This window comes from Micromonospora sp. ZG13, assembly GCF_059359355.1.
This window is the reverse complement of record NZ_JCADBQ010000012.1, coordinates 55,718-112,815: the sequence shown is the minus strand read 5'-3', so window position 1 is coordinate 112,815 and position 57,098 is coordinate 55,718. Positions and strand designations below refer to the sequence as shown.

Below are 57,098 nucleotides of genomic sequence, written 5' to 3'. Positions count from 1 at the left end.
CCGGCCAGCTCCGCGAAGTCGTCCGCCGCCGGCCCGTGGTATTCGATCCAGAGCCCGTACATCACGACGACCGGCGTGCCCGGGAACAGCTCGGCCAGCGCCGGCCCGTACCGGGGCACCGGCTCGCCGAACGGCTGCGCGGGCAGCGCCACGTACCGGGCGCCGTCCGGAAAGGCGTTGCGCGCGGCTTTGTCGGGGACACCGGTCAGCGTGGCCCCGGCCCCGAGGTGCAGGCCGGTGGCCCGCAGGTCGGCGGCGACGGCGGCCAGCTCCCGCTCGGTCGGGTCACGCCACCGCAGCTCGTCGTGCTCGGGCGGGTCGGGCGCGTCCCGCAGCGCGGCGATCAGCCCCACCAGCAGGTTCGTCACGTCGGCGGTGGCGAACTGCGCCCGCCAGTCGGGCAGCGTGTCGGCCACGGCCTGGTAGATGCCGCCGCTGACCTCGGTGCCGATCACCCGGATGGTCGCGTTCTCCACGTCCCGCACCCGGTCACGCTCGTCCTTGTCGAGCCCGGGCGGCGCGACCAGGATCCGGACGGGGCGGTCGCCGGCGGCCTCGCGGACCCGCTGCTCGTTCCAGCGTGCCGTCGAGCCGGGCAGCCGCACCACCGGCTCGGCGGCCACCAGCGCGGTCATCTCGTCCACGGAGGGCACGCTCGCGTCGCTCAGCTCACCCGCCGAGCCCTCGTCGATCTTCGCCGTGGCGGCCGGCGACCGGCCGTAGCTGACGTCGACGCTCTGCCGCTGGGCGAGCAGGAAGACCACCAGGACGACCACGGCGACGCCGAGCAGCGACCACCGCAGCAGCTCGTACTGGTAGTGCCTGCGGGGTGTCACTGGTGCGTGCGCCACAGCCGGTCGGCCTCCCTCGCGTGTTGCGCCGCCGCGCGGGCGGCGGAAGCCCCGCCGCGCCCGGCGGCCATCGACTCGGCGCGGGTCAGCAGCCGCTCGGCCTGCGGCACCCGGGTCGCCGCCGCGTCCCGGCTGACGGCCGCGCTGTCGATGGCCGCGCGCGCGGTGGACCAGGCCGTCCGGCGCTCCCGCTCCCGTGCCCGCCACCTCGGCAGCAGGGCCGTCGCGAAGCCCGCGCCCACCAGCAGGAGGCCGCCGACCAACCAGACGAGGAGGGTGTGGGACATGCGCTCCAACCATCGGACGAGGGGTACGGGGTGCGCGCGAGCTGTCGGGGCCGGCAGGGGTACGACCGAGTCTGGCTGATCGAGTCGAACCGGCGCGAACCGGCCCCGGCGGTCGAGGCGCGGCAGACGACCTGCGTCGTATGGTTTGCGCATGACGCACCCCGTCTGGGCGGATGGCCGGGTCTACGAGGCGTACGTGGGCCGGTGGAGCCGTCCCGTCGCGGGGGAGTTCCTGCGGTGGCTGGCCGTGCCACCGGGCCGCCGCTGGCTGGACGTGGGCTGCGGCACGGGCGCGCTCACCTCGACCGTGCTGGCGGTGGCCGACCCGGCGTACGTCTCGGGCGTCGACAGCTCGGCGGGCTTCGTCGCGTACGCCCGCGCGGCCGTCCGCGACGAACGGGCGGCCTTCCAGGTCGGCGACGCCCGGGCGTTGCCGCTGCCCGACCGCTGCGTCGACGTCGTGGTGAGCGGACTCGCGGTCAACTTCGTGCCCGAGCCGGCGCGCGCCGTCGCCGAGTTCGCCCGGGTCGTCCGGCCCGGCGGGGTGGCCGCCGCCTACGTGTGGGACTACGCCGGCGGCATGGAGTTGATGCGCCACTTCTGGGACGCCGCCGCCCTGCTCGACCCGGCCGTGGCCGAGCGGGACGAGGGACGCCGGTTCGCCGTGTGCGACCCGGATTCCCTGCGCGGGCTGTGGACCGACGCGGGCCTGACGGCGGTGGCGCTCCGGCCCGTCGACGTGCCCACGGTGTTCGCGGACGTCGACGACTACTGGACGCCGTTCCTGGGCGGGCAGGGCCCCGCCCCCACGTACGTCGCCTCCCTGACGGCGCCGGACCGCGCCCGCCTGCGCGACCTGCTGTCGGCCCGCCTGCCCGTGGCGCCGGACGGCTCGGTCCGGCTCACCGCCCGGGCCTGGGCGGTCCGGGGCACGGCGCCGGCCTGAACACCCGCAGGTGCGCGTAGCCCTCGCGGGCCGGAGCGCGCAACCGGATGATGCCGTCCGGCTGTCCGCTTCGAGACCCAGCGGTACTCGCCGCCGACGGCGTCGGTCAACCTGATCCGTGACGCCGGGTGTCGTGCCCGTCGTGGAGATCGGAGGACCGATGAAGGCCCGTTTCCGATGGCGGTCGACCCGCATGACGCTGTTCGCGGCCCTGGTCGCCGCGCTGGTCGCCGCACTGCTGCCCGCCTCGCCGGCGCTCGCGCTGCCCTCCGGTAGCGGCTGGTCGGCCTCGTGGAGCTACTACCATCCCACCGCCTACCAGTACGCCGGGACGCTGCCCGGTGTCCGGCTGACCGGTTATGCCACCGACAACTCAGGCACCAGCACCACGGTCGGTACGATCGAGGACACCGCCGACGACGGCCGCTGCGCCAGGGTGATGCTCTACGCCAACGGCGTCGGCTACGTCGCCGACCGGACCACCTGCGGCAGCGGCAGCTACCTGACCTACTCCACCGGCAGCTACAGCCAGGGGCTGCTGGTGATCGTCTATCGGATGGTGGCGGGCACCACCACCCACGACAAGGGCTTCGCGATGTTCGTTCCCGGTTCGTCCGCCGATCCGGAGATGCGCACCGTGGGCACCGGCGCCAGTTGGTCGTACTACACGTCGACGGCGTTCCAGTACACCGTCACCCGTCCCGGCGTGCGGCTGATCGGCTACGGCGTCCACCAGTACACGGACCAGCGCTCCTCGCTGAACACGGTGGAGAAGACCGCCGCCACGGTCGGCTGCGCCACGGCCAAGGTCACCGGCGGTGTGTCCACCAGCGGCGGCACCTGCGTCAACGGCGGCAGCACGTCCTTCTCCCGCTCCGACCTGACCAACAACCTGGAGGCGTCCGCCTGCTACCAGCCGGTCCCCGGCACCCGGCGCTGCCTCGCGGTGAGCATCCCCGAGCCCTGGTGACCCGACCGGCACCCGGTGGACGCACCCGGCCACCGACCCGGCAGTCCAGCCGTCCCCGGAGCGACCCGGGGACGGCTGCTGCTGTGACCCTGACGCGACGACGACGCCGACGCCCTGATCGCCGAGTACCGCGACGCGGGTCCGTCAGCGGCGGCGCTTCGGCAGGTCGAACTGGTCGGCGGCCCGGCAGTCGCGTGGACCGCCGACCGCGCCCGGCCCGGCCCGGTCGAGCGCCGCGCGTGCCCGGACCCGGCCCAGGTTCCAGGCGTACCAGGGGTCCGGCTCGTCGAGGTCCTTGGCGATCCAGCTCAGCGTGCAGCGGCGCACCGGATCGGGCAGGCCCGCCAGGGCCGGCGTCGCGTCCGCCGAGAGCGCCCGCAGGTACCAGGCGTCGATCTTCCCCGTCTGCTCGTACCGGGCGATGTTGCGGCGGGCGGCGTAGTCCTCCGGGTTGAGCACGGCCAGGCCCAGCAGCATCACCACGGCGAGCGCCACGGTGGTGCCGGGGATCCAGGCCCCGCGCCACCTCAGCCCAGCCACCAGGATCATCAGGAACACCGTGCCGAGCAGCAGCTCGAACGCCATCACGAAGAGCCGCTCGCCGGTGAAGCTGTAGACCTTCTGGTACGTGTACATCCGCGACAGCGCCGACACCACGATGACGAAGCTGAGGGCGCTGAGCAGGCCCAGCAGGACCCGCAGCAGGTGGCGCTCGACGGCCCGGTCCCGTCGCGCCCAGCGGGCCACCCCGCCGAGCACCGCCAGCGTCAGCAGGGTGACGACGACGAGCTGCCAGAACCCGCTGCGCGCGTACTCGGCGTAGCTGAGGCCGGCGGTGCGCAGGACGTGCCGCTGCCCGCCGAACAGGACGGTGAACTGCACCGCCACGAAGCCGCCGAAGAGCAGCGTCAGGGCGCTGATGACGGGAGCCCACTCCACGACGCCGAAGCGGCGCGTGCCGGGCCGGTCCACCGTCGACAGGTCGGGCGGCGCGGCCAACGTGTAGACGGCGGCGACGGCGCAGAGCCCACCCACGGCGGCGAGGAAGACCCAGCGGAACGCCGTGCCGACGTTGACCTCCGGGATCAGCTCGCCGAGCATCACGGAGAAGGCGCCGTCGGCCGAGGACAGCAGCGCGCCGAACACGATCAGGGCGACGATGGTGGCCGCGGCCGATCCGACGACACGGCGGACCAGGCCGGGATTCGCCGGGGCGTGCAGGTGACCACGCACCCACGGCAGCCCCCGGAACGCCGCGAACGGCGCCGCCACCAGGCTGAACAGGATCGAGCGGACGAGCCGGCCGCCGACGATCGCGAGGGTCGCGCACGCGAGGGCGCCGAGCACGCAGAACGTCACCAGCCACCACGCGTTACGGAAGGCCAGGACCGACAGCAGCGCCAGGGACGCCGCCGCCCAGCCGGCGCGGATCCGCCGGTCGGCGCGCGGCAGTTCCGCGCCCGTCCGCCGGACCGCGAGGACCACCGCGACGGTCAGGGCGAGCCAGCCGAGGAACCAGCCGATGCCGGTGCGGGTGAGCGGTACGAAGAACGCCAGCCCCAGCGCTCCGGCCAGGATCGCGGCCGGTACCGCCCGGTCCCGGGCCGGCGCCGGCCCCGGCCAGCGCGTGTCGAGGAACGACGGCGGGCGCGGGACCGGCTGGTAGCCGCGGTACGGCGCGGGCGCGCCGGACGGCACCCCGATCCGGTACGGCGCCGGCAGCGGCGCGGCGGCGGGCTGCTGGGCGATGGTCACGGGCGTACCGGCGGCGGATGCGCCGCTGCCCGCCCACGTGCCTGCCGGTGCTCCGGCGGCGGGCGCCGTCTCGGTGGTGGGCGCGGTCCCGGTGGGCGCCCCGGTGGTGGGCGCAGTCCCGGGTGAGGGCGCGGCCTGGTCGGCAGGCGCTGTCTCGGCGGGCGCTGCTCCGGTGGCGGGTGCCCTGGTGGTCGGCGCCGTCCCGGCGGCGGGCCCGTTCCCGGTCTGTCCGGCGGGGGCGGCGGCCGATGCCGCGTCGATGGTGGCTGACGGCGGGCTGACGGCGTCGGATGGCGGCTCGGTAGCCGGTGCCACGGCGTCCGCCGCCCTCACGGAGGCGGTCTGCGTGGGGATGCTCGCTCCCGGCTGGGCGGGGACTGTGGGGGCCGGCGCGGCCGACGCCTCGGCCGACCTGGCGGCGGGGACGGACGGTGCCGGGGCCGGCGGGTCCGCGGCGGCCGGCATCAGCGGGATGAACACGGCGTACCCGCGCGTCCCGGGCGGGATGCTGACGGGGATCGCCCAGGCGGGCGCGCCCTCCGCCCCGGGCCACACCATCGGAGGCGGCGCGCCCTCGGTGGGCGGCATGACGAGCAGGTACGGCGTCGCGTTCCCGGGATCGTCGCTGGTGTCGCCGTGCGTGTCGCCGGTTCCCGGAGGGCCCGGCACCGGTGGTGGCTGGGTCAAGAACCCCTCCTCGATCGAACGGTCGGCACACTGTACGGCCGACTCCGGCCCGCCGCCGCCCCGTACGCGCCCGACGCGAGCAACTCGCGTCCGTGCCTGGGCGCGGCTGAGGATCCTCCCCACAGACCATCGCCCGCCTGAAGCCCGGCGCGGCCGGACCAGTGGTGATCAGGACGCCACGGACCCTGAAACCGCCGGGTGACGTCCCTAGCGTCCTGATCACGAGCGGGAAAGCGGGGGAGAGGGTGGGGGGCGTAGACGAGCGCAGCGGCGCAGGCCCGGGTGACCGGATCGGGCGGGCGGCACGCCCGATCGATCCTCGGTAACGTGCTCGGCCATGGCCAGTGGCGTACCTCCCGGCAAGTGGTGGGAAGCCCTTCCACCACAGAAGGTCAGCCACCTGCCCGGCATCGACGCCGAGCTGCTACACGTGGGACTCGATCCGGCACCGGTCGCGGCTCCGGTCGTCGTTCGGTACCGCGTACCGGCCCGCGGCGGCTTCACCGACCTGCTCGCCGCCGTCCTGGACGAACTGGACCGGGCAGCGCTCACGCTGTTTCCCCGTTGGCTGCCCGGCGCCGAACGGCTCGACGGTTCCGGCACGCTGGGCGCCGCGGCGGTTCGGTCCCTGGCCTCGCGGGCCGCTGCACGCTCCGAGCACTTCGGCCCGTTCCTGGCCGACCTCGCCGAGCGCGCGCTGCGCGGGGAGAACCGGCAGCACCGGCCGCGCTTCCCGGCAGAGGTACGGGCTGCCGGCCTGGCCCGCGTCATCGCCTCCGCGTACGACCGTGACGGGTGCGTCCTGCTGGTCGGCCTGACCGACGAACTGACGACGGACACCGAACGCGCGTTGGTCGCCGCCGCCGAATGGCTGGTGCGGCACGGCCGCCTCACCGTCTGGCTGGCCGGGCGGGAACTGCGGACGGTCGACCGGGTCCGGTCGGTCCGGGTTGCACTGCCGTCGAGCCTGGCCGAGTTGGCGGTGCAGACGGGTCGGGTTCCCGACACCGTCCGCGAGCCTTTGCCGGCGCTGACGTTCCCGCCACTGTCCGGGGTGCCGCGCGGCGACAGCACTGCTGAGCAGGCCCTGGAGCTGGCGCTGGCACCGCACGAGTGGGCCCGGGGCCGGCGCTGGAACCACACGTACGACTGGCACCTGCTCGGCGAGACCTACCGCCTGGATCTCCTCTGGCCGGCCGAGGGACTTGCGGTCGAGGTGGACGGCCCGGAACATCGGGAACGAATCAGATTCGCCAACGACCGGCGACGTGACGTGCGGTTGCAACTCCTCGGGCTGGACGTGCTCCGGTTCACCAACGAGCAGGTGCTGTCCGACGTCCAGGCCGTGGTCGGCATGATCCGGCAACTGCTGACCCGTCGTCGCCGGACCGGCGCGCACCCCCACACAGAAGAGGCACCATGACGAGCACGGCGGACCTTCCCCAGCTGACGCCCAACCAGATCAACGCGCTCGTGGTGCTCATGGTCGAGGCCCGCGAACTGACCAACACCGAGCTGAAGGAGCTGGCCGGGTTCAGCCTCACCCGTGCCGACAACGCCAAGCTCGTCACGCTCGGCCTGGTCCAGACCGACCGGTCGCACCGACCCTTCTCCCACGAGCTGACCGACGAGGGGTGGCGGGTGGTGCGGCAGTTGCACGCCGGCGCCCCGCCCGCGCGCAGCGGCTCGGCCACCCGTTCGCTGTTCACCCTGCTGGCCGGCCTGCACCGCTCGCTCAGCCGGTTGGGGCTGAGCCACGCCGACTTCTTCACGCAGCAGTCGGTCGCCCCGGACCCGGCGGCCGGCTCGACGCCACCCGGCGCCGCGTCGGCACCGGTGGCCGCGGAGCCGGAGGCCGTGGAGGCCCTGATCCGCGCCGCCTATCGCGAACTCGCCCGGGAGCCGGGAGCCTGGGTGGGGCTCGCCGACCTGCGCGAGCACCTCGGTGGGCAGGACCGCGCGACCGTCGACGCGACGTTGCGCGCCATGGTCCACCGGGACGGCGTCCGGATCATCCCGGTCGCCAACACCAAGTCGTTGACCCCCCGGGACCGGGCCGCCGCGGTGCGCATCGGGGACGAGGAGAACCACACCCTGGCGATCGGCCCGGCATGATCGCTGAGGACGTACGGGCCGCGCTCGAGGCGGTCAGTCTCAACCCGGCGGTCACCCCCGACGACGTGTGGCGACCCAGCCCGCACGACGTGCCGGAGCTGCACGAGAAGGTGGTGGCGGAGATCCTGCGCGGGGTCGGCAGGGCCCGCACCGACGACACCACAGTGCCCCTCGGGGTGGCCATGCAGGGGCGCGCCGGTGCCGGCAAGACGCACCTGCTCGGAGCGGTGCGGGATCGGATCCAGCGCGAGGGCGGCTACTTCTTCCTGGTCGACATGGTCAGCGGGAAGACGTTCTGGGAGAGCGTGGCGCTGGCCCTGGTCGAAGGCATGGGGCGGGACGCGTTCGGCTGGGGCACCCAGCTGCGTACGTTCCTGCGTCGGCTCACCGCTCAGCTCGGCATCCCGGCGGAGGTACGCGACGCGGTCGCCGGCACGCAGCCGGTCACCCGGGAGCACCTGGACACCTTCGTGCGAGCCCTGCGGACGCGCCACCGCGAGATCGGCCGGGACTGCCAGGACACCGCCCGGGCGCTGGTCCTGCACGGCGCGCTCGACTTCGAGGCACAGGACGTCGGCTACGCCCACCTGATCTCCGAGCCGGGTGACCCGGCCGGCCGTACGACGTGGGGGCTGACCCCGGCGATCCGTACCCCGCAGCAGATCGTCCAGGATGTCTCGCGGCTGATGGCGCTGACGCTGGACCCCACGGTGATAGCCGTCGACCAGCTCGACACGCTCTTCGCCCAGACCAGCACCGCGATGTTCGACCAGTACGCCGGGCTGGAGGACGCCCAGGCGAAGGTCGTCGGGCCCATCGCCGACGGTCTGCTGAAGCTACGTGACGTCACCCGCCGGACGCTGATCGTGGTGTCGTGCCTGCCGGACACCTGGGAACTGCTGACCAGGAGCGCGCCCACCCCGGTCGGCGACCGGTTCCGGCAGGCGACCCTGCCCGACCGGATTCCCACCCCCGAGATCGGTCGGGCCATCGTCGCGAAGCGGTTCACCGCGGCATTCGCCGGGCCGCGTTTCGCACCGCCGCATCCGACCTGGCCGATCAGGCCCGAGGCGTTCGCTGACGCCCCGGCGTTGACGCCCCGGGCGCTGCTGCGCCGCGTTGACCGGCACGTCGCCTGGTGCCGGGACCGGGACGAGGTGACCGAACTCGACCGCCTCATCGAGGTGGGCGACCACGTCGCGGGCGTGCCCGAACCGTCAGGCGGAGGCACCACGGTCGGCCCGAGGGCGGCAGGCGAGACAGTCGCCGGCGACGATGCGTGCCTGCGGCGGCTCGACGACCGGTTCGCCGAGCTGGTGGCGGGGGCCGACGTGACGGCCGCGCTCGATCCGCGGACCGAGGACGCACAGATGCCGACGCTCCTCGCGGCCGGCCTGGCGGCCTGGATCGCCGAGCAGGCTCCAACCGGTGCCAGTTACAAGTACGACCCGCCGCCCGGCCGCAAGCCGGCGCTGCACGGGCGGCTGATCGAGGTGCTGGACGAGGCCACCGAGAACGAGGCGCACTGGTGTCTTCGCGGGATCTCGCATCCGAACGCGATCGCGGTGACCGCCAGGGTGAAGGCGGCCTGCACCATGGCGGGCCTCGACCGTGCGTTGCCGCAACGGCGGCTGGTGCTGCTGCGCAACGGCCCGTGGCCGACCGGCAAGCGTACGGCGGAGGTGTTGGCGGCCTTCGACGCGGCCGGCGGCATCCGCTGCGGCGTCGAAGAGGGGGACCTACGGGTTTTCGCCGCACTTCGTGAACTGAGCGGCGAACCGGCCTCCGTTCTGCGGGAGTGGCTGGTGGCGCGCCGCCCGGCCAGCTCCACGCAGCTGTTCGCAACGATCCTTGGCGAATCCGCCGGAGCGACCCGTGCGGAGACCGGGCCGGCCGCCCGCTCAGGCGGGCCGGCCGCCGGGGTGGGCGGCGAGGACGACGCGCGGGTCGACGGCGGAAGGGCCTCGGCCGACGGAACCTCGATCCTGTTGGGGCGGACCACCGACGGGGCGCGGCCCTTCGCGGTGGACCTGGAGTCGCTACGCCGGCACACAGTGATCTTCGCCGGCTCCGGCTCCGGCAAGACCGTGCTGATCCGGCGACTGGTCGAGGAATGCGCGCGGGAGGGCGTGTCCGCGATCGTGCTCGATCCCAACAACGACCTCGCCCGCCTGGGCGATCCCTGGCCGCAACCGCCAGCCGGATGGGGCCCCGGCGACGCCGAGCGGGCCCGCGACCACCTCGACCACACCGAGGTGGTGATCTGGACGCCCCGGGTCAACGCCGGTCGACCGCTCACCTTCCAGCCGTTGCCGGACTTCACTCCTGTCCGCGACTCACCGGACGAGTTCGACCAGGCGATCCGCTCGACGGTGGAGGCACTCGCCCCGCGCGCCGGGGTGGACCGGCCGACGAAGGTGGCCCAGCAGGGCAAGGCCGTGCTGACCGAGGCCCTCCAGGCGTACGCGAGGAGCGGAATGGTGGGCCTGCCCGGCTTCACCGACTTCCTCGCCGAGTTGCCCGACGGGGTGAGCCGGTTGAGCCGGGCGGAGAAGCTGGCCCAGGACCTGGCCGAGACCCTGAAGGCCGCCATGGTCACCGACCCGTTGTTCGGCGGCGTCGGCGCCCCGGCCGATCCGGGCCTGCTGCTGACTCCCTCGCCGGGCCGTCGGGCCCGCATCTCCGTGATCAGCTTTGTCGGGCTCACGTCGGACCAGGAACGGCAGGGCTTCGTCAACCAGCTCCAGATGGCCCTGTTCGCCTGGATCAAGCGGCACCCGGCGGGCGAGCGGCCCCTGGGTGGGCTCTTCGTGATGGACGAGGCGCAGACCCTGGCCCCGTCGACCGGGCAGACGGCCTGCACCGCCAGCACGATCGCCCTCGCCTCCCAGGCCCGCAAGTACGGGCTCGGGCTGGTCTTCGCCACCCAGGCGCCGAAGGGACTGCACAACCAGATCTCCGGCAACGCCACCACGCAGTTCTTCGGGCTGCTCAATGCTCCCGCGCAGATCGACGCGGCCCGTCAGTTGGCGGAGGCCAAGGGTGGCCGGCTGCCCGACATCGGCCTCATGCAGAGCGGCCAGTTCTACGTGGCCGGAGAGGGATTCGCGTTCGTCAAGGTGGACACGCCGATGTGCCTGTCCCACCACCCCAAGGCGCCGCTCAGCCCGGAGGAGGTCGTCGCCAGGGCCGCCTCGGCACACTTACGCCCGGAACGCAGTCATTTGCCGGACGCGACGGCCGTCCGATGACGGACAGGACGTAAGCCTCCTGTCCGACGCACTGTTGTAGCAGGTGAGAGGCGTGAGGATGGCGGGCCACATCCCATCCCTCGGGCCCGGCGGGGACAGCATCGTCCCGGCCGACACCGCCATCACCGAGCCCGGCCCCGCGACGGCCCCGGCGTAGTGCAGCGCCGGCCGCCCACGCACCGCGAGGCCGCGCTCCCGGCAGCCACCGTCCCGGGCGCCCCGGGCGGATGCCGCCTCACCGACACCGACACCGACGTCCCCGTTCCGGCAGCCACCTCAGCCGCGCGGCAGTCCCGAGACGAGCGCGGCCGGCGAGCCGTACCCAGGTGCCGCCCGGGCCCACGCCGTCGCGTGCCCGGCGGCTGAAGCGTCGCCCGACGCCATCCTCCCCAGCCGGAGCCGGCCGTGGTCACGAGCGGTCAGGTCCGGGGGGGGCCTAGCACGAGAGGAGCCGGCATGGCCGCTCCCACCGCCACCGCATCCCTGAACGCCACCACCTACTCGCCCGGCGACCAGATGATCCTGACGGTCACCTACGGCGACGCCGACACCAAGCCGGTGACCGTCACGATCGTGGTCACCGACGCGCAGGGCAACAGCAGCGCGCCGGTCAAGGTCACCGCCGTCATCGATCCGCTCACCCTCGCCGTCACCGACGACTCGGGCCGCACCTGGACCAGGGCGTCGGACAACGGTTCGGTCGCCGTCTACCGGGCGGTGGCGTGATGCCCCGGGTCACGGTCACGGTGCGCGACAACGGCGGCCGTACCGCCACCGCCAGCGCCGACTACACGATCGCGCCGCCGGTGCTGGGCGGCTACTACCTCTCCGGCGGCGCCGATCCGACGGCCGACATGGCCGGGGGGAACTTCCGCTCGCTGACCCAGTACCGCAGCTTCGCCGACGGCTACACCTTCCCCGGCTACCAACGGCCGTGGCTGATCACCCTCGGCCGGGCCGGGGTGCGGATGAACATGGTGCTGGAGCTGAAGCACTACGGCGCGCCCAACGCCGGGCCGCAAACCTTCACCGTGGACGGCGTCAGCTACACCGTCCCGGCGCCCGCGATGACCATCCAGCAGCGCCCCGGCACGACCTGGCCCCGGGCGTACGGCTACAGCCAGGTCCTGGCCGGGCACTGCGACGGTCTGTTCGCCCGCGCCCTGTCCCAGTACCGGACCCTGGGCTTCGGGGTGAACATCCAGCTCGCCTCCGAGTTGGACACCGACCACGAGTTCGGCACCACCGAGTCCGGCGTCACCTACCCGTGGGCGCAGTCGGATGCCCGCGCGGTGCAGGCGATGACGTACATCGTGAACTGGTTCAAGGCCCGCCAACTGCCCGCCGGCACGACGTTCTCGGTCGGGGTGGGCGGCTTCGACCGGGCGTGCTTCCAGCGCATCCACCCGGAGGCGCTGATGGCCAAGCTCGACTTCCTCCAGTGGAACGCGTACGCCACCAGCCCCACCCACACGGCGCTGGCCCGGTTCCGCCGGGCGAAGGACTGGGCGGTGGCCGATCTCGGCCCCGTCGCCCTCTCCCGACCGGTGATCATCGCCGAGTGGGGCGTACGCGTGGCGGAGGTGCCGGACCAGGCGGCCTGGATCGCCACCGTGCCGGCCGCCGTCGCCCAGCTCAACGCGGAGCGGGGCCCCCGGATCGCGCGGACCAACTACTTCAACTCCGGTTGGGGCACCCTGTCGCCGAAGTCGACGGGGCTGGCCGCGCTGCGGGCGGCGTACGCCACCCGCCCGTACGTCTGAACGGTCGGCCGGAGACCGGCGAGCCGGGCAGGCAGGCGGAACGACGTCGATCATGAAATCCATCGATGGTGGTATAAGATCCGCCGGATCGCGCGCAGGCACGCTCGTGCGCCACCCGGTGCGATGTCCGCCGAGTCCCGCTGCGCCAGGACAGCCATGGAGATCATGTGAAGTTCACTCGTCTCGCCCCTGCGGTGGCCGCTCTCGCGCTCGTGGTCGGCGCCGTGGTCGCCCCGGTGAGCGCCGCGCAGGCGCATCCGACAGCGGACACGGTCAACGTCTATCCGCCGATCCAGGGCGCGTCCACCTGGGACCGGTTCGGCCTCTCCGGGCCTACCTCACACCACATCGTCTTCGGCCACTGGGGATACCCCAACGACTGGGCCGTCGACATCTACCGCAGCCCGGGCGCCACGATCGTCTCGCCGTTCGGCACCAAGACCGCCTCGGGGCACCCGGTCGCCGTCAAGGTGGTCACCGTCCAGGCCGGCTGCGCGACCCGCAATCTCGCCGACGGCGGCTACCGCATCGGGCTCGAGGCCCGGGACACCACGACCGGGCAGATCCTCGGCCGGGCGGACGTGATGCACGTGAACAACAAGCCCGGTGGCATCGTCGTCGGCGCCTCGGTCGGTCCGTGGACCAAGCTCGGCGAGACGGGCCGCTTCCGCTGGTCCAGCTGCTACCAGGTCAACGGTGACAGCGGGGTGCACATCCACCTCGAAGTGATCAACCAGCACCGCTACTCGTGCTACGTGCACCGCGGTGCGAACACCGCCCTGACCGACCTGACCGTGGTGGGCAAGGTCGGCGTGCACTACACGGGGCAGCGGCAGCGCTGCTGACCCGTCGATCGACGGCGGACGGGTGCCCCGGCTCCGGTCGGAAACCGGGGACACCCGCCCGCGCCGAGGCGCCCACGCGCCGCTGAACCCCGGCGCCCCGCGCGCCGCTTGACCCCGGCGTCCGCGCGTCGGCTGCCCGGGCGCCCGCGCGCCGCCGACCGCGCGCCGCTTCACGCCGGCGTCAGTAGGCCAGCTCCACCGGCCGGCCGAGTACCCGCGCGCCGTTGTTGGCGAGCCAGCCCTCCGCCGCCGCCGCGTGCTGACTGAACGTGTGGATGTCGCGGAACCGGCGCTGCAACGGCGACGAGTCCCGGGCCGCCCCGCCGCCGGCCGCCCGGTAGCAGGTGTCGACCGCGGCGGCGGCCCGTTCCGTCACCCAGGGCAGCGCGGCGGAGATCCTCGGGTGCAGCGCGGGGATCGCCGCCGGGTCGGTGGCGCAGGCCGCCCACAGGTCGTCGGCCAGGTCGCGCAGCAGCGCCCGGGCCGCCCGTACGTCGAGGTCGGCGCGGCCGAGTTGGAGGCGGAAGGCGGGCGAGTCGGCGAGCGACTGCCGCGCGTAGAGCCGCTGCCGGCCGCCTTCGAGCAGCGCGACCATGTCGTCCAGCGCGCCCTGCGCGATACCGACGGCGACCGCGCCGAGGTGCAGGACGAAGTGGACCAGCGGCGCCACGAAGCCCGGCCCCGGTACGCAGGGCACCCCGGTGAACAGGTCGAAGCTCTCCTCCACGGGGCAGAACGCGTCCGCCACCTCGACGTCGTGGCTGCCGGTGCCGCGCAGGCCCAGCACGTGCCAGGTGTCGTGGACGGTGACGCGGGAGGCCGGGAAGAGCATGGAGCGCACCGCCGGCGGTGCCCCCGCCGGCCCGGGCAGCGGCGCGCCGCCCTCGGTGAGCACGCAGTTGCCGAAGATCCAGTCGGCGTGCCGGGCGCCGCTGGCGAACGCCCACCGGCCGGTGACCCGGAAGCCGCCGTCGACCTGCTCGGCGTGGCCCTGCGGGGCGAACCCGCCCCCGACCACCACGTCCGGCCCGTCGGCGTAGGCCTTGTCGAACCGGTCGCGGGACAGCATCGCCAGCAGGTGCGGCGTCTCGGCGCCGATCATCACGGTCCACCCGGTGGAGCCGTCGGCCCGGGCCAGCGCCTCCAGCACCCGCAACCCGGTGCGCAGGTCCGCGTCGTACCCGCCGTGGCTGCGGGGGACGAACATCCGGAAGCAGCCGGCGGCCCGCAGCGAGTCGAGCAGGTCGGCCGGGAGCCCACGGGCGGCCTCGATCTCGCCGGCCCGGCGCGACACCTCCGGCAGCAGCGCCTCCACCGCCCCGATCAGCCGGTCCCGGTGCTGGTCCTCCATGCGTCCTCCTCGACTCGTCGCCCGGCCTCCACTCTGGACCTGCTGACGACCCGGGGGCCAGGACCGCCGCTATCGGATCCCCGCCACTTCGCGCGGCGGCACCGCCGGAAGGGGCGGATCGGCGCGCGGGCCCGGCCGGCTCCCTATGCTCGAAGCATGGAACTGCGGATCTTCACCGAACCCCAGCAGGGCGCCACGTACGACGACCTGCTCGCCGTGGCCCGGTGCGCGGAGGAGACCGGCTACGGCGCCTTCTTCCGTTCCGACCACTACCTGAAGATGGGCGCGGTGAGCGGCGACCCCGGCCCGACGGACGCGTGGACGACCCTCGCCGGCCTGGCGCGGGACACCCGGCGGATCCGGCTGGGCACGCTGATGACCGCCGCCACGTTCCGGCTGCCGGGCCCGCTGGCCATCACCGTCGCCCAGGTCGACCAGATGAGCGGCGGCCGGGTGGAGCTGGGCATCGGCACCGGCTGGTACGCCGAGGAGCACACCGCGTACGGCATCCCGTTCCCGTCGCTGGGGGAGCGCTTCGACCGGTTGGCGGAGCAGCTCGCTGTCGTCACGGGGCTCTGGGCGACGCCGCCCGGCGAGACCTTCGACTTCGCCGGAAAGTACTACCCGGTCAGCGACTCGCCGGCGCTGCCGAAGCCGGTGCAGGATCCGCGCCCGCCGATCCTGCTCGGCGGCATGGGCCCGAAGCGTACGCCGCGCCTGGCCGCCCGGTACGCCGACGAGTTCAACCTGCCGTTCGCGTCGGTGGCGGACTCCGTCGCCCAGTTCGACCGGGTCCGGGCCGCCTGCGCGGAGGTCGGCCGGGACGCGGGCGAGCTGTGCTGGTCCAACGCCCTCGTGCTCTGCTGCGGGCGCGACGACGCCGAGGTGGCCCGGCGGGCCGCCGCGATCGGCCGGGAACCGGACGAACTGCGCGAGAACGGCCTCGCGGGGACCCCCGCCGAGGTCGTCGACAAGATCGGCCGGTACGCCGAGATCGGCAGTGAGCGGCTCTACCTCCAGGTGCTCGACCTGGCCGACCTCGACCACCTGGAGCTGGTCGCGGCCGAGGTGAAGCCCCAGCTCTGAGCCGGTGGCACGGTCCGCGCAGCTCCGAGCCGGCGGAAGGGGCTGCCCGGTGGCGCCCGCCCGTCAGGCGCCGCCCGCCGTCAGGCGCCTCCCGGCCGGGGCGCCGGCCCCGGGTGCGGTACCGGGCGCGGTGTGGGCGGAGGCGCCGGGACCGGCCGGGGGCCGGGCGTGGTGCCCGTCGGGTACGCCCCGGCCGGCGGGCCGACCGGAGACACCGGGCCGACGGGACCGCTCTGCGCCAGGCTCTCCGGGCCGTCGGGGCCGGTCTGCGCGCGGCGGCGGGCAACGTCTTCTCGGGCGGCGGGATCGCGGTACGTGTTCATCGTCGCGGCGTTCCCCGATCGCGGCGGGGTAACCGTGCCCGATCGACCGGTTCCGCCCCGCCGGTGCCCGCCGGATGATGCGTGCCGAAGACCGTGGTGTCGAACGGGGGTACGACGTGGAACTGCACCGCACCCGGGGGGCGCTGGTGCTGCCCCTGGTCTGTGTGCTCAGCGGCGGGGTGCTGCTGGCGCTGCCGGGGGAGCACGCGCTGCTGCGCCGGCTGGTCGCCGGTGGCGCCGTACTGCTGGGCGGGAGCGTACTGGCCGGCCTGCTGCGTCCGTTCCGGTTCGTCATCGGCGTCGACGGCCTGACCGTCCGCCGTCCGGGGCTGCGCCGCACGATCGCGTGGACGGAGGTCGAGGCGCTGGCGCTGGCCCGCCCGTCCGCCCGGGAGGGGCTGCCGGCCACGCCGAGACTGCTGCTGGTGCCCGTACCGGGCACGCTGGCCGGGCTCCCGGCCGACGCACGCCATCCGGTCGACGGCCGGGCCGCGGTGGAGCTGCTGGACCTGGCCCGGGTCCGGGAGGAGCCCGCCGAGGTGGCGGCGGCGCTCACCCGGCACGCCGGGGACCGCTTCGTCGACGCGCTCGGCGGCGCGCCGACCGACGAGCGGCCCGCCGAGCGCCGCCGCGTCCCGTGACCGCCGCCGATTCCGTGCCGCGGCGCAACTGGGCGGGCAACGTCCGCTACGCCGCCCGCCGCCACCACGCGCCCGCCTCCCTGGACGAGCTGCGCCGGCTGGTGGCGGGCAGCGAACGCCTCCGTGTCGTGGGCACGGGGCACTCGTTCAACCGCCTCGGCGACACCACCGGCGACCTCGTCTCGCTGGCCGGGCTGCCCGGGACCGTCGCGCTCGACCCGGACCGCCGGGCCGTCACGGTGCCGGCCGCCATGCGGTACGGGGACCTCGCGTCCTGGCTGCACGCGCGCGGGTACGCGCTGGCCAACCTGGCCTCGCTGCCGCACATCTCGGTAGCCGGCGCGATCGCCACCGGCACCCACGGATCGGGCGAGACGATCGGCAACCTGGCCAGCGCGGTCGCCGGGCTGGAACTGGTCACCGCCGGCGGCGACCTGCTGACCGTGGACCGGGCGGCCGACGGGGACACCTTCGCCGGGATGGTCGTCTCGCTGGGCGCGCTGGGCGTCGTCACCCGGGTCACCCTGGACGTGGTGCCGACCTTCGACATCCGCCAGTACGTCCGCCTCGGCCTGCCCCGCGCGGCGTTGGACGCGGCGCTCGCCTCGGCGTACAGCGTCAGCGTCTTCACCGACTGGCGCTCGTCGCGGCTGCGGGAGGTGTGGGTCAAGCAGCGCGCGGACGCGGACCCCCTCCCGGCGGACTGGCTCGACACGACGCCGGCCGACGGGCAACGGCACCCGGTGCCCGGCATGCCGGCGCGCAACTGCACGCCGCAGCTCGGCGAGCCGGGCCCGTGGCACGAACGCCTGCCGCACTTCCGGCTCGGGTTCACCCCCAGCAGCGGGGAGGAGTTGCAGTCGGAGTACCACGTGCCGCGGGCCTCGGCGGCGGCGGCGTTGGCCGCGCTGGACCCGGTGGCGCACCTGATCGCGCCGGTGCTCCAGGTCTGCGAGCTGCGGACGGTGGCCGGCGACGGGCTGTGGCTCAGCCCGAACCACGGGCGGGACAGCCTCGCCATCCACTTCACCTGGACCGCCGACGCGGCGGCGGTGCTGCCGGTGGCGGCGGCGGTGGAGGAGCGGCTCGCGCCGTTCGCGCCGCGCCCGCACTGGGGGAAGGTCTTCGGCCTCGCCCCGGCGGCGGTCGCCGCGGCCTGGCCCCGGTACGCCGACTTCCTCGACCTGGCGCGCCGGCTCGACCCGGCCGGCACGTTCCGCACGGACCTGCTCGACCACTACCTTCCCCGCGACTAGCGGCCGGGCCGGCTGCCCTGCATCTGCTCCCGGAGGCTGCCGCGCTGCACCGCCCGGCTGATGTCGCTCGGCGAGACGATCCCGACGAGCCGGCCGTCGGAGACCACCAGCGCCCGCCCGTCGGCGCACTCGCTGAGCCGGGGGAGCAGCTCGTTGAGCGGCTCGTCCGGCCGGGCGAGCACCAGCTCGTCGGCGCGGCAGGCGACCTCGGCCAGCGTGGTGGCGGCCCGGCGCTCCGCCGGGATGCCGCGTACCCGGTCGAGGGTGACCAGGCCGACGGGGTGGTCGTCCTCGGTCAGCGGCAGCGCCGTGTGCCGGTACGCGAAGAGGTAGTGGTCGACGAAGTCGCCCACCGTCATCTGCCCCGACGCGGTCTGCGGCTGCGGCGTCATCACGTCGGCCACCCGGACGCCCTCCAGCGCGCTGCCCATCCGGGCCTGCCGCTCCTCCATGCCTGCGGCGCCGATGAGGAACCAGCCGATCAGGGCGAGCCAGAGCCCGCCGAAGCCGACGCCGGCCAGGAACTGCCACAGCCCCAGGCCGATCAGCACCGCGCCGAGCACCCAGCCGGCCCGGGCGGCGACCACCGACGCCTTCGTCCGGTCGCCGGTCGCCTTCCAGACCGCCGCGCGCAGCAGCCGCCCGCCGTCGAGCGGGGCGGCCGGCAGCGCGTTGAAGACCGCCAGCAGCACGTTGATGCCGGCCAGCCAGGCCAGCGAGCCCAGCAGCAGCCCTTCCACCCCGGCCACGGCGAGCACCACCGCGATCGCGCCGAAGAAGAGCCCGATCAGCAGGCTCACCAGTGGGCCGACGCCGGCGATGCGCAGCTCAGCGCCCGGGTCGCGCGCCTCGCCGCGCAGCTCGGCCACCCCGCCGAAGAGCCAGAGGGTGATCCCGCCGACCTCCAGCCCGTTGCGCTTCGCGACGATCGCGTGCGAGATCTCGTGGGCGAGCAGGCCGAGGAAGAAGACCACCGCCGCCGCGAGCCCCGCCAGGACGTACGCGGCGACGGGCCGGTCCGGGTAGGCCCGGGGGAACTGGCTGCCGGCCAGCCCCCAGGCGATCAGCACGAAGATGACCAGGACGCTCCAGTTGACCCCGACCGGTACGCCCGCTATCCGGCCGAGCCGGAAACTCGCCCTCATGTTCGGGTACTACCCGCGACGGTCACGTGCATGCCAGGTCAGAAGGTCGTGCTGACCGATGCCGGTGGATACCGTCCTCTACTCGTGCGATTTGTGCGATGACTTCCGATACCGCTGCGCCACTGCGGCGAAGGCGGCCTTGGGTTCCCATTCCATGTCGGGGTAGGTCTGTCCCCGGCACCCTTCGAGGAGCTTGACGATGCCCAGGCTGGCCCGGTCCAGGTCGTCCCTGGGGTCGCCGTCCGGGCGGTGCGGGTAGCCAGGCAGGGCGAACAGGAACACGAACGCGCTGTCCACGCCCTCGGTCTCGAAGATCTCCAGCAGTTCGCTCAGATATGCGGCCTGGCCGGCCTCGTCACGCTCGTACGTGCCGTTGAGCCGCACGGGAGCCCTGGTCTCCGGGTCGTACTCGACCACTTCCAGCACCCGCCCGCCGCGGTCTCCCGCGCCTCGGTAGGCCGCGGTGCCGAACCCGGTGATGGCGAGCGGCTTCGGGCCTCGGGCCAGGGTGCGCACCGCGTCCCGGAACCGGTCGGCGACCTCGGCGGAGCGGATCAGCTCGAACGTCACGATGTCGAAGGGAGCCCAGTCGACCTGCTCGAACTGGATGGAGGCGTAGGTGAGTCCGCCCTGGAAGCGCTCGCGGACCGTGGCTGCGGCCTCGCGGAGGAATGCGTTGATGCGCACGCCGAGCTCGCGTATCGCTCCGGCCCGCCGCTCGGGTTGGCTCATCAGCTGCTCGACCCGCTCCTCGGGGCTCTCTCCGGACAGGAACCCGCGGTTCATCACGCTCAGCTCGACCCCTGCGACGAACACGACTGTGGCCCCCCGCTGCCGGAGCCGTTCCGCCCGCTCGGCGCAGTCGCGGAAGAGCGTCAGGATCTGCTCCGGGTCCAGCTCCAGCGGATAGGGCGAGAACCAGACCTCCAGGCCGAGTTCGGCGGCGGCACCGGCGGCCAGTTCCAGTCGATCCGGGTCGCCGCCGATGATCTGGACCGCGTTGCAGTGCAGGTCGTCGCGGATGATGGCGAGCTCGCGCCGGACCACCGCAAGGTCGAGGTGCTCGCGGGACAGTTGGCCGTGCACGACGAACCCGGTGTCGTAGGTCATCCCTCTTGCTCGCATGGTCACGTCCTCCCTGTTGGTCCCGGTCGGGTCGAGACTGGCAGGAAAAGTGCGTGCACGCAAGTTTGCGTGTACGCAACTTTGGCTCCCGCAGCCCTGCGTGGGACGCTGACGCCGTGACGAGACCACCAGGGCTGCGGGAGCGGAAGAAGCAGGCCACGCGCGAGGCGCTACGCGAGGCGGCCCTGCGCCTGGCCGAGGAGCGCGGACCGGACCAGGTGCGGGTCGAGGACATCGCCGAAGCGGCCGGGGTCTCGCCGCGCACCTACAACAACTACTTCGCCAGCCGGGAGCAGGCGATCGTCTCTGCCGTTACCGCGGACCGGGAGGCGCGCATCGCGGCGGCGGTCGCGGCCCGGCCCGCAGGAGTGCGCCTGGCTGACGCCGTCACCCAGGCAGTGGTCGAGCAGTACACGAACACCGGCGAGCGCGAACACAAGGCGCTGCTGCTGATCACCACCCAGACCGCGCTGCGCGACGCGTTCCTCGACACCACCGCCGGCATCGAGCGCCCTCTCACGGCGGTGATCGCCGAACGCCTGGACCACGCCGAAGCGCACACGGCCCGCGTCCTCGCGGCAAGCGTGGCCGCGGCGGTTCGCATCGCGCTGGAAGGCTGGCTCCGGCCGGCCGGGAACACGGACGCCGCCGAGAGTCTCGCCGCCGGAGGACTGGTCGTGCCCTCCGGCTCACTGGCCGACCAGCTCCGCGCGGCGCTGGCCCCGCTCGCGCCCGCGTTCGACGCCGCCGAGCGGCACACCTAGCCGTGAAGCCGACCCCACCGGTGCGCACGACGGTCAGGGTGGCGGTGAGCCGGGTGGTCGTCGCCATGCCGACAGGTGCCCCGACTCGGGCGTAGGCCTCCCGTCGGGGATAGTGGCGGGGTGGCGAGGCTGACCGTGGAGACCGACGACCCGTACCTCTGGCTGGAAGATCTTGATGGTGCGGACGCCGCGCGGTGGGTGCGGGACCGCAACGCGGAGACCGTGGCGGCCCTGACCGGCGGAGAGGGGTTCGCGGCCCTGCGGGCAGAGCTCCGGCAGGTGCTCGACGCGGACGACCGGATCCCCTATCCCGGTTGGCGCGGGGACCGCCTCTACTACAACTTCTGGACCGACGCGGCGCACCCGCGCGGCATCTGGCGGCGGACGACGCTCGAGCAGTACCGCCGGGCGGAGCCGGAGTGGGACGTGCTGCTCGACCTGGACGCGCTGGCCGCCGAGGAGGGCGAGAACTGGGTCTGGAGCGGGGCGACGGTGCTGCGGCCGGGCTACGGGCGCTGCCTGGTCAGCCTCTCCCGGGGCGGGGGCGACGCGGTCGTGGTGCGCGAGTTCGACCTCGACCGCCGCGTCTTCGTCGAGGACGGCTTCACGCTGCCCGAGGCGAAGAGCGACGTGGGCTGGATCGACGCCGACCACGTCTACGTCGCCACCGACTTCGGGCCCGGCTCGCTGACCTCCTCGGGCTATCCCCGGGTGGTCAAGCGGTGGCGGCGGGGCACGCCGCTGGCCGAGGCCGAGATCGTCCACGAGGGGCACGCCGACGACGTCGCCGTCTGGGCCTCGCACGACCCGACGCCCGGCTTCGAGCGCGACTTCGTGGGCCGCCGGCTGGACTTCTTCCGCTCCGAGCGACACCTGCTGACCGGGACGGGCGAGCGGATCCCGATCGCCGTGCCGGAGGACGCCGAGTGGGACGTGCACCGGGAGTGGCTGCTCGTCCGGCCGCGCTCGCCGTGGGCGGTCGGCGGGGTGACCCACCCCGCGGGCACCCTGCTGGCGACCCGGTTCGACGCGTTCCTCGCCGGCGGGCGGGAGATGACGGTGCTCTTCCGTCCCGACGACCGTACGGCGCTCAGCGGCCACTGCTGGACCCGTGGCCGGCTGATCCTGGCCACCCTCGTCGACGTGCGGAGCCGGCTGGAGGTGCTGACGCCCGACGGGGACGGCTGGCGGCGGGAGCCCCTGCACGGGGTGCCGGAGTTCGACCACAGCGAGGTCGTGGACACCGACCCGGACAACGACGACGCCTACCTGCTCGCCTCGGAGGGGTTCCTCCAGCCGGCCACGCTGCGGCTCGGGCGGGTCGGCGGCGCGGTCGAGACGCTCAGGCGGGCCCCGGCGACCTTCGACGCGGACGGCCTGGCGGTACGGCAGTTCTTCGCCGCCTCGGCCGACGGCACGCGGGTCCCGTACTTCGTGGTGGGGGACCCGGACGCGCCCGCCGCTCCGACGCTGCTCACCGGCTACGGCGGGTTCGAGATCCCCCTGACCCCGCACTACAGCGGGGTCGTCGGGCGGGGCTGGCTGGCCCGGGGCGGCACCTACGTGGTGGCGAACATCCGGGGCGGCGGGGAGTACGGCCCCGGGTGGCACCGGGCCGCGCTGCGGGAGAACCGGCCCCGGGCGTACGAGGACTTCGCGGCGGTGGCGGCCGACCTGGTGACCCGGGGCATCACCACGCCGGAACTGCTCGGCGTCGAGGGCGGCAGCAACGGCGGCCTCCTGATGGGGGTGATGCTGACTCGACAGCCGACGCTGTTCGGGGCGGTCGTCGCGCACGTGCCGGTGCTGGACATGCGGCGCTACCACCGGATGCTGGCGGGCGCGTCGTGGATGGCCGAGTACGGCGACCCGGACGTGCCGGCCGACTGGGAGTTCCTGCGCCGGTACTCCCCGTACCACAACGTCGACGGCGACCGGGCGTACCCGCCGGTCCTGCTCGTCACCTCGACCCGGGACGACCGGGTGCACCCGGGGCACGCCCGCAAGATGGCGGCCCGGCTGCGCGAGTACGGGCACGACGTGTCCTACTACGAGAACGTCGAGGGCGGGCACGGCGCGGCGGCGAACAGCGAGCAGCGCGCCTTCGTCTGGGCGCTGACGCTGGAGTTCCTGTGGCGCAAGCTGGCCGGACGGCCACACCAGCCCCTGCCGCGGCAGGTCGCACCGGCTGACGCGTTGTCCGGTCCGTGACGCTGAGGCTTCCGGTCGGCCCTCCACCCTGCGCGACTACGCCGCGAACCCCTCGGCCTCCGGCCGCGTCCGCAGTGATGTTGACGGCTCCCCGATGGACGTATACCTATGTAGTTATCGTCGTCAATCTCTTGGTCGCCGCCACGAGCCGATGGCCGGGAGACGCAGAGGAGTCCATGTGAACCGACGTACCTTCCGCCGCGCCGTCCTGTCCCTCGGCATCGCGACCACCACCCTGGTCGCGGCGGTCGCCACCCCGGCGTACGCCCGACCCGATGACCGCGCACCGGCACCGGCGGTCGCCGCCGGCCCGGTCTTCGCCATCACCGACGCCGTGGCGCGTCAGGTGGCGGTCACCGATCGGGCGGAGCTGACCCGGTTGGGCGTCGCCGCCGCGAGTGGCCCGGTCGACCTGCTCGCCGCCGGCGTCGACGCCCGGCTCGCCGGCGACCTGCGCGCCGCCAACCAGCGGTTGCTGGTCGCCAAGGGCCTGCCGGGCGGCACGGGTTCGCTGCTGCGGTTGCGGCTGGCCCACCCGGACATGCGCGCGGCACTGGCCCGAGGCGAGGCGCCGCTGGTGGCCGCCACCCCGACCGACGACTCGGCGCCGAGCGTGAGGGCGTACGACCGCTCCGGCGCCACGGTGGTGCTGGACGCCGCACGGGTGCCGCAGCGGCCGGTGCTCGTGGTCGACGTGGACACCGAGCGGGCGCTCACGGCGGGACTGGCGCTGATGCGTCAGGAGTTGGGCGCGCGGGGCATCGACCGGGCGGCTCCGGCGCGACCCGCGACCCGCACCTCCGGGGTGGGCGCCTCGGCCGGCTACTGGGCCACCAAGGTCAACGCCGTCCGGCTGAGCGACGACGAGGAGCCCTGGATCAAGGGGGACGCCGAGATCTACAACCTCGTGGCCGGGTTCGGGCTGGACGGCAAGGTCAAGGTCGACCTGGTGCAGATGCCGTACCTGGACCACGACGGCACCACCTACCACCCGAACCAGCTGCTGGTGCACTTCTCGTCGTACAAGTACAACCTGGCCGACGTGGTCATGATGGAGGACGACGGGGACACCAACTACTCGTCCCTGGTCAAGGCGATCGCGGGCGCCCTGCTGGTGATCGTGGACGGTGGCGCGTACACCCCGCTGGTCAACGCGATCCTGGACGCCATCCCCACCTCCTGGTACACCGACGACCCGGACTTCGTGGACGCCTGGTACACCCTGAGCACCAACAGCAGCGGCCGGAAGCACGGCGCTGGCGCCAACGGCTGGATGGACGTCGCCCCGTACTGGGTCGAGCAGTTCTGACCGGACGTCCGTGACGGGCAGCGGAAGGCCTGTGCGGGTGCACCGATCGGAACACCCACACAGGGCGGGACCCGCCGGCCGGTCAGACGCCCGGGGGCGTGGGGCCCGGGAAGTTGCGCTGCGGGCAGGTGTAGGGGCGGGCGGGGTCGTACCGGTGCAGGGCGACCGCCGTTCCGCCCGGCGGGGTGGTCGCCACCGGCGCGGCGTCCGCGACCATCAGCAGGCCGTGGACGCCGCTGTGGTTCGCGCGGTAGAGCGTGCAGCCCTGGGCGGTGCGCACCACCCCGGACGTGGCGTGCTGATGCCGGGTGCGCAGCCGGGTCGTGCTGTCGTACGGGCTGCTCTCCAGCAGGAAGAACAGCGTGTCGGGGGCGGTGTCGACCCAGAACGCCTCGCCGGCCTTGAGGTGGATGTCCGAGACACTGACCACCTGGGTGCTGCCCAGCGCGGCGAAGGCCAGATCCGGATCGGACGGACCGGTCACCCCGTCGTTGGCCGGGTAGGGCAACGTCGTCGTCGTGTGGGATTGCCGCCACTGCGTGTGGGCGATGGCGGGTCCGTAGCTCGTGCTGGTGCGGGCCTCGTACGACGCCAGGGGCGACAGGTGCGAGTTGACGGCGACGAATTCCGACCGGTTGAAGCCGTAGCCGTAACTGGAGGCGAGCCATCCACCCCACTGGTCGAAGAGGCTGATGTTGTAGTTCGAGGTCGAGTGGACGGCCGCTGCCGCCCAGGCGGGCCGGTCGGCGGTGACGAGATGGTCGGCGCCGGTGGTGGACTGGAGCACGACGCCGTCGTCGAGGACGACCGCGGCGACGGCCGCCTGCGGCATCAGCGTGATCATGGCCGTGGCGGCGGCTGCGGTCACGCCGAGGCGTCTGAGAAAGCGGGACGGGTGACGCACGGTGCCTCCTGGGTGACGGGCGCCCCAGTCTGGCCCGTCGGCGCAAGGCCGTCCCGTGTCCGTCCTCGGGTCCGCGCTTGTTCAGGCCGTCGGGGGCGGGGCGGGCAGCTCGTCGACCACGACGACCTCGGTGCCGGGGCGTACCTCGGCCAGCAGCTCCCGCTGCCCGCTCTTCGTGAGCCGGATGCAGCCGTTGGTGGTCTTCTTTCCCAGCTCGCCGTCGTGGTACCAGCTGTGGATGCCGATGTGCGCCCCGCGCAGGCCCGCCGGCACCGAGTCCGGGTCGTCGGGCACGGAGCCGAGGGCGAAGATGTCGACGCCCCCGTACACGCTCTGCGGCGGCGGCGTGCGGCCCAGGATGAAGGTCCGGCCCAGCGGCGTCTCCTGGCCGCGCTGGCCGAGGCTGACCTCCCAGCTGCGCACGGCCCGGCCGGCGCGGTACCAGGTGAGGCGGTGCGGCTCGCGCTCGATCACGATCTGGTCGCGCAGCGCCACGGTGGTGTGGCCGCCGGGCGGCAGCCAGGCGAGCGTGCGGTTGGCCGAGGGGAGCAGCACCGCCACCCAGCCGGCCCGCCGCTGGGCGATCGGCATGGTCAGTTCGACGCCGCTGATGGTGGGGTCGAGGAAGGCCAGCGGCCGGCCGCCGGGGGCGGTGTAGGCGGCGATGCGGCGGGTCGGGTGCAGGCCCTCGGTCAGGGGCGTGGTGGCCAGGGTGTCCGGGTCGGCCGGGAAGCCGGTGGGCGCGGGGCCGTAGTCGACCACCGGCAGATCGTCCGGCGCGGGCGCGGCGACGGGCACCCGCTCGGGCGTCGGCGCCGCGCCGGTCGGGGCCGCGCGGGTCGGGGACACGGATGGCCCGGCTACCGGCGGCGCGGTGGGCGCGGCCCCGGGGGTCAGCGCCCAGCCCGTGGCCCCGGCCGCCAGCAGGAGCAGGGGTACGCCGACGGCGGCCAGCGCCCGGACGTGTCGCCGGTTCATTCGGTCAAAACGCACAAACAAACTGTAAAGGATGCAGAACGGTGAAACCCCGTCCCGGCCGGAATGTCGGCCGGGACGGGGTCGTGACGGGCGGGACGCTCAGCTCAGCCGGGCGCCCGCGTGGATGGCGATCGCGTCGTGGGCCGGCACGTTCGCGGCGAACCAGCCGCCGCCGTCCACGGTGATCACCGGCCCGCTGCACGTGCCGTTGCTGAAGGTGCCGTGGATGACGTCGCAGTAGCGGCCGGCCGGCAGCCCGCTCTGGTACGACCGACCGTTCACCGCGTAGTCCTCGTCGTTGATCGTGACGAAGCCCTTGCCGGTCCGGCCGAAGGCGATGTGGTTGTTGCCGTTGTCGTACCAGTTGACGACGCCGGATCCCTCGGTGGCGTTGCGGAAGCCGACCATGTTGGCGATGACCGGCCAGCGGTGCTCGCACTCCCAGCCGGAGTAGCAGGTGGCGTTGAGGGTCCGCCCGGAGCTGTCCGAGGGCGGGCCCTGGTCGCGCTGGCTGTAGGTGTAGCTCGACATCACCGTCGGGGAGCCGTACGGCCAGGCGAGCATGAACGCGTTGGCCAGCGCGTAGATGCCCCGGTCGCGGTAGGTCAGCACCCCGCCGACGTCGCGCTGGGTGTCGTGGTTGTCCACGAAGACGGCCGCCGAGGCGCTGGGCAGGTGCCCCCAGCCCTCGCCGAAGTTGCGCAGGTAGGCCAGCTTCTCGGAGCGGAAGACCCGGGCCAGGTCCTTGCCGTAGCGGAACTCGTGCACGTCGCCGTTGCCGGTGTACTCGCCCGGCTGGATCGGCTCACCGGCGCCGTGGATCACCTCCTGCACCATGTACGCCGAGCGTGACAGCTTGCCCTTGATGGCGGCGATGTCGGCGGCCGGCATGTGCTTGCTGGCGTCCATCCGGAAACCGTCGACGCCGAGCGAGAGCAGGTCGTTGAGGTAGCCGGCGATCTTCGTACGGACGTAGTCCGACTCGGTCTTCAGGTCGGCGAGGTTGACCAGCTCGCAGTTCTGCACCTCCCACCGGTCGTTGTAGTTGGCGATGTCGTCGCCGCCGTTGCGACCGCAGTGGTGGAAGTCCTGCGTCTGGTAGATCCCGGGGTAGTCGTAGTGCCCGTACGACGAGCCGGCCCAGCCGGTGCCGCCGTTGTCCTGCCCCGACATGTGGTTGACGACCGCGTCGACGACCACCTTCACGCCGGCCGCGTGACACGCGTCGACCATGGACTTGAACTGGGCGCGGGTGCCCTTGCGGGACTCGATGCGGTAGCTGACGGGCTGGTAGGCCAGCCACCACTGCGAGCCCCGGACGTGCTCCTGGGGCGGCGAGACCTGCACCCACCCGTAGCCCTTCGGGCCGAGGGTGGTGCGGCACTCGTTCGCCACCGAGGACCAGTTCCACTCGAAGAGGTTGGCGATGACCTTCTTGCCGCCTGCCGGGGCCGCTGCGGCCGGGGGCGCCGTCGCGGCGGTGGGGACGATCAGGCCGGCGATCACGCCGAGGGCGACGATCGCCGACAACCGTCGACGTCTCTGCATGGGAGGACTCCTGACGGGGGTGTGGGGGGACGGGCGGTGGCGAGGCCGGGGAAGGGCCCGGCCGTGCCGGGATCTTGCAGTGGAGCTTGAAAATTTCCGAAAGGTTACAAGCGCATTGCAAGCGCTGTCAATGCATGGGCATGTGTGGATGTTTTCGGGCGGGCCCGGTCCGTCGTCCTGATCCCGCGGGCGTTCCCATTCGCGTGACGGTCAGCCGTGCCCGCGCTCGTGTCGCCATGGCCCGGGTCTGCGGCGGCCGCCGACTACGATCAGCGGGTGCGGAGGACAGGCGTCGTGAGGCGGGTGAATGACGGCGCGTCGGACCTGGTGCTCGAGGTCGGTGGTGGCGTCCGACCCGAGCTTGCGGTCCATGTCGCTGGAGGCGGTCGCATTCTGCTACGGCAGGGCGACCAGGTGGTTCTCCTGGCGAAAGTGCACCAGGACCACGCGGGAGTCGAATACCTGACCACCGGCCGCTTCCGGCCGTTGATCGCACCGATGCGGTCGGTGCACGCCGAGGCGACAGCCGATGCTGGTGGCGGAGGTCGGAGCCGAAGGTGGGCGCACTACTTCGCCTCTGCCTTGCAGGCCGCAGACCAGAGCCCGCTCTACGACGGTCGGTGGCTTCTCAGCGCAACCGCTACCCACCTGGAACACACTCCCTGGGCTCGGTCGTCCGCGCACCGGTGGGCGACCTTGTTGCTGACCGAGAATCCCGGTGAGATCGACTGGTTCTCCCGGCAGGGCGGGTGGCAGGTGCTGCCGCTGCGCCGGTTGAGTGGCGCGACCGACGCGCGGGTCAAGGCATATCGCAAGCAGGCGAGGGCCGGCATCCTGCCCCCTGTGCTGCTCTGGTGGATCAGCGGCCTGGACTGCTACGTCATCCTCGACGGTCATGACCGGATCCTGGCCGCCGTCGCCGAGGAACAAGAACCGCCCCTCATCGCGCTGGCCAGCGTCGACCGGCACCGCCAGGAGACCCACTCGCAGGTCGCCGTCGACCGATATCGCACCGAACAGCAGCTGATACCGCCGGGCAATGTCGAAGCCCTGGCGATGTCCAGCCGATGCCTCGCACGGACGCTGATCGAGATCCGCACGGACTATCACCCCACTCGCGCCTGGATGCTGCCTGGCGGCCGTGCTGCCTGGGATGCCACCTCGCGAGCGGTCGGCCCCGGCTGGTGCGAACGCCTCAGACACTCGACCGGCTACGCACCTTGACAAGCCGCGGCGACAGCCCAACCAGCGGCCATGATCGAGTGCGCCTCAGGAGACCGGCGCGCGTGAGGTCGGCTCGACACGGGGACCTTCGCAGGACTGGGACGGGGGCAGGATATGGACCAGGGCACCCGCGACGAGATGCTCGGCCGCCTGGCTGAGGCAGTCGGGTCCGTCTCAGTCACACATCCGACGCGGGTTGCCGTCGACGGGCCGCCCGCGACGGGCAAGACCACGCTCGCCGACGAGCTGGCCGTCGTCCTGCGCAAACAGGGCCGCGACGTCATCCGCGCGACGATCGACGATTTCCTCTTCCCCCGGGCACAGCGCTACCCGCGCGGCGAGTACTCGGCCGAAGGCTGCTACTTCGACACCCACGACCACGACGCGCTGAACCGGGTCCTGCTCGATCCGCTCGGCCCGGGCGGAGACCGACGCTTCCAGAACGCGGTGTACGACCGCACCGCGGACACTGCGCTGTCCCCGCCGGTCACGACCGCCCCCGCCGACGCCGTGCTGCTCTTCGACGGCGTCTTCCTCATGCGCCCGGAACTGACAGATCGGTGGGACCTGCGCGTCTTCGTGTCGACCGCGCTCGAGAAGACCGTGGACCGCGCGGTGATCCGAGAACGCCGGGTGTCGTCCCGCGCCGACGTCGAACGGCGCTGGCGCGAGCGTTACATCCCCGCCCAGCAGCTCTACTTCGCTACGGTCCGCCCGACCGATCACGTCGACGTCATCGTGCACAACGACGACCCCCAGCGGCCGGCCTGGGAGAGCCGGCCACACTGACCGTGTTCGATGCAACGTGAGCGGCTGTCCGCGCCTGGCACAGACCGCGACGGGTCCGCCCTACGCCGTGATCCGGATCAACTCCGCGGCTTGGGCCGGGCTCATGCCCTCGGCCTCACCGGGCACGTCGACGACAACGGTGATCCCTTCATCGAGCAGCCGGGCGCGGTCCGTGTGCAGTGCCGCGACCGCTGCGTAGCGCAGAACATCGTCAAGGGGCACGCGTGCGTGGCCGAGGCGCTCCGCGTTGCGGTGGACCAGGATCTCGGCGGCCACCCGGAACCGCAACGCCGTGACCGGGCGGCCGTACCGCCTGGCCCAGAAGATCATCCTGATTCGCGCGTCGGGTATGACGTTGGTGGCATCGACCACCACGGGAAGGGCCGCCTCCAGCCGCGCCGCGACGCGTCGGTCCATCTCGTCGAAGACCACCGGATCGTCGCTGACGTCGACGCGGTTTCCGACCAACTCGCTGCGGATGGAGTCACAGGAGACGACCCCATCCCGGTCCAGCTGACCGCGCTCGATCCAGGCGCGGGCGAAGGAGGACTTGCCCGAGGCGGGCGGTCCCACCAACAGGATGAGCCCGTTCGGCACGCCGTCGTTGTCTCGGCCGACAGCATCAGTCATGATCGACATCTACCTCCCGCAGCATGATGTGGTCAATGGGCGGTGCCGATCCCGGCCATCCGACGGTGCACCAGTTGCCGACCGAGGTGCGGTGCCACAGACCTCTGAGGATCACGCGCGGGCCCGCCGGTTCGACGTCGGCGTGAGGAATTTCCGCGCGGCGGTGATCCGCCCGCCGCGCCGGTCCGTACTCGATGGGGAACAGGGTCGGCCGGTGGTGCGCCGCCGCGAGACGATCGAGGAGCAGATGGCCCGGGCACAACGGAACCAGAAGCCGCCCACCGTCCGGACCACCAGCACCAGCCGGGGGGCTCGCAGCGGGTCCCGGTCCGCGGTGGCCCTGCTGACCGCGTCCGCGCTCGCCGCGCTGTGGGCCGCCACCATGCTGACCGGCGCCGGCTCGACGGCGTACGCGTACGGCTTCTTCTTCACGGAGTTCTTCGCGGGCGTCGTCGCCCTGGTGGCGCTGAGCCTCACCGTGATGATGGGGCTGCTCGCCACCGACCGGCTGGTGCTGCTGATCCGCCACCGGGTGCTGCTCCAGTCCGCGCACCGGGCCACCGGCATCCTCGGCGTCGCCGGACTGGTCTGCCACGTACTCACGAAGATCGCCACCGGCCGCGCGGCGAGCACCGACGCGGTGGTCCCCTTCGTCGGCGGGCGGGGCCTCTACGTCGGTCTCGGCACGGTGGCCGCGCTGCTGATGGTGAGCGTGCTCTGGACCGGGATCGTCCGGGCCCGCTTCGCCGGGGTCGGTCCGAAGTGGCTCTGGCGAACGCTGCACTCAGCCGCGTACCTCTCCTGGCCGTTCGCCATCGTGCACGGCCTCAACGCCGGGCGGCCCGCGAAGCCCTGGGTGGTGCTGAGCTACCTCGCCTGCGTGCTGCTGGTCGTGCTGGCGCTGCTGGTGCGCCTCTCCGTCAGCCTCGGCCGGCGCCGCCGCGAGCAGCACCAGGCCGCCGCGATGAACCGGGCCCTCGCCGGCCGACCGGCGGAGGACGCCCCGGGCCGGTCGCTGCTGCGGGGCCTGACCCGACGCGCCGACCGGGCGGCGAAGCCGGACGGGCGCGCGGGCGCCTGGGCCGGCGCCACGGTCACCGGCTCCTGGCCCGCCCCCGTCGCGCGGCGCCGCGACCCCGACCGGTTCACCGTGCCGGTCGTGCCCGAGCCCGGCACGCTCCGCGACCCGGCCCGCCCCCGCCGTCGCGAGGACGCCCCCGTCCCAGCCGCCCGGCGCCGGGAGGAGACCGCCCCGGTCGGACGGCGCCGCGAGGAGACCGCCCCGGCCGGTCGCCGGTACGCCGAGGAACCCGCGCCCACCGGACGCCGCCGACGCGGGGAGGAGCCCGGCCCGGCCGGCCGCCGGTACGCCGAGGAGCCCGCCCGCCGCGACCGGGCCGAGCGGGACGCGGAGCGGCGCTACTCCGCACCGCCCCGCCGCCGGGAGGAGCCCGAGGAGCCCTGGGACAGCCCCCGGCGCTGGCAGTCCGGCGACCCGGTCTCGGCGGAGCCGGTCTCGGCCGGGCCGGTCTCCTCCGCCTCGGTCTCGGCGGCGCCGCGCAGCGGCGGCGGGCGGCACAGCGCCGAGGACGACCTGGACCTCGAACCGGACTACTGGCGGCCCCCGGTCCGGTACGTCCCCGAGGAGGTCCCGCTGCCGGCCGACGACACCCCCACCCTGGTCGACCTCGCCTCCCGGCGGGCGCGCCGGGCAGCCGGCGAGAGCCGGTCGGCGCGCCGCCGCCGCGTGAACGCCGACGCGGTCGACGGGGCGTACTGGGCGGGGCTGCGGGGCGAGGCGAAGTGACGCGGACGACCGTGCCCCCGGTGGCCTGCGTCGGCGAGCCCCGGCTCACCGCCGGCTTCGCCGAGTACGGCCGGCTCGACCTGCCCGCCCACGAGGAGGTGCACGGGCCGGTCGGGCCGATGGAACCGGCCACCCTGCTCCGGCTCGCCGAGGGAGTCCAGCTCAAGGGCAAGGGGGGCGCGGGCTTTCCGTTCGCGAGGAAGCTCCGCGCGGTGCTGGAGTCCTGCGAACGGCGGGACCTTCCGGCGGCGGTGGTGGTCAACGCCACCGAGGGCGAGCCGGCGAGCTGGAAGGACAAGGTGCTGCTCACCCGGGCCCCGCACCTGATCCTCGACGGCGCCGCGCTGGCCGCGTACGCGCTGGACGCCGACGAGATCGTCGTGGGGGTGGCCGACGACGGGGTGGGCCGCGCCTCCCTGGCCGAGGCGCTGGAGGAACGCCGGATGCCGGTGCCCACCAGCATCGTCACCGTGCCGCACCGGTTCATCTCCGGCGAGGGCGGCGCCCTGGTCAACGGCATCAACGGCCTGCCGCACATCCCGCCGGGCACCAAGCGGCGCTCCAGCGACTCCGGCGTCGGCGGCCTGCCCACCCTGCTCTCCAACGCCGAGACGTACGCCCAGCTCGCGGTCGCCGCCCGCCTCGGCCCGTACGAGTACGCGGCGCTCGGCACCGACGACGAGCCCGGCACCGTGCTGCTCACCGTCACCGGCGCGGCGGGCCGACCGGCGGTGGTGGAGTGCGCGGCCGGCACCGCGCTGCGGGAGATCCTCGACCTGTGCGAGGTGCCCGACGGCCCGGGCGTCCTGACGGGCGGCTACCACGGCAGGTGGATCACCCGGGAGGCCGCCGACCGGGCGGAGATATCCCGTAAGGGGCTGGCGGCCGTGGGCGGCACCCTCGGCGCCGGCATCGTCGTCCCGCTCGGCGCGGACACCTGCCCGCTCGGCGAGGCCGCCCAGGTGGTGCGCTACCTGGCCGGCGAGTCCGCGGGGCAGTGCGGCCCGTGCCGGATGGGCCTGCCCGACCTGGCCCGCGCCGTCGACCTGGCGGTCGCCGGCAGCGCCCCGGTGGAGGTGGTCCGCGCCGCCGCCGGCGACGTGAAGGGCCGCGGGGCGTGCAGCCACCCCGACGGTACGGCCCGCTTCGCGCTCTCCGCGATGGAGGTGTTCGCCGAGGACCTGCGGCTACACACGACCGGCGAGGGCTGCGGCCGGCGGGTCAGGGCGGTGATGGGGCTGCCCGGCGCGCCCGACGCGGATCCGCAGCGGCTCACCCTCGACTGGTCCCGCTGCGACGGGCACGGGCTGTGCGCGCACGTCGTGCCGGACTTCATCCGGCTCGACGGCAACGGCTACCCCGCCTTCCCGCCCACTCCCGTGCCGACGTGGCTGCGCGACGGCGCCCGCAAGGCGGTCAAGGTCTGCCCCGAACTCGCGCTGCGCCTCACCCCCGCCCCCTGAGCGGGGGCGGGGGTGAGGCCGGCGGGTCAGCGGGGGGTCAGGCGGTCGGTGCCCAGGCGGGCCTGGAGGACCTCGGGCACCAGCACCGAGCCGTCGGGCTGCTGGAACTGCTCCAGGATGGCGGGGAAGAGGCGGCTGGTGGCCAGCGCCGACCCGTTGAGGGTGTGCACGAACCGGGTCTGCTTGCCGCCCGGCTCGCGGTAGCGGATGGCCGCCCGGCGCGCCTGGTAGTCGCCGGCCCAGGAGACCGACGACACCTCCTTGTACTTGCCGGTGCTCGGCATCCACACCTCGATGTCGAGGGTCTTCTTCATCGAGGCGCTGGCGTCGCCGGCCGACAGCAGGGTGCGCTGGTAGTGCAGGCCCAGCTTCTCGACCAGGCTCTCCGCGTGCAGCAGCATCTTCTCCAGCGCGGCGTCGGCCTGCTCCGGCAGGCAGAACTGGAAGATCTCCACCTTGTTGAACTGGTGGCCCCGGACGGTGCCCCGTTCGTCGGAGTGCGAGCCGGCCGCCTCACGCCGGTAGCACGGGGTGTACGCGAACGCCTTCAGCGGCAGCTTCGCCGTCTCCAGGATCTCGTCCTGGTAGGCCCCGAGGATCGCCGTCTCCGAGGTGGGCAGCAGGAACTGCCCGCGCGGGGCGGACTCCCGGTCCAGGTGGTAGACGTCGTCGTAGAACTTCGGGAACTGCCCGGCGGCGAACCCGGCGGTGTCCAGCAGCAGGTGCGGCGGGAGCAGGAACTCGTAGCCGGCCCGGATGTGCTCGTCGACGAAGAAGTTCAGCAGCGCCCACTCCAGCCGGGCGCCCATGCCGGTGTACATCCAGAAGCCGGAGCCGCCGAGCTTGACCCCGCGCTCGTGGTCGACCAGGCCCAGCATCCGGCTCAGCTCGACGTGGTCGCGGACCTTCTCGATCGCCGGCGGCTCGCCGAAGGTCCGGACGACCCGGTTGGCCTCCTTGCCGCCGGGCACCACGTCGTCGGCCGGCAGGTTGGGCAGCTCGCTCATCACGGTGCGCAGCCGAGCCTGCACCTCGTCCAGCTCGGACTCCAGCTCGGCGAGCTGCTTGCGGCCCGCCTCCGGCGCGGAGACCTCCGGCTCGGTGCCGGCGCGCTTCGCCGCCGCGTAGGCGCGCGCCTCGGCCTTGCGGCGCTGCCGTTCGCCGTCGATCCCACTGATCAGGGCGCGGCGTTCCTGGTCGAGCCGCTGGATCTCGTCCAGGGCGCGGTTGACCTCGGCGGGATCCAGTCGCTTCGCCAGCGCGGTCGCCACCGCCTCGCGATCCTTCCGGATCAACTCCATGTCGAGCATGCTGCTCCGTACGCTCCGTCCGGACGTCGGGTGGACCCACCGATGCTACCGTCGCGGCCCGGCCGCGCCCCGGCCCGGTCTCCACGACCCGCGCCGGACGCGGCGGTCAGAGCCGGATGGGCATCAGGACGGAGAACGCGTCGACGTCGTCCGGCCGGCGTACGGCCAGCGGGGCGATCGGGCCGTCCAACTCCAGCAGCAGCTGGCCCCGGCCGGCCGCGTCGAGCGCCTGGAGCAGGTAGCCGCCGTTGACCCCGACCCGCAACGCGTCCCCGGTCAGCTCGTCCGCGCCGAGCAGCCGCACCCCGCCCCGGCCGTCCGGGCCGAGCACGGTCACCGCGAGCGGGACGCCGTCGTGCCGGCGGGTGACGATGGGGGCGTCGGCGCTGGTCAGGGCCGCCCGCAGGGCGTCGGCGTCGACCGTCAGCCGGTGCGCCGGCCCGTCGTCGGCCGCCGGGCGGAGCAGGCGGCGGTGGTCCGGGAAGTCGTACGGCAGGGCGGCGGCGTCCACGGCGCGGCCGGCGACGGTGACCGAGATCGTGCCGTCGGCCACCGTCAGCACCGCCTCGGCGGCGCCTTCGGCGGTGGCGTCTTCGGCGGCGGCGTCGAGCAGGGCCCGCGCCTCGTCGACGAAGACGACCGGGGCGAGCACCCGCACCGCCGGCCCGTCGACCCGGGCGCCCGCCCGCGCCACCGCCAGCCGGTGCCGGTCGGTCGCCACCAGCCGTACGCCGTCGGCGTCGGACTCGATCAGCACGCCGCAGAGCATCGGCAGCTCGGGATCGGCGCCGACGGCGAAGCGGACCGCGTCCACGGCGGCGGCCAGGTCGACGCGGGACAGCACGAGGCTGGTGGCGGTCGGGCGCTCCCCGGCGTCGATCAGCGTACGGATGCGGGACAGCTCGCGGCGGGCGTCGGCGAGGCCGTCCTCCAGCCGGCGCAGGTGCGCGTCGAGCAGGCGGTGGACCTGCGCCGGTTCGCAGCGCAGCGCGACGGCGATCTCGGCGACCGGCATGCCGACCCGGCGCAGCCCGGCCACCAGGCGGGCCGGCGCCACCTGGTCGTCGGTGTACCAGCGGTAGCCGGTCACCGGGTCGACCAGGGCCGGGGCCAGCACCCCGGCCGAGTCGTAGAACCGCAGGGCGCTCACGGTCAGCCCGCTGGCGCGGGCCAGCTCGCCGATGCTGCGCAGGTCGCTCTCCACGCCGCTGATCCTGCCGCCTCGACCTGGTCGAGGGTCAACCCGCCGACCTCTGCTCCCGCCCGCTCCGAGGGCCCGGCTCCCGTCCGGTCCGGCTCCCGCACCCGTGCGGTCCGGGGCACCGCACCCGTCAGGCCGGGGTGTCCAGGACCCGGAAGGTCATGCCCGCGCGTACCAGCCGGTCCAGCAGCGCGTCGCCCATCGCCGTCACCGGGGTGACCTGGCCCGCCGTGGCGGGCAGATCGTCGCCGGCCAGGCAGAGCGCCGACTCGGCGAGCATCTTCGCCGTCTCGTCGTAGCCGGGGTCGCCGCCGGCCACCTCGGTGAGCACCCGCCGACCGCCGCCCGTGCCGACGAACCGCACCCGGAACCAGGACTTCGCCCGCTGCTGCGGCGTCGGCCCCTGCCCGGAGGCGAGCCGACCGAGCAGCCAGCGCCGGGTCGGCGGCAGCTTCACCAGGGCCACCAGCCCGCCCAGCCCGACCCCGCCGGCCAGCACCGTGGGCAGCCGCTTCACCGCCGCGAAGTGCCGATAGCGGAAGTCGGGCCCGTACTCCGGGCGGGCGGCGGCGGAGCGGCGGACCACCTGCGGGTCGATGGTCGGCAGCGGCACCGTCCACATGCCCAACTCCTTGGAGCGGGCGAGGCGGCCGGGCACCGCGCGGACCCGCCGCCCGGTCGGTCGCGGCTCGACCTGCCGCCGCTCGCGGGCCGCCCGGGACGCCTCGGCGGTACGGGAGAAGGCGGTGAGCGCCGAGTGGTACGTGCCGGCGGAGAACCGCCCGCCCGCCCGGACGAAGCCGTCGACGGTGACCGGCACGTCGTCCGGCAGGTGCTTGAGCGTGAACCAGACGCCCAGGTCGTGCGGGATCGAGTCGAACCCGCAGGCGTGCACCAGCCGCGCCCCGGTGCGCTCGGCCTCGGCGTGGTGGCGCACGTACATCAGGTCGACGAACTCGGGCTCGCCGGTGATGTCGAGGTAGTCGGTGCCGGCGCGGGCACAGGCGGCGACCAGCGGCTCCCCGTGGTGCACGTACGGGCCGACGGTGGTGGCCACCACCCGGGCGTTCTCGGCCACCGCCCGCAGCGACTCCGCGTCGGTGACGTCGGCGGTGAGCAGGGGCAGCCCGACCAGCTCCGGGTCGATCGCGACCAGCCGGTCCCGTACGGCGGCCAGCCTGTCCGGGTTGCGTCCGGCGAGCGCCCAGCGAAGCCTCGGCGGGGCGTTGCGGGCCAGGTACTCGGCGGTCAACCCGCCGGTGAAGCCGGTCGCCCCGAACAGGACGACGTCGTACGTCCGCTGCTCACCCATCCGCCGAGTCTGCCACCCGGGACGGCCGGTCGCAGCGGTCCGCTCAACCGGCCGACGGCGGGAGGTCGGGGTCGAACACGGTGCGTACGCAGCCGTCGGTCCGGTCCCGGAACAGCGCGTACCCCTGCGCGCCCCGCTCCAGGGGCAGCCGGTGGGTGGCCAGATGCTCGGTACGCAGCTCGTCGCGGGCCATCCGCTCCAGCAGCATCGGGATGTAGCGCTGCCCGTGCTGCCGCGCGCCCCGCACCGTCAGCCCCTTGCTCGTCACCGCACCCAGCGGGAAGGCGTCGACGAAGCCGGTGAACTCGCCCAGCAGGAAGACCGAGCCGCCCTTGCGGCAGGCGTGCACCGCCTCGCGGACCGCGGCCGGTCGCTCGGCGCCGCCGGTGAACCGGTCGGCCAGCGATCGGAGGCCGTGCCCGTTCCACGCCGCCCCGACCGCCTCGACGCACACGTCCGGGCCCCGCCCGCCGGTGCGTTCACGCAGCTCGGCGGTGACGTCGGCGCGGCGGGGGTCGATCGTCTCCGCGTCCGCGTGCCGCTCGGCCATGCGCAGCCGCCCCTCCTCGGGATCGACGACGACGACCCGTTCCGCGCCGAGCAGCCGTGCGGCCCGCGCCGCGAGCTGCCCGACGGCGCCCGCACCCCAGACCGCCACCACGTCGCCGGGGCGCACCTGACCCAGCTCCGCGCCCATCCAGCCGGCCGGCGCGGCGTCGGAGGCGAACAGGGCGCGGTCGTCGCCGACCGCCTCCGGCACGGTGAACGCGCCGACGTCCGCGTACGGCACCCGGACGTACTCGGCGTGGCTGCCGGCGAAGCCGCCCATCGCCCGGGGCTGACCGAACGCGCCCCCGGTGGGGTGGCCCCAGGCCGCCTCGGCGACGGCCGGGTCGGCGCTGCCGTTGTCGCAGCAGGAGGGCAGGTCGCGCCGGCAGTACCAGCAGCTGCCGCAGGCGACCGACGAGCAGACCACCACCCGGTCGCCGACCCGGTGCCGGCGTACCTGCGGGCCGACCTCGACCACCTCGCCGAGGAACTCGTGGCCGAGCACGTCGCCGACGGCGAGGAAGGGCACCCGCCCGGCCAGCAGCGGCAGGTCCCCGCCGCAGGTGGCGCTCCGCCGGACCCGCACGATGGCGTCGTGGCCGTTGCGCAGCTCCGGGTCGGGCACCTGCCGTACCGCCAGCTCGCCCGCGCCCACCCAGCACAGCGCCCTCATCGCGGCCCCGCCGGACGGTCGGCCGGCCGGCGGTCCGCGCGCAGCACCTCGCCGGTCTCCGCGAGCTGCTTGGCCTCCCACAACGCCCGGCGCACCAGCAGGCCGGGGTCGTCGCCGACCAGGTGGGCGGCGAGGCCGGCGGGGGCCGCGCCCGGCACCGGCCGGGCGGCCAGCTCCGTGCCCCGGCAGCCGGGGGCCGGCCGCAGCTCGACCTGCACCGCGGCGCCGAGCCGGCGCAGCGGCTCCGGCCAGCGGCCACCGGGCAGCACGTCGCCGGGCGCGCGGTCGACCGTCACCACCTGCCAGCGGCCGGGCCGCGGATCGGCGCCGGCCGCGCGGGGCCACGCCGACCCCCGCCGTCGTACGGCCAGCGCCCGGCCCGCCGCCGCGAGGGCGAGCGCCGCCCCGGCCCCTCCCGCGAGGCGTCCCCTCCGTCCCCGCCCGTCCACCCCTGCCCGCCTCCCGTCGCTCCCCGCGCCGGACGCGCACCGGCGCGCGCGGACTCGCCCGCGTACGCCCAGGATCGTCCGGGGCGGGGTGAAGCCGGGTCCCCCCGAAGGGGTGAACGGGCCCGCGCCGGGTAACCGCCGCCGGCGGGACCTGGGGGAGTCGGACGCATCGGTGGAGGGCGGGCCGGATGCCGGAGCACGTACGGGACACAGGGGTCGTCGCGGTCGCGGACGGGTCGGCCGGCGCGCCGCTGCTGGCGTCGCGGCTGTGCCCCGCCCCGCCGCCGGAGCCGCTGGTGCTGCGGCCCCGGCTGCTGCGGGCGCTGGACGAGGGGACCGCCGGCCCCGTCACCCTGGTCCGCGCCCCGGCGGGGTGGGGCAAGACGACGCTGCTCGCCTCCTGGTTCCGGGCGGCCGACGAGGCCGGCGCGCACCGGGGCCGGGTGGGGGAGGGGCCGGTGACCGCCGCCGCCGAGGGGGCCCGGGACGACGGGCCGGCCGGCGCCGCGCCCGGCGACTTCGGCGCGGCGGCGGGCGCACCGGCACGACCCGACCGGCCCCGGGCGGCCTGGGTCTCCGTGGAGGCCGGCGACGACGGCAACCGGCTCTGGGCCTACCTCGCGGCGGCACTGCGCGCGGCCACCGCGCCCGCCGACGACGCGCCGTACCCGCCCGTGCCCGACCGGCCGCCGCGCCCCGACCAGCTGGAGGTGCTGGCCGCGGCCCTCGCCGCCCGGGAACGCCCGGTGCTGCTGGTCCTGGACGACCTGCACCGGATCACCGACCCGGCGGCGCTGACGGGCCTGGAGTTCCTGCTCCGCCACGCCGAGCAGCGGCTGCGGCTAGTGGTCGGCGCCCGCGCGGGGATGCCCCTGGCCGTGCACCGGCTGCGGCTGGCCGGGGAGCTGACCGAGATCGGCCCCGACGAGCTGGCCTTCACCGGCGACGAGGTCGCCGACCTGCTGACCGCGCACGCCGTGGCGCTGCCGGCGGCCGGGGTGCGCCGGCTGCGGGAGCGCACCGGCGGCTGGCCGGCGGCGCTCCGCTTCGCCGCGCTGGCGTTGCGCGACCAGCCGGACCCGGCCCGCTGGGCCGAGCAGTTCGGCGGCGACCAGCCGGACGTGGCCGGCTACCTGCGCGAGGAGGTGCTCGCCGGGCTCGACCCGGACGCGCGGGACGTGCTGCGCCGCTCCGCCGTCGTCGACGCCGTCTGCGCCGGCCTGGCCGACGCGCTGACCGGCCGCACCGACGCCGGGCAGACGCTGGCCGCCCTGGCCGGCGACGGCGGGCTGCTGCGCCGTGACGACAGCCGCCCGCCCTGGTACCGCTGCCCCCCGCTCCTGACCGACCTGCTGCACGCCGAGCTGGGTCGGCTGCCCGCCGACGAGCTGCGCGACCTGCACCTGCGCGCCGCCGACTGGTACGCCGACAACGGGCGGCCCGCCGACGGGCTGCGCCACGCGCTCGCCGGCGGCGACCACGGGCGGGCCGCCGCGCTCTTCGTGTCCCGCTGGCCGGAGCTGATCCCGTACGACCGGGACACGCCCGCCGGCCGGGCGCCCGCGCCCCCGCCGCCGGAGGCCGTACGCCGCGATCCGGAACTCGGGCTGGCCTGCGCCGCCGAGCGGGCCCGGGCCGGCGACGTCACCGCCGCGACCGGGCACCTGCGCGGCGCGGTCGAGGCCGCCCGGACGCTGCCCGCGCCGCGTCGGGACCGGTTCCGGCGGCTGGTCACCGCGCTGGAACTCACCCTGGCCCGGCTGGCCGGCGACCCCGAGGCGGTACGCGCCGCAGCCGCCCGGCTGCTCGCCATCCGTCCCGCCCCACCGGCGCCGTCGGCGGCGGTGCCCTCGTCGGTGCCCTCGCGATCGTCGGTGCCCCTGTCGGCGTCGGTGCCCTCGTCGGCGGTGCCGGCCGCAGCGGTGCCGTCCCCGGTGGCCGGCGGGGTAGCGCGGCACCCGGCGCAGCCGGAGAGCACCGCCGACGGGCTGCTCGCCGCGCCGGTGTCGGGCGAGCCGCGCGGAGCCGCCGCCGAGGACGCCGACGTGCGGGCGGTGGCCGGCACCGCGCTGGGCCTCACCGCCCTCGCGGACGGGGACCTGCCCGGGGCCGCCCTCGCCTTCGCCCGGTCGCTGTCGGCGGCCCGGGAGGCCGGACGGCCGCGTACGGAGCTGGTCGGCGCCAGCCGGGCGGCCGTGCTGCACGCCGTCCGGGGCGAGCTGCGGGCCGCCGAGACCCTCGCCCGCGACGCCCTCGCCATGCCGCCCTGCCACGGCTGGTCCTGCCGGGAGGACTGCGCCCACGCGTACCTGGCCCTGGCCCTGGTCGCGCTGCACCGGGACCAGCCCGAGGAGGCGGAGGCGAACCTGGCGCTGGCCGGGCCGGCCACCGGCGAACCCGTGGTGGGGGCGGTGGTTGCGCTGTGCCGGGCGTACCTGCTCCGCGACGCCGGTGACCTGCCCGAGGGGCACCGGGTGCTGGCCGAGGCGCGGGAACGGCTGACCGACCGGCCCCGGGCCGGCGAGCTGGCGCACCGGCTGCTGGCCGTGGAGGCGGACCTGCGCGCGGCACGGGGCGACCTGACCGCCGCCCGCGACCTGCTCGCCGACCCGGTACGCGACACCGCCGCCCCGTCGCCTACAGCCGCCCCGTCGCCGACAGCCGCCCCGTCGCTGGCCGTCGCGCTCGCCCGGGTGGAGTTGCGGGCCGGCGACCCGCGCGCCGCCGGGTACGCGCTGCCCGACTGGGAGTCGCCGGAGGCGGCCGGCTGGCCGCTGCCCGTACGCCTGGACGCCGCCGTGCTGGACGCGGTGCTGGCCCGGCGCGCGGGCGACGACCGGCGGGCCGGCCGGCTGCTGGAGCGTGCCCTCGACCTGGCCGGGCCGGAGGGCTTCCGGCGGCCGTTCACCCGCGCCGAGCCCGGTGTCCGTGACCTGCTCGCCGCGCACCTGGACGCCGGTACGGCGCACTGGCCGACCGTCAGCGACCTGGTCCGGGGTGCCGACGCGCCGCCCGAGCGGGCCCCGGCGGAACAGGGCGCGGCGGCGCTCGACGAGCCGCTGACCGAGCGGGAGCTGACCATCCTGCGCTATCTGCAGAGCATCCTGTCGAACGTGGAGATCGCGGCCGAGCTGTCCCTGTCGGTCAACACGGTCAAGACCCACGTGCGCAACATCTACCGCAAGCTGGCCGCCACCCGCCGCCGCGAAGCCGTCCGCCGAGCCCGCGACCTCCACCTGATCTGACCCACCCCACCCCGCCCGTCCGCCCTCCGCCGCGGTGATCATGAGGTTTGCGTCCCGGGAAGGCGCTCCCAGTACGCAAACCTCGTGATCGACCAATCCGGAGGCGGCCCGGAGGCCGGCCTTCCGGAGGTGGTCCGGTGGGCTGGGGCGGTCAGGTGGGTGTCAGGGGGTGGCGGCGTCGACCGCCGCCAGGAGGTCCGCGACGTCGTAGTCCCCGTCGTGGCGGGTGCCGTTGACGAACAGCGTCGGGGTGGCGTGGACGCCGCTGCGGATGCCGCCCACGAAGTCGTGCCGCACCCGGTCGCCGTGCGCCTGCCGCTCCACTTCCGTGGCGACCTCGTCGGCGGGCAGGCCGAGCTGCTCCATGCCGAGCGACAGGTGCACGGGGTCGAGCTGATCCTGGTGCTCGTAGAGCCAGTCGTGCATCGCCCAGAACTGCCCGCGCCGGCCGGCCGCCTCGGTCGCCTCGGCGGCCTGCTCGGCGTACGGGTGCACGTTGGTGATCGGGAAGTGCCGGTACACCAGCCGCACCGTCTCGGCCCGCTGCCGCAGCAGCTCCCGCAGGTTCGCGTACGCGGCCCCGCAGAACCGGCACTGGAAGTCGGCGTACTCGACGATCGTCACCGGCGCGTCGACCGGCCCGCGGACGTGGTCGTGGTCGGTCACCGGGGTCCGTAGGCGCGCGGTGACCTGGAGCGGGGTGGTCATCGGGTGCCCACCGCCGATCCGGCGTCGAGGCGCTGCGGCGCGGCCCCGGGCAGGGCGGCCGGCAGACAGGACCGGACCGTGGCGGGCCCGGGTCGGGTCGACCCCTTCGGATCAGTCATGCCTCCCACCCTTCCCGCCACGGGGTGAGGGCGGCTCACCCCGCCGGGGTGGTTCCCCTGTCCGCTCGATGGGCGCGCCCGTTCAGCCCAGCACCGGGGCGACCGCGATGTGGTTCTGCACCTCGCGGATGCCCGGCGCGCACCAGACGGTCCGCTCCACCTCGGCCCGCTCGGGCATCGAGTGGACCAGCCCGCCGAGCACCACCGTGTCGCCGTGCACCCGGACGGTGATCCGCTCCGCCGGGGTGGCCCGGTTGCGCGCCAGCGCGTCGACGATCCGGATCGCCAGGGCGTGCCCGTCCGGCCGGGTGTCGGGGCGGACGGTGATGCCGTTGCTGATCCCGCGTACGCCCGTCAGCCGGGCCACTGCGCGTTCGGCGGCGCGGCGCTGGTACTCCCACTCCACCTCGCCGTGCAGCGTGACCCAGCCCTGCGAGACGGTCACGTCGAGCTGCTCCAGGGGAACGAACGCGTCCCACTCCAGCGCGTGCCCGGCCGCGGCGGCGATGTCCGGGTCGGCGCGTTCCGCGCCGGTGCCGAGGCGTACGGCCAGGTCGTTGGCGACCGCCCGGACGCGCGTCACCCGGTGCGCCGCCCGTTCGGCGGCCCACTTCTTGGCGTAGCTGTCCACCCGGCCGGTCAACGTCACCACGCCCTCGGCGACCGTCACGCCGATCTCGTGCGGCCGTACCCGGGGTTCCCAGGCCAGCTCGTCGAGGACGGCCGACTGGATGTCCTGGTCGCTGCGGCTGATCGTCTCGATGGCCATCTGTCACTCCTCACGGGATAGCTGCCCGATGCGCATGCTTCCGCCGGAACCGATCCTGACGCGGGGGTGGGTGAGGCTTCCTCACCCGACCCGGGCGACTTCTGGGAGCGCTTCCATGCAGCCCGTGGAGTCGGTTAGGGTGAGCGCGTTCCTCGGGTGCGGGAGCCGTCGCGCCGATGACCGGAGCCAGGGCAGCTCCGGCGCGATTCCGCACGTCCCCGTCGCCGGGCGTGGCCGTCACCACGTCCGCCCCGGCTTTCCGTACCCGGAAGGAACCGCAGATGCGGAGAAGTTACGTCGGCGCGGTCGTGTCCGCGCTGGTCGTCGCCGCGGCCGTCGTGGCGACACCGTTCACCGCGGCCGGCGCGCCCGCCGCCACCGCAGCCGCCGAGGCGTACGCCTGGAAGAACGTCCGGATCGACGGCGGCGGCTTCGTCCCCGGCATCGTCTTCAACCCCACCGAGAAGAACCTGATCTACGCCCGCACCGACATCGGCGGCATGTACCGGTGGGAGCAGGGCAGCCAGTCCTGGACACCGCTGCTGGACTGGGTCGGCGCCGACAAGTGGGGCTGGAACGGTGTGGTCAGCGTCGCCACCGACCCCGTGCAGACCAACCGGGTGTACGCGGCCGTCGGCATGTACACCAACGACTGGGACCCGAACAACGGGGCCATCCTGCGCTCGGCCGACAAGGGCGCCACCTGGCAGGTCACCGAGCTGCCGTTCAAGAACGGCGGCAACATGCCCGGCCGGGGCATGGGCGAGCGGCTCGCTGTCGACCCCAACAGGAACAGCATCCTGTACTACGGCGCCGAGGGCGGCAACGGCCTGTGGCGCAGCACCGACTTCGGGGCGACCTGGGCCAAGGTGGCCAACTTCCCCAACGTCGGCAACTACCGGGCCGACCCGAGCGACCCGAACGGCTACAACGGCCAGAACCAGGGCCTGACCTGGGTCAGCTTCGACAAGAGCACGGGTACGACCGGCGCCGCCACGCAGACGATCTACGTCGGCGTGGCCGACAAGGAGAACCCCGTCTACCGCAGCACGAACGGCGGCGCCACTTGGGAGCGGATCGCCGGGCAGCCGACCGGCTACCTCGCGCACAAGGGCGTCGTCGACCCGGTGGGCGGCTTCCTCTACATCGCCACCAGCGACACCGGCGGCCCGTACGACGGCGGCAAGGGCGACGTGTGGAAGTTCAGCCGTGCCACCGGCGCGTGGACGCGGATCAGCCCCGTCCCGTCGACCAGCACCGACGCGTACTTCGGCTACAGCGGCCTGACCATCGACCGGCAGCAGCCGAACACCCTCATGGTCGCCACGCAGATCTCTTGGTGGCCGGACGCGATCTTCTGGCGCAGCACCGACGGCGGCGCCACCTGGACCCGGATCTGGGAGTTCACCAGCTACCCGAACCGGTCCAAGCGCTACACCATGGACGTCAGCTCCGTGCCGTGGCTGACCTTCGGCAGCAACCCGGCGCCGCCGGAGGAGACCCCGAAGCTCGGCTGGATGAACGAGTCGGTGGAGATCGACCCGCACGACAGCAACCGCTTCCTGTATGGCACGGGCGCCACCATCTACGGCAGCACCGACCTCACGAAGTGGGACACCGGCAGCCAGTTCACCATCAGGCCCATGGTCAAGGGCCTGGAGGAGACCGCCGTGCTGGACCTGGTCAGCCCACCCTCGGGGGCGCCGCTGGTCAGCGCGCTCGGCGACATCGGGGGCTTCCGGCACACCGACCTGGACGCCGTACCGCCGATGATGTTCACCCAGCCGAACTTCACCAGCACCACCAGCCTCGACTACGCCGAGACGAAGCCGGCCGTGATGGTGCGGGCCGGCAACTTCGCCGACGCGGACCGGCCGGGCGACAGCCACGTCGCCTTCTCCACCGACGGCGGGGCCAACTGGTTCCAGGGCACCGAACCGTCCGGCGTCAACAGCGGCGGCACGGTCGCCGCCTCGGCCGACGGCAGCCGGTTCGTCTGGGCCCCGGGTGACGCCGGCCAGCAGGTGGTGCACTCGGTCGGCTTCGGCACCTCCTGGACCGCGTCGACGGGCGTCCCGGCGAACGCGACGATCGAGTCCGACCGGGTGAACCCGAACAAGTTCTACGGCTTCGCGGGCGGCAGGTTCTACGTCAGCACCGACGGCGGGGCCAGTTTCACCGCCTCGGCCGCCGCCGGCCTCCCCGCCACCGGCACCGTCAAGTTCAAGGCGCTGCCCGGCAGGGAGGGCGAGTTGTGGCTGGCCGGCGAGGGCGGACTGTGGCGCTCGACCGACTCCGGGGCCACCTTCACCAAGCTGGCGGGGGTGGGCAGCGCCGGCAACGTCGGCTTCGGCAAGGCCGCGCCCGGCCGGACGTACCCCGCGCTGTACCTCTTCGGCACCGTCGACGGCCGACCCGGCGTACACCGCTCGGACGACACCGGCGCGAGCTGGGTCCGGATCAACGACGACCGGCACCAGTACGGCAACGCGGGCGAGGCCCTGACCGGCGATCCCCGGGTCTACGGCCGGGTCTACCTCGGCACCAACGGCCGGGGCATCCTCGTGGCGGACCGGCTCGGCGGCACGCCCGACCCGTCGCCGACCACCTCCACGCCACCACCGACCACGCCGCCGCCCACCACCCCGCCGCCCACGACGCCGCCACCGACCACGCCGCCGCCCACCACCCCGCCGCCCACGACGCCGCCACCGAGCACCCCGCCGCCCACGACGCCACCGCCCACGACGCCGCCGCCGACCAGCGGCTGCACCGCGACCTACCGGGTGACCGGCTCCTGGCAGGGCGGCTTCCAGGGCGAACTGGTGGTCCGCAATGCCGGCAGCGCGGCGATCGCCGGCTGGACGGTGGGCTGGACCTTCCCCGACGGCCAGAAGATCACCCAGCTCTGGGGCGGCACCCACACCCAGACCGGGGCGACCGTCTCCGTCCGCGACGCCGGCTGGAACGGCGCCCTCGGCGCGGGCGCCACCGCCACCGCCGGCTTCCTGGCCAGTACGACCGGGGCGAACACCGCGCCGAGCACCGTCACCTGCACCGCCCGCTGACCGCCCCAACGGCCGCGCACGCCGGAGCCCCGTCGACGGGACTCCGGCGTGCGCCGTTCGGCCGGGCGGCTGCCGGCTCCGCCCACCGCGCGGCTTGCCCCTCTACCCACCGCGCGGCTTGCCCCTCTACCCACCGCGCGGCTTGCCCCTCTACCCAGCGCGTGGCCTGCGGCTGGGCCGCCGCGTGCTGCCGGCCGATCGGGCACGTATCGAGGGGAGTCGGTGTCCCGGTCGGCCATAGGCTCGGGGGATCGCCCGTCGAAGGAGGGATCCTCCGTGAGTCCGATCAGGACGGCCTACCTCACCGCCGCGCGTTCGGCGGCGGACCTGCTCGCCGGCCCCGCCGTCGCGAACCGCTGGGACGAACCGAGCGCCCTGCCGGCGTTCGGAGTGGCCGGGCTGGCCGGTCACCTCGCCAACCAGGTGCTCGGCGTCCCCGCCGTGCTGGCCGCGCCCGTTCCCGCCGGCGACCCCGTGGGGCTGCTCGACCACTACGCGCGCGGCGGCTGGCTCGGCGCCCCGGTCGACGCCACGGTGAACGTCGTCATCCGCCGCGTCGGTGACGGCCTCGCCGCCGACGGCCCCGCCGCCCTGGCCGACCGGTACGCGGCCACGCTGCGCGAGCTGACCCGCGTACTGCCGGCGGAGCCGCCCGCGCGGGTGGTGCACGTGCGCCACGGTCCGTGGTCGCTCACCCTGGACGACTACCTGGTCACCCGGCTGATGGAACTCGTCGTGCACGCCGACGACCTCGCGGTCAGCGTCGGCGTGCCCACCCCGGAACTGCCGGCGGAGGTGGTCGACCCGGTGCTGACGCTGCTGGCCCGGCTCGCCGTACGCCGGCACGGGCAGCCGGCCGTGCTGCGCGCGCTGAGCCGGGCGGAGCGGGCGCCGACGAGCGTCGCGGCCCTCTGAGGCGCACCGTGCGGTGAGGTGCCGCCGGCTCTGGCCCGAGCCGGAGACGCCGGCGAAGACCGTCGGGCGTCACCCGCAACGGGCGCGGGCCCCGGCCGACGCTGGGTCGGCCGGGGCCCGTGCGCCGAGCCCGGGTCGGGCGGGTCAGCCGTCGAGGCCGACGGGGGAGTTGGGCCGGTCGACGTCGACGAACTCGATGTCGTCCATCGCCCGGTCGCCCCGGCTGCCGGCGGCCCGCGCGGCGGTGCCGGCGGCCCAGCCGATCGCCGCACCGACGAGCGCGGCGCCGACCAGCAGCGTCCAGGGCAGCGCGGGCCGGCGGCCGGCCAGCGCGTCGAAGGCCAGGGTGGCCCGTCGGCGTGCCTCGTCCGCCGCGGAGCCCACCAGGTCGCCGGCCTCGTCGGCGAGACCGGAGCCGCCCCGGCGGGCGGAACGCGCGGTGTCCCGGACGCTGTCACCGGCGGAGCTGACCGCCGAGACCAGGTGCTGCCACGCCTGGTCCGCGATCCGCTCGGGCTTGTTGCGGCGGTCCAGCAGGTTGCTTCCGAACATGGTGGGTTACCTCCTCGGGTGCCGAAGCCGCGCGGCCACTTCGGACTTCGGCGTCGGACCGGCGGGTGACGGTTCGCTCGTTCCCGCCTGTGCCCCGTCGGGCGGCCCGGCAAACCCCGGCGTGGCGGGTGCCGCGGCCCGTGCCGCCCGGCGGGGTGGTGCGCGGGCCCGGCGTCAGCGCAGCACGACCGCCGCCGTCACACCCCTGGCGAAGTCGTCGTCATCGTCGTCGTCATCGCCGCCTCCGCCGCCGAAGCCGCAGGCCAGTACGAGGGCCAGCAGCGCGCTGACGCCGGCGAGCGCGGCAAGTCTCCTGAGCATCGATCGTCCTCCCGGTCGCAGTCGTGTCTCCGAGCCGATGCTAGGCAGAACGGGCAAGGCCGGGGGCCGAAGCGGGACAGGCCACGCCCGGGGTACGGCTGCTGGGCGTTGCCGGACACAGCCGGCTACCCTGGGGGCGCGACGCGTCAGCGGAAGCTGATCGTCTGGTGGACAAAACGTCAATAGTGCGGATAAGGGCGACGTGCCGCGCCCTGGTCCGCGAATTGCTCATCCCGAGGGGTGGCGACCGAGGCCGTCGGAGGAATACTCTCGGTCGCGGCCCGCGTACTGATGAGGCGCCCGTCGGACGGGCGAGTGGAGGTGCTCGCGTGAGCCTGTCGATCGTGAAGTCGGTCCTGCCCGGTGGTGTCATCGAGATCGCCCCGCGGGGGGAGATCGACGTCGACACCGCGTACGAGGTGCGTGAGGCGATCGCCGAGGTCCTGACCAAGGGGCGTCCCGGCCGGATCGAGCTGAACATGCGGCTCGTCACCTTCATCGACTCGGTGGGCATCAGCGCGATGGTCGCCGGCTTCCAGACCGCCGAGGTGAGCGGCGTCAAGCTCGTCGTCACCGAGCCGAGCCGGTTCGTGCACCGGCAGCTCTGGGTGACCGGCCTGCTCGGCCTCTTCGGCGCCCCCGAGCCCTACTACGCCGGCGCGCCCACGCCCGAGGTCCTTCCCGGCGCCTGACGGCCGCCGGCACCACCCCGGCCGCGCCGCTGGGGTGTGCGTCGCTCAGGCGTCGCCGAGGCCCGACAGGTCGACGTCCGTCACCTCGGTGACCGCGCGGATCGCCGTCACCGAGGCGTACCCGTCGGCCAGCAGGGCCAGGTCGGTGCCGGGCTGCACGGCCTGCCCGGGCTCCTCCAGCGACGTGCGGACGAAGCCGTGCCCGGCCTCCGCCACCGTCATCTGCACCTGACCGAAGCTGGCCAGGGTGCCCCGGCGCACCCCGCGCAGCCGGTTGTGCGGCAGGTCCGGCGCGTTCACGTTGAGCACGCTCTCCACGGGCCCGGCCGTGAGCCGGGGCAGCAGGTCCAGGGCGACCCGGGCGGCCGTCTGCCAGTGCCGCTCGGCGTCGCGTACCCGGGCGGCGGCGGCCACCGCGGCGCCTCCGCTGGCGGCCGTGGCCTCCCCGGCCGAGAGCACGTCGAGCGAGACGGCCATCGCCCGGCAGCCGTTCGCGGCGGCGGTGAAGGCGGCCCCCACCGTGCCCGAGTGCAGCACCGCGCGGCCCGCGTTCGCGCCCCGGTTGATGCCGGAGAGCACCACCGTCGGCGAGGGCCCGAACGCGCCGTGCACCGCGATCAGCGCGATGAAGCCGGGGGAGCCGCCCACCGCGTACGCCGGCACCCCCGGCAGTTCCGGCAGCGGATGCTCGCGGACCACCACGTGCCCGTCCCGCTCCACCGCGGTCATCGCGGCGCTGGTGCCGCTCGCCTCCTCCAGCGGAGCGGCGACGACGACGTCCAGGCCCCGGTCCGCCGCCGCCCGCGCCAGCGCCTGGATGCCGGGCGCGGCGATCCCGTCGTCGTTGGTGACCAGCACCCGCAGCGTCATCGCCCGGCCGCCCGGTCGGCCAACTCGTCGGGGCTGGTCCGCTCCTGCGGCCGGTTGCCGGCCGGTACGAGGCGCACCCGGTCGACCAGGCCGGTGATCGAGTCGAGCCGGCCGGTGCCCAGGCCGTGCCGGGTCACGTTCAGCGCGCCGGCCGCCGCCCCGGTACGGATGGCGGTGCGGATGTCGCCGCCGCGCGCCACCACGGCCGCCACCCCGGCGGTCATCGAGTCGCCCGCCCCACGCGGGTCGGCCGCCTCCAGCCGGGGCATCTCCACCTCGAAGACCTCGCCGTCGACCAGGGCGAGGGCGGGCTTGTCGGCCCGGCTCACCACCACGTTCTCGGCGCCGCCGGCGTGCAGGTCGTACAGGGCCCGGGTGAGCTGCTCCTCCTCCTCGCCGTCGACGCGGCCGTCGGCGATCAGCTCCTCATGGCTGATCTTGAGGAAGAAGACGCCGCTGTCCAGCACGGCGTCGAGGTGCTCGCCGCAGAGGTCGACCACCACCCGGCTGCCGTTGGCCCCGAGGTCGGCGGCGAACCGCCGGTAGAGGTCGGCCGGGACCAGCGACGGCTCGTTCGGCCCGCTCAGCACGCTGACCGTGGCGCGCAGGCCCTCGCCGAGCGCCAGGTTGTAGAGCTCGTCCAACTCGTGCCGGCTGAGCGGCTGACCTGGCACGTCCACGATCTCCTGCCGGGAGCCCTCGCGGCGGTCGTGCACGTACCCGCCGCTGCCGGAGTCGCGTACCACGACCTTCAGGTTGACCCCCTCGCTGACGAGCAGGGGCTCCAGCACCTGGCCGATCTCGCCCCCGAGGGCGGTGCAGAGCACCACGTCGACGCCGAGCGACATCACCATCCGGGCCTGCCAGACGCCCTGCCCGCCGGGGTGCAGGTGCAGCTCCGCGGCGTCGCTGGGCTGGTCGACGGTCACCGTCAGCCGGGGCGTGGGCGCGAAGACCATCACGTGCCCGCTCATCCGTCGTACCCGTTCATGCGCCCACCCCTGACCAGTACGTGCCGTGACCATCCATCAGCTGACCGTAGTGGGCCCGCCAGCCGGACGTCCGCACTCCGGGCGGGATCGGCGCGGCGTTGCCAGGGCGCCCGGCATACGCGACGATCGGGCGACCATCGGCGGTGGGGAGACGGCGTGCTCAGGCGGAGTTCCTTCAGCTACACCGTCCAGGCGCGCTGCTCCATGGCGCGGGCCGCGGCGTTGCTCGTCGATCCGAGGAGGCAGGAGGGCCTGCATCCGCTGATCGTCCGGGTCCGGCGGGTGCCGCCCCGCCCCGGTGCCCGGGCCAGCTACGACATCACCGACCGGCTGGCCGCCGGGCCGCTACGGCTGCCGATCACCTACCGGGCCGACGTCCTGGTCGACGAGCCCGACGAGATCGTCACCGTGGCCCGGCAGTGGCCCGCCACCACGGTGCGCAACCACACCCGGCTGCGGGCGGAGCCCGACGGCGTGGTCCGCGTCGACGTGGACATCACCCTCGCCGCGCCCGCGCCGCTCTTCGGCTACGCGTTCCGCCAGGCGCGCGCCGCCCACCTCGGACTGGCCGCGCGCCTCGCTGCTGTCCTCGACGGTGCCGCACCGCAGCCGCCACCCGCCGACACGCCCCGGTGACCCGCGCCGGGCGGGGCACCGGGGCGTGGGCGTCAGTAGACCGACAGGTGCACGTGGTTGGTGTGGTCGCTGGACGGGTCGCCGTTGGCCCCGCTGTACGACTTCCACCCGCTGCTCGGCAGCCAGATCTGCCGGTACCAGATCACGTAGAGCACGGCGAGCCGGTCGGCGTTGCGCACGTAGAACGCCGCCAGGTTGTTGCCGTACGTCCGGTCACCGCCGGTGGCGTCGCCGCCGAAGCCGCCCTTCTGGGCCGCGAAGTCGCACGCCCGGCCCTTCGGGTGCTCGCCGGAGCCGCCGGGGCGGTAGCAGGAGACGTAGCGGGTGAAGCCCGCCGCCTTGGCCTGGTTGAGCGCGTGTAGCGTGCGCGGCGTGATGCAGCCGTTGGCGGGGGTGGGGTCGTTGACGCTGCACGACTCGCGCGGCCAGGAGCCGTCGGAGTTGCGTGGCGCCGCCTTCGCCGTCTTGCTGGAGGTGCCGCCCGGCGAGCCGCCCCCGCCCGCGGACTGTCGCTGTTGCTGCTTCTGGTTGGCGACCGTCAGCGCCCGTTCGGCCTGCTCCTTGCGCTTGGCCATCACGGTGACCTGCTTGCGCTGCTCCCGGATCTCGCCGTCCAGGGCGAGCTTCGTGCGCGCGGCCTCGTCCCGGGTCTGCTGGAGCTCGCGCAGGGCCCGGTCCTCCTTGGCGGCCACCGCGTCGAGGGCGGCGGCGCGGTCCATGAAGCCGTCCGGCGAGCCGCTGTTGAGCAGGGCGGACGCCACGCTGAGCCGGCCGGTGCGGTAGGCGGCCCCCGCGATCTCGCCGACCTTGGCGCTGCGCGCCGTCAGCTCGACCTCGGTGGTCTTGAGCTGGGCGGCGAGCTGCTGCTGCCGTTTGGCCGACGTGGCGAGGGCGCGCTTGGCGTCGAGGTAGCCCTTGCTGGCGGCCTCGAGTTGGGCCCGCAGGGCGGGCGTGCCGCCCTCCTCGTCCTGGCCGGGGGCGGCGGCGAGCAGGCCGGCGCGGGTGGCGGCCGCCGCCGGGGCGGCGGTGACCGGGGCCACCGCGGCGCCGAGGGCGAGCATCGTGGTGATCAGGGCCGCCGTCCGGGCGGCACGTCGTCGTACAGGTGCCATCACTGGCATACGCGTGTCCTTCCGTCAGCCGCCGACCGGGTTAGCTGACGGGTTCGGGACGGAAGATCCCTACCGCTGACGCGGATGCACCCCACGAACATGGTTCCCCGGTTCGCCCCGCCGGGCGATTAGGCGGCGGCCACCGCCGGCACCGGTGGGTGCCGCCTGGCGGAGGCCGAAGCCGAGCCTACCGGTGCCGGTGTGACTGCTGCAGCGCAGGTGACGCACGGTGCATGTCCACTAACAGTCAAATCCGGCATAAGGCAACAATACTCTCCCAGATTTAAGGTTGTCCTCATTACCACTCGACCGCCCCGCAAGCCCCTGGCGACGCTCCCGGCTCGATCTGCAACGTGGCGTGCTCGATCTGGAAGTCGTCGTGCAGGGCGGCCCGGGCGGCGCCCAGCACCGCGCCGACCTCCGCGTCGGGTGTCATGGTCAGGTGCGCCGAGGCCACCTCCATCCCGGAGGTCAGCGTCCAGACGTGCAGGTCGTGCACCTCGGCGACGCCGGGCACGGCGGCCAGCCGGTCGTGCACGGCCGTGACCTGGAGGTGCTCCGGCGCGGCCTGGACCAGGATGCGCAGCGCCGCCCGCCCGAGCCGCCAGGTGCGCGGCAGGATGAACAGCCCGATCGCGACGGCCACCAGCGGGTCGGCCCACCACCAGCCGGTGGTGGTGATCAGCAGGGCCGCCGCGATCACGCCGAGTGACCCCAGCAGGTCGCCGAGGACCTCCAGGTACGCGCCGTGGACGTTGATGCTCTCCTTCGCCCCCGAGCGCAGCAGGGCGAAGGCGCCGATGTTGGCGAGCAGGCCGAGTACGGCGACCACCAGCATCGGGCCGGCCAGCACCTCCGGCGGGTCGCCGAAGCGGCGTACCGCCTCGATCACGACGTAGACCGCGACGCCGGAGAGCAGCACGGCGTTGGCCAGGGCGGCGAGCACCTCCAGCCGGTAGAGGCCGAACGTGCGCTGCGGATCGCCGCCCGCCCGCCGGGTCGCCGAGATCGCGGCGAGCGCCATGCCGATGCCGAGCACGTCGGTGAACATGTGCCCGGCGTCGCTGAGCAGGGCCAGCGAGCCTGTCCGGAAGGCGGCCACCGCCTCCACCACCATCAGGCCGGCGAGCAGACCGAACGCCGCCCAGAGCCGGCCCCGGTGGCGGTGTGCGGCGTTCGCCACCGACCCGTGGTGGTGGTCATGACCTGCGCCCACGCGCCCATCCTCCCTCTGGGGGTCCGGATTCGCGTTCAATTTATGCTCACATCGCTATGTGTGCAAGTAACGGATCCTCAGCCGGTCGGGTCGACGGTGGTCAGCCGCTGGGTGGCCCGGGACAGCGCCACGTAGAGCGTCCGTACGCCCGACCCCGGGTCGGCCCGGATCTCGCTCGGGGCGACGAGGACGACCCCGTCGTACTCCATGCCCTTGGCCTCCAGGCTGGTCACCACCTGAAGGCGCGGCGCGGCCAGGCCGGCCAGCCAGCCGGCGACCTCGTCGCGGCGGGGCACGGGCGTGATCACGCCGACCGTGCCCTCGACCTCGGCGAGCAGCGCCGTGGTCGCCGCCGCGACGGCTGTCTCCAGCTCCGCCGGCGGCACCACCAGCGCGACCGGGTCGACGCCGGTGGACCGCACCGCCCTGGGCAGCGGGAGGTCCGGATGCAGCCGGCGGATCTCGGCCGCCGCCACCGCGAAGATCTCCGCCGAGTTGCGGTAGTTGGTGGTGAGGGTGAAGTGGTGCCGCTTGCGCCGGCCCAACGCCTGGTCCCGGGCCCGGGTCAGCTCCTCCGCCTCGCCCGTCCACGCCGTCTGGGCCGGGTCGCCCACCACGGTCCAGGAGGCCAACCGGCCGCGCCGGCCGATCATGCGCCACTGCATCGGCGAGACGTCCTGCGACTCGTCGACCACCACGTGCGCGTACTCCCGGTAGTCCTCCGGGCGTTCCCGGGCCGCCTCGCGGGCGGCGCGCTGCCGGTCGGCGAAGGTGCTCAGCTCGCGGACGCCGCCGGCCAGCTGGAACGGGTCCCGCTTCGCCCGGGCGGGCTTCATCGGCTTGCCGAGCAGGGCGTCCAGCTCGTCGAGCAGCGCGATGTCGGCGATCGTCAGCCCGGCGGTGTCGAGGCTGCGGTACGCGTCGGCCAGCAGCCGGATCTCGGCGCGGGACAGGATGCCGGCGGCGTAGCGGTGCAACCGGTCCGGGCGGGCCAGCCAGCCCAGCACGTGCCGGGGGTGCAGCCGGGGCCACCACGCCTTGAGGAACTCCCGGAACTCCGGCCGCTCGGCGATCTCGTCCTCGAACGCGCGCTGCTCGGGCAGCCGGCCGACGCCCAACCTGCGGGCCTGCGCCCAGAGCGCCGCGAAGACCCCGTCGAAGCCGGCCCGGCGCACCTCGTTGCGCCGGGCGCCGCGAGGCATCGCCCGGTCCCGGATGCCGTCCAGCTCGCGGCGCTCCAGCCGGAGCAGCGCGCCCCGGTAGAGCAGGCGCAGCTCGGTCGGGCCGTCCGGCACCGCGTCCCGGACCGCCCGCTCCAGCACCCGTCGCATCCGCAGGGAGCCCTTGACCGCCGCCACGGCCGGTCCATCGGTACGGGTGGCCGTCATGCCCGCGAAGAGCGTGCCCAGCGAGTGCAGGGTGGCGGTGTCCTCGCCGAGCGAGGGCAGCACCGAGGCGATGTACTCGACGAAGACCGAGGACGGGCCCACCACCAGGATGCCGCCACCGGCGAACCGGCTGCGGTCGGAATAGAGCAGGTACGCGGCCCGGTGCAGGGCGACGGCCGTCTTCCCGGTGCCCGGGCCGCCGGACACGATCGTCACGCCCGAGCCGGGGGAGCGGATCGCCTCGTCCTGCTCCCGCTGGATGGTGGCCACGATGTCGCGCATGCCCCGGCCGGTGGCCTTCGACAGCGTGGCCAGCAGCGCGCCGTCGCCGACGACCGCCATGTCGGCGGGGGCCGCGACGGGGTCGAGCAGGTCGTCCTCGATGCGGGTGACCCGCTCGGCGGAGGACTGGATCGTGCGGCGCCGCACCACGCCCAGCGGCTGCGCGGGGGTGGCCTGGTAGAAGGCGGCGGCCGCCGGGGCGCGCCAGTCGACCACCAGCGTGGAGGCGTCGTCGTCGCGGATGCCGAGCCGCCCGACGTGCAGCACCTGCCGGTCCAGCAGGTCCAGCCGGCCGAAGACCAGGCCCTCGTGCTCGGCGTCGAGCATGTGCCGCCGCCGCGCGGCGTGGAACACCATCGCGTCCCGTTCGACCAGCGCCCCGAAGTTGCCCACCCGGGCGAGCCGGTAGCCCTCCTTCTCGGCGCTGACCGCCGACCGGCGCAGCTCGGCCAGTCGGGCGTACACCCGGTCGAGATGCCGCTGCTCGACGGCGATCTCCTGTTCCAGGGTGGTCTGGTCGGTCACCGCTCGCTCCTCCTGACGTCGGCGGCGGGCGGCGCGAACCGCGCCAACCGCGCCAGGCCAACCGCAAGAGGGTACGGCCCGCGCGCAACCAGCGGCGCGACCGGTGCGGGAAAGGAACCCGCGTCACGCCCCGCGGGGCCGCGCCCGGGTCAGTCCGCCCGGATGGCGGC

At 74.5% G+C, this 57,098-nt stretch carries 49 protein-coding genes and 1 riboswitch (2 of these 50 running past the window's edge); of the genes, 23 read left to right on the top strand and 26 right to left on the bottom strand.

The features are described from left to right. Both AC5L34_RS22555 and AC5L34_RS22550 read right to left on the bottom strand, forming a co-directional pair. Positions 1–851 carry the 5' portion of a hypothetical protein gene (locus AC5L34_RS22555; RefSeq protein ID WP_441175090.1) on the bottom strand. Its footprint begins 535 nt before the window's first position, so 851 of the gene's 1,386 nt are visible here — the first part of the coding sequence; the start codon lies at positions 849–851; its stop codon lies beyond the left edge, outside the window. Continuing rightward, entirely contained in the window at positions 833–1,138 is a 306-nt protein-coding gene (locus AC5L34_RS22550; protein ID WP_088998970.1) for a DUF6403 family protein, read from the bottom strand. The genes AC5L34_RS22555 and AC5L34_RS22550 overlap by 19 nt, the downstream gene beginning before the upstream one ends. A 151-nt stretch (positions 1,139–1,289) precedes the next feature. Between AC5L34_RS22550 and AC5L34_RS22545 the strand changes: the two genes are divergently transcribed. After that, positions 1,290–2,084 carry a class I SAM-dependent methyltransferase gene (locus AC5L34_RS22545; protein ID WP_441175089.1) on the top strand — a complete coding sequence of 265 codons (795 nt, stop codon included), beginning with the start codon at positions 1,290–1,292 and terminating at the stop codon, positions 2,082–2,084. A gap of 193 nt (positions 2,085–2,277) precedes the next feature. Further along, positions 2,278–3,054, top strand: coding sequence for a hypothetical protein (locus tag AC5L34_RS22540; protein ID WP_441175088.1), 777 nt, complete (start codon positions 2,278–2,280; stop codon positions 3,052–3,054). A gap of 144 nt (positions 3,055–3,198) precedes the next feature. On the opposite strand, the gene AC5L34_RS22535 is transcribed toward AC5L34_RS22540, so the two are convergent. Beyond that, positions 3,199–4,809, bottom strand: a complete 1,611-nt coding sequence (locus AC5L34_RS22535; protein WP_441175087.1) for a DUF4153 domain-containing protein — start codon at positions 4,807–4,809, stop codon at positions 3,199–3,201. A 1,024-nt stretch (positions 4,810–5,833) separates the two neighbouring features. Between AC5L34_RS22535 and AC5L34_RS22530 the strand changes: the two genes are divergently transcribed. The 6 genes from AC5L34_RS22530 to AC5L34_RS22505 all read left to right on the top strand — a co-directional run bounded on the left by AC5L34_RS22530 (position 5,834) and on the right by AC5L34_RS22505 (position 13,470). After that, positions 5,834–6,919 carry an endonuclease domain-containing protein gene (locus AC5L34_RS22530; RefSeq protein WP_441175086.1) on the top strand — a complete coding sequence of 362 codons (1,086 nt, stop codon included), beginning with the start codon at positions 5,834–5,836 and terminating at the stop codon, positions 6,917–6,919. Further along, positions 6,916–7,611, top strand: coding sequence for a hypothetical protein (locus tag AC5L34_RS22525; protein ID WP_441175085.1), 696 nt, complete (start codon positions 6,916–6,918; stop codon positions 7,609–7,611). Before AC5L34_RS22530 ends, AC5L34_RS22525 begins: the two co-directional genes overlap by 4 nt. After that, positions 7,608–10,862, top strand: coding sequence for a helicase HerA domain-containing protein (locus AC5L34_RS22520; protein WP_441175084.1), 3,255 nt, complete (start codon positions 7,608–7,610; stop codon positions 10,860–10,862). The genes AC5L34_RS22525 and AC5L34_RS22520 overlap by 4 nt, the downstream gene beginning before the upstream one ends. A gap of 456 nt (positions 10,863–11,318) precedes the next feature. Further along, the gene (locus AC5L34_RS22515) at positions 11,319–11,588 is read left to right on the top strand and encodes a hypothetical protein (RefSeq protein ID WP_250101982.1); all 270 of its coding nucleotides are present in this window, start codon (positions 11,319–11,321) and stop codon (positions 11,586–11,588) included. Further along, entirely contained in the window at positions 11,588–12,625 is a 1,038-nt protein-coding gene (locus AC5L34_RS22510; RefSeq protein ID WP_441175083.1) for a hypothetical protein, read from the top strand. Before AC5L34_RS22515 ends, AC5L34_RS22510 begins: the two co-directional genes overlap by 1 nt. 167 nt (positions 12,626–12,792) lie before the next feature. Next, entirely contained in the window at positions 12,793–13,470 is a 678-nt protein-coding gene (locus AC5L34_RS22505; protein WP_441175082.1) for a hypothetical protein, read from the top strand. A 181-nt stretch (positions 13,471–13,651) separates the two neighbouring features. On the opposite strand, the gene AC5L34_RS22500 is transcribed toward AC5L34_RS22505, so the two are convergent. Continuing rightward, positions 13,652–14,821: an acyl-CoA dehydrogenase family protein gene (locus tag AC5L34_RS22500; protein WP_441175081.1), complete on the bottom strand. Its 1,170-nt coding sequence runs from the start codon at positions 14,819–14,821 to the stop codon at positions 13,652–13,654. A 156-nt stretch (positions 14,822–14,977) separates the two neighbouring features. On the opposite strand from AC5L34_RS22500, the gene AC5L34_RS22495 reads away from it, so the two are divergent. The 3 genes from AC5L34_RS22495 (at position 14,978) to AC5L34_RS22485 (ending at position 18,127) form a co-directional block, all read left to right on the top strand. Then, complete coding sequence (locus AC5L34_RS22495; RefSeq protein WP_357659591.1) at positions 14,978–15,907, top strand: LLM class F420-dependent oxidoreductase; 930 nt, start codon at positions 14,978–14,980, stop codon at positions 15,905–15,907. Between the two features lie 397 nt (positions 15,908–16,304). Continuing rightward, on the top strand, positions 16,305–16,871 hold the full coding sequence (locus AC5L34_RS22490; protein WP_494826841.1) for a hypothetical protein: 567 nt from the start codon (positions 16,305–16,307) through the stop codon (positions 16,869–16,871). A 14-nt stretch (positions 16,872–16,885) separates the two neighbouring features. Further along, positions 16,886–18,127 carry an FAD-binding protein gene (locus tag AC5L34_RS22485; protein ID WP_441175149.1) on the top strand — a complete coding sequence of 414 codons (1,242 nt, stop codon included), beginning with the start codon at positions 16,886–16,888 and terminating at the stop codon, positions 18,125–18,127. Here AC5L34_RS22485 and AC5L34_RS22480 read toward each other — a convergent pair. Together AC5L34_RS22480 and AC5L34_RS22475 are read right to left on the bottom strand one after the other, a co-directional pair. Continuing rightward, the gene (locus tag AC5L34_RS22480; protein WP_441175079.1) at positions 18,124–19,272 is read right to left on the bottom strand and encodes a site-2 protease family protein; all 1,149 of its coding nucleotides are present in this window, start codon (positions 19,270–19,272) and stop codon (positions 18,124–18,126) included. The genes AC5L34_RS22485 and AC5L34_RS22480 overlap by 4 nt on opposite strands. A 78-nt stretch (positions 19,273–19,350) precedes the next feature. Further along, positions 19,351–20,382 (bottom strand): glycoside hydrolase family 113 protein, encoded by a 1,032-nt coding sequence (locus AC5L34_RS22475; protein WP_494826839.1) that lies wholly within the window; start codon positions 20,380–20,382, stop codon positions 19,351–19,353. Positions 20,383–20,513: 131 nt separating this feature from the next. On the opposite strand from AC5L34_RS22475, the gene AC5L34_RS22470 reads away from it, so the two are divergent. The 3 genes from AC5L34_RS22470 to AC5L34_RS22460 all read left to right on the top strand — a co-directional run bounded on the left by AC5L34_RS22470 (position 20,514) and on the right by AC5L34_RS22460 (position 24,681). After that, entirely contained in the window at positions 20,514–21,161 is a 648-nt protein-coding gene (locus AC5L34_RS22470) for a TetR/AcrR family transcriptional regulator (protein WP_494826837.1), read from the top strand. A gap of 120 nt (positions 21,162–21,281) precedes the next feature. After that, positions 21,282–23,372, top strand: coding sequence for a prolyl oligopeptidase family serine peptidase (locus tag AC5L34_RS22465; protein WP_441175076.1), 2,091 nt, complete (start codon positions 21,282–21,284; stop codon positions 23,370–23,372). A 178-nt stretch (positions 23,373–23,550) separates the two neighbouring features. After that, on the top strand, positions 23,551–24,681 hold the full coding sequence (locus AC5L34_RS22460; protein WP_441175075.1) for a DUF3103 family protein: 1,131 nt from the start codon (positions 23,551–23,553) through the stop codon (positions 24,679–24,681). Positions 24,682–24,763: 82 nt separating this feature from the next. Here the strand turns inward: AC5L34_RS22460 and AC5L34_RS22455 are convergent, their stop codons facing one another. From AC5L34_RS22455 to AC5L34_RS22445, 3 genes are all read right to left on the bottom strand, one after another. Further along, on the bottom strand, positions 24,764–25,549 hold the full coding sequence (locus AC5L34_RS22455; RefSeq protein WP_441175074.1) for a hypothetical protein: 786 nt from the start codon (positions 25,547–25,549) through the stop codon (positions 24,764–24,766). Positions 25,550–25,666: 117 nt separating this feature from the next. Then, positions 25,667–26,578, bottom strand: a complete 912-nt coding sequence (locus tag AC5L34_RS22450; RefSeq protein ID WP_441175073.1) for a L,D-transpeptidase — start codon at positions 26,576–26,578, stop codon at positions 25,667–25,669. An 84-nt stretch (positions 26,579–26,662) separates the two neighbouring features. Then, a complete protein-coding gene (locus tag AC5L34_RS22445) occupies positions 26,663–28,111 on the bottom strand; it encodes an alpha-amylase (protein WP_494826835.1) in 1,449 nt (482 codons plus the stop codon). A gap of 216 nt (positions 28,112–28,327) precedes the next feature. Between AC5L34_RS22445 and AC5L34_RS22440 the strand changes: the two genes are divergently transcribed. Further along, a complete protein-coding gene (locus AC5L34_RS22440) occupies positions 28,328–29,335 on the top strand; it encodes a hypothetical protein (RefSeq protein WP_494826833.1) in 1,008 nt (335 codons plus the stop codon). 114 nt (positions 29,336–29,449) lie between these two features. Continuing rightward, positions 29,450–30,124 (top strand): cytidylate kinase family protein, encoded by a 675-nt coding sequence (locus AC5L34_RS22435; protein ID WP_494826832.1) that lies wholly within the window; start codon positions 29,450–29,452, stop codon positions 30,122–30,124. Positions 30,125–30,184: 60 nt separating this feature from the next. Here the strand turns inward: AC5L34_RS22435 and AC5L34_RS22430 are convergent, their stop codons facing one another. After that, positions 30,185–30,763, bottom strand: coding sequence for an AAA family ATPase (locus AC5L34_RS22430; RefSeq protein ID WP_494826830.1), 579 nt, complete (start codon positions 30,761–30,763; stop codon positions 30,185–30,187). A 205-nt stretch (positions 30,764–30,968) separates the two neighbouring features. Between AC5L34_RS22430 and AC5L34_RS22425 the strand changes: the two genes are divergently transcribed. Then, entirely contained in the window at positions 30,969–32,561 is a 1,593-nt protein-coding gene (locus AC5L34_RS22425) for a ferric reductase-like transmembrane domain-containing protein (protein ID WP_494826829.1), read from the top strand. Further along, positions 32,558–34,024, top strand: a complete 1,467-nt coding sequence (locus AC5L34_RS22420; protein WP_494826828.1) for an NADH-ubiquinone oxidoreductase-F iron-sulfur binding region domain-containing protein — start codon at positions 32,558–32,560, stop codon at positions 34,022–34,024. The genes AC5L34_RS22425 and AC5L34_RS22420 overlap by 4 nt, the downstream gene beginning before the upstream one ends. 26 nt (positions 34,025–34,050) lie before the next feature. Here AC5L34_RS22420 and serS read toward each other — a convergent pair whose 3' ends face one another. The 5 genes from serS to AC5L34_RS22395 all read right to left on the bottom strand — a co-directional run bounded on the left by serS (position 34,051) and on the right by AC5L34_RS22395 (position 39,518). Beyond that, on the bottom strand, positions 34,051–35,334 hold the full coding sequence (gene serS / locus AC5L34_RS22415; RefSeq protein WP_441175066.1) for a serine--tRNA ligase: 1,284 nt from the start codon (positions 35,332–35,334) through the stop codon (positions 34,051–34,053). 106 nt (positions 35,335–35,440) lie between these two features. Beyond that, the gene (locus AC5L34_RS22410; protein WP_494826878.1) at positions 35,441–36,526 is read right to left on the bottom strand and encodes a DNA polymerase III subunit beta family protein; all 1,086 of its coding nucleotides are present in this window, start codon (positions 36,524–36,526) and stop codon (positions 35,441–35,443) included. Positions 36,527–36,665: 139 nt separating this feature from the next. Continuing rightward, positions 36,666–37,847 carry a saccharopine dehydrogenase family protein gene (locus AC5L34_RS22405; RefSeq protein WP_494826827.1) on the bottom strand — a complete coding sequence of 394 codons (1,182 nt, stop codon included), beginning with the start codon at positions 37,845–37,847 and terminating at the stop codon, positions 36,666–36,668. A gap of 43 nt (positions 37,848–37,890) precedes the next feature. Further along, positions 37,891–39,069, bottom strand: a complete 1,179-nt coding sequence (locus tag AC5L34_RS22400; RefSeq protein WP_441175064.1) for an alcohol dehydrogenase catalytic domain-containing protein — start codon at positions 39,067–39,069, stop codon at positions 37,891–37,893. Then, the gene (locus AC5L34_RS22395; protein WP_494826826.1) at positions 39,066–39,518 is read right to left on the bottom strand and encodes a hypothetical protein; all 453 of its coding nucleotides are present in this window, start codon (positions 39,516–39,518) and stop codon (positions 39,066–39,068) included. Before AC5L34_RS22395 ends, AC5L34_RS22400 begins: the two co-directional genes overlap by 4 nt. A gap of 188 nt (positions 39,519–39,706) precedes the next feature. Between AC5L34_RS22395 and AC5L34_RS22390 the strand changes: the two genes are divergently transcribed. Continuing rightward, complete coding sequence (locus AC5L34_RS22390; protein ID WP_494826824.1) at positions 39,707–42,763, top strand: winged helix-turn-helix domain-containing protein; 3,057 nt, start codon at positions 39,707–39,709, stop codon at positions 42,761–42,763. A gap of 162 nt (positions 42,764–42,925) precedes the next feature. Here the strand turns inward: AC5L34_RS22390 and AC5L34_RS22385 are convergent, their stop codons facing one another. From AC5L34_RS22385 to AC5L34_RS22375, 3 genes are all read right to left on the bottom strand, one after another. Further along, positions 42,926–43,471 carry a DsbA family protein gene (locus AC5L34_RS22385; protein WP_441175061.1) on the bottom strand — a complete coding sequence of 182 codons (546 nt, stop codon included), beginning with the start codon at positions 43,469–43,471 and terminating at the stop codon, positions 42,926–42,928. Beyond that, complete coding sequence (locus AC5L34_RS22380; RefSeq protein ID WP_441175060.1) at positions 43,468–43,590, bottom strand: hypothetical protein; 123 nt, start codon at positions 43,588–43,590, stop codon at positions 43,468–43,470. The genes AC5L34_RS22385 and AC5L34_RS22380 overlap by 4 nt, the downstream gene beginning before the upstream one ends. 82 nt (positions 43,591–43,672) lie before the next feature. Beyond that, complete coding sequence (locus AC5L34_RS22375; RefSeq protein WP_494826821.1) at positions 43,673–44,359, bottom strand: BON domain-containing protein; 687 nt, start codon at positions 44,357–44,359, stop codon at positions 43,673–43,675. 281 nt (positions 44,360–44,640) lie between these two features. Between AC5L34_RS22375 and AC5L34_RS22370 the strand changes: the two genes are divergently transcribed. Both AC5L34_RS22370 and AC5L34_RS22365 read left to right on the top strand, forming a co-directional pair. Then, positions 44,641–47,427, top strand: a complete 2,787-nt coding sequence (locus AC5L34_RS22370) for a cellulose binding domain-containing protein (protein WP_494826819.1) — start codon at positions 44,641–44,643, stop codon at positions 47,425–47,427. A gap of 276 nt (positions 47,428–47,703) precedes the next feature. After that, positions 47,704–48,342, top strand: a complete 639-nt coding sequence (locus AC5L34_RS22365) for a maleylpyruvate isomerase N-terminal domain-containing protein (RefSeq protein WP_441175057.1) — start codon at positions 47,704–47,706, stop codon at positions 48,340–48,342. 144 nt (positions 48,343–48,486) lie between these two features. Here the strand turns inward: AC5L34_RS22365 and AC5L34_RS22360 are convergent, their stop codons facing one another. Continuing rightward, a complete protein-coding gene (locus AC5L34_RS22360; RefSeq protein ID WP_088998997.1) occupies positions 48,487–48,894 on the bottom strand; it encodes a hypothetical protein in 408 nt (135 codons plus the stop codon). A gap of 174 nt (positions 48,895–49,068) precedes the next feature. Beyond that, positions 49,069–49,215, bottom strand: coding sequence for a hypothetical protein (locus AC5L34_RS22355; protein WP_157747040.1), 147 nt, complete (start codon positions 49,213–49,215; stop codon positions 49,069–49,071). Positions 49,216–49,544: 329 nt separating this feature from the next. Between AC5L34_RS22355 and AC5L34_RS22350 the strand changes: the two genes are divergently transcribed. Then, positions 49,545–49,907, top strand: coding sequence for an STAS domain-containing protein (locus tag AC5L34_RS22350; protein ID WP_088998998.1), 363 nt, complete (start codon positions 49,545–49,547; stop codon positions 49,905–49,907). 45 nt (positions 49,908–49,952) lie between these two features. Here the strand turns inward: AC5L34_RS22350 and surE are convergent, their stop codons facing one another. Continuing rightward, positions 49,953–50,777: a 5'/3'-nucleotidase SurE gene (gene surE, locus AC5L34_RS22345; protein WP_441175056.1), complete on the bottom strand. Its 825-nt coding sequence runs from the start codon at positions 50,775–50,777 to the stop codon at positions 49,953–49,955. Next, on the bottom strand, positions 50,774–51,751 hold the full coding sequence (locus AC5L34_RS22340) for a 1-phosphofructokinase family hexose kinase (RefSeq protein WP_441175055.1): 978 nt from the start codon (positions 51,749–51,751) through the stop codon (positions 50,774–50,776). Before AC5L34_RS22340 ends, surE begins: the two co-directional genes overlap by 4 nt. A gap of 174 nt (positions 51,752–51,925) precedes the next feature. Here AC5L34_RS22340 and AC5L34_RS22335 point away from each other — a divergent pair, with 174 nt between their 5' ends. After that, positions 51,926–52,405, top strand: a complete 480-nt coding sequence (locus AC5L34_RS22335; protein WP_441175054.1) for an SRPBCC family protein — start codon at positions 51,926–51,928, stop codon at positions 52,403–52,405. Positions 52,406–52,437: 32 nt separating this feature from the next. On the opposite strand, the gene AC5L34_RS22330 is transcribed toward AC5L34_RS22335, so the two are convergent. From AC5L34_RS22330 to AC5L34_RS22315, 4 genes are all read right to left on the bottom strand, one after another. Continuing rightward, the gene (locus AC5L34_RS22330; RefSeq protein WP_441175053.1) at positions 52,438–53,517 is read right to left on the bottom strand and encodes a coiled-coil domain-containing protein; all 1,080 of its coding nucleotides are present in this window, start codon (positions 53,515–53,517) and stop codon (positions 52,438–52,440) included. A 13-nt stretch (positions 53,518–53,530) separates the two neighbouring features. Then, positions 53,531–53,662, bottom strand: a riboswitch (cyclic di-AMP (ydaO/yuaA leader). A 153-nt stretch (positions 53,663–53,815) separates the two neighbouring features. Further along, positions 53,816–54,733 carry a cation diffusion facilitator family transporter gene (locus AC5L34_RS22325; protein ID WP_441175052.1) on the bottom strand — a complete coding sequence of 306 codons (918 nt, stop codon included), beginning with the start codon at positions 54,731–54,733 and terminating at the stop codon, positions 53,816–53,818. A 77-nt stretch (positions 54,734–54,810) separates the two neighbouring features. After that, on the bottom strand, positions 54,811–56,928 hold the full coding sequence (locus AC5L34_RS22320; RefSeq protein WP_494826816.1) for a HelD family protein: 2,118 nt from the start codon (positions 56,926–56,928) through the stop codon (positions 54,811–54,813). Positions 56,929–57,077: 149 nt separating this feature from the next. Beyond that, on the bottom strand, positions 57,078–57,098 hold the final stretch of the coding sequence (locus AC5L34_RS22315) for an alpha/beta fold hydrolase (protein ID WP_494826814.1). The gene runs 909 nt beyond the window's last position; 21 of the gene's 930 nt are visible here — the last part of the coding sequence; its start codon lies off the right edge, out of view; its stop codon occupies positions 57,078–57,080.

What these genes read in the sequence shown, in the direction of transcription:
- AC5L34_RS22550 (WP_088998970.1), bottom strand. Translation starts at nt 1,138, where the DNA reads ATGTCCCACACCCTCCTCGTCTGGTTGGTCGGCGGCCTCCTGCTGGTG.
- AC5L34_RS22545 (WP_441175089.1), top strand. Translation starts at nt 1,290, where the DNA reads ATGACGCACCCCGTCTGGGCGGATGGCCGGGTCTACGAGGCGTACGTG.
- AC5L34_RS22540 (WP_441175088.1), top strand. Translation starts at nt 2,278, where the DNA reads ATGACGCTGTTCGCGGCCCTGGTCGCCGCGCTGGTCGCCGCACTGCTG.
- AC5L34_RS22530 (WP_441175086.1), top strand. Translation starts at nt 5,834, where the DNA reads ATGGCCAGTGGCGTACCTCCCGGCAAGTGGTGGGAAGCCCTTCCACCA.
- AC5L34_RS22525 (WP_441175085.1), top strand. Translation starts at nt 6,916, where the DNA reads ATGACGAGCACGGCGGACCTTCCCCAGCTGACGCCCAACCAGATCAAC.
- AC5L34_RS22520 (WP_441175084.1), top strand. Translation starts at nt 7,608, where the DNA reads ATGATCGCTGAGGACGTACGGGCCGCGCTCGAGGCGGTCAGTCTCAAC.
- AC5L34_RS22515 (WP_250101982.1), top strand. Translation starts at nt 11,319, where the DNA reads ATGGCCGCTCCCACCGCCACCGCATCCCTGAACGCCACCACCTACTCG.
- AC5L34_RS22510 (WP_441175083.1), top strand. Translation starts at nt 11,588, where the DNA reads ATGCCCCGGGTCACGGTCACGGTGCGCGACAACGGCGGCCGTACCGCC.
- AC5L34_RS22500 (WP_441175081.1), bottom strand. Translation starts at nt 14,821, where the DNA reads ATGGAGGACCAGCACCGGGACCGGCTGATCGGGGCGGTGGAGGCGCTG.
- AC5L34_RS22495 (WP_357659591.1), top strand. Translation starts at nt 14,978, where the DNA reads ATGGAACTGCGGATCTTCACCGAACCCCAGCAGGGCGCCACGTACGAC.
- AC5L34_RS22490 (WP_494826841.1), top strand. Translation starts at nt 16,305, where the DNA reads ATGATGCGTGCCGAAGACCGTGGTGTCGAACGGGGGTACGACGTGGAA.
- AC5L34_RS22480 (WP_441175079.1), bottom strand. Translation starts at nt 19,272, where the DNA reads ATGAGGGCGAGTTTCCGGCTCGGCCGGATAGCGGGCGTACCGGTCGGG.
- AC5L34_RS22475 (WP_494826839.1), bottom strand. Translation starts at nt 20,382, where the DNA reads ATGACCTACGACACCGGGTTCGTCGTGCACGGCCAACTGTCCCGCGAG.
- AC5L34_RS22445 (WP_494826835.1), bottom strand. Translation starts at nt 28,111, where the DNA reads ATGCAGAGACGTCGACGGTTGTCGGCGATCGTCGCCCTCGGCGTGATC.
- AC5L34_RS22435 (WP_494826832.1), top strand. Translation starts at nt 29,450, where the DNA reads ATGGACCAGGGCACCCGCGACGAGATGCTCGGCCGCCTGGCTGAGGCA.
- AC5L34_RS22430 (WP_494826830.1), bottom strand. Translation starts at nt 30,763, where the DNA reads ATGTCGATCATGACTGATGCTGTCGGCCGAGACAACGACGGCGTGCCG.
- serS (WP_441175066.1), bottom strand. Translation starts at nt 35,334, where the DNA reads ATGCTCGACATGGAGTTGATCCGGAAGGATCGCGAGGCGGTGGCGACC.
- AC5L34_RS22405 (WP_494826827.1), bottom strand. Translation starts at nt 37,847, where the DNA reads ATGGGTGAGCAGCGGACGTACGACGTCGTCCTGTTCGGGGCGACCGGC.
- AC5L34_RS22400 (WP_441175064.1), bottom strand. Translation starts at nt 39,069, where the DNA reads ATGAGGGCGCTGTGCTGGGTGGGCGCGGGCGAGCTGGCGGTACGGCAG.
- AC5L34_RS22390 (WP_494826824.1), top strand. Translation starts at nt 39,707, where the DNA reads ATGCCGGAGCACGTACGGGACACAGGGGTCGTCGCGGTCGCGGACGGG.
- AC5L34_RS22385 (WP_441175061.1), bottom strand. Translation starts at nt 43,471, where the DNA reads ATGACCACCCCGCTCCAGGTCACCGCGCGCCTACGGACCCCGGTGACC.
- AC5L34_RS22380 (WP_441175060.1), bottom strand. Translation starts at nt 43,590, where the DNA reads ATGACTGATCCGAAGGGGTCGACCCGACCCGGGCCCGCCACGGTCCGG.
- AC5L34_RS22375 (WP_494826821.1), bottom strand. Translation starts at nt 44,359, where the DNA reads ATGGCCATCGAGACGATCAGCCGCAGCGACCAGGACATCCAGTCGGCC.
- AC5L34_RS22370 (WP_494826819.1), top strand. Translation starts at nt 44,641, where the DNA reads ATGCGGAGAAGTTACGTCGGCGCGGTCGTGTCCGCGCTGGTCGTCGCC.
- AC5L34_RS22360 (WP_088998997.1), bottom strand. Translation starts at nt 48,894, where the DNA reads ATGTTCGGAAGCAACCTGCTGGACCGCCGCAACAAGCCCGAGCGGATC.
- AC5L34_RS22355 (WP_157747040.1), bottom strand. Translation starts at nt 49,215, where the DNA reads ATGCTCAGGAGACTTGCCGCGCTCGCCGGCGTCAGCGCGCTGCTGGCC.
- surE (WP_441175056.1), bottom strand. Translation starts at nt 50,777, where the DNA reads ATGACGCTGCGGGTGCTGGTCACCAACGACGACGGGATCGCCGCGCCC.
- AC5L34_RS22340 (WP_441175055.1), bottom strand. Translation starts at nt 51,751, where the DNA reads ATGAGCGGGCACGTGATGGTCTTCGCGCCCACGCCCCGGCTGACGGTG.
- AC5L34_RS22330 (WP_441175053.1), bottom strand. Translation starts at nt 53,517, where the DNA reads ATGGCACCTGTACGACGACGTGCCGCCCGGACGGCGGCCCTGATCACC.